Genomic DNA, 57,237 nt, shown 5'->3' with positions numbered 1-57,237 from the left:
GCAGGGCTTCCATCAGCGGGGGACTCCCTCGCCGCCTTGGCGCCGCGCGGCGATGCCGTTCTGCAGCACCAGCGGTCGCTCGTCGTCGGTGAACACGCCCACGGCGTGGGGGGACGCGCCGGCCGGCTGGGACTGATCGAGCACGAAATGGCGCAGCACGCCGCCGAAGGCGCGTTCCAGGTTGCGCTGGGTGAAGATCTCGTCGGTGGGGCCGTGGGCGAGTACCGTGCCCTTGATCATCACCGTCCGGTCGCAGAACTCCGGCACCGAGCCGAGATTGTGGGTCGAGACCAGCATCACCCGGCCCTCGGCGCGCAGCTCGCGCAGCAGTTGAATGATCTGATCTTCGGTCTGGACGTCGACACCGGTGAACGGCTCGTCGAGCAGGATCACCCGGCTGTCCTGGGCCAGCGCGCGGGCCAGGAAGACGCGCTTCTTCTGGCCGCCGGAGAGCTCGCCGATCTGGCGCTGGCGGAACTCGCTCATGTTGACGCGTTCCAGCGCGGTGGCGACCGCCTCGTGGTCGGCGCGTTTGGGGATCCGCAGCATCCCCATGTGGCCGTAGCGCCCCATCATCACCACGTCCTCTACCAGCACCGGGAAGTTCCAGTCGACCTCTTCCGACTGCGGCACGTAGGCGATCAGGTTGCGCTTGAGTGCTTCGCGCGCTGGCAGGCCCAGCACGCGTATCTCGCCCCGGGCCAGACGCACGAAGCCCATGATCGCCTTGAACAGCGTCGACTTGCCGGAACCGTTCACGCCCACCAGCGCGGTGATCGTGCCGGTGGGAATCTCGAAGCTGGTATCGCGCAGCGCGGTGTGGCCGTTGCGGTAGGTCACGGCGGCATCGGCGACGCGGATGCCGGCGCCGGCCTTTTCACGATCGACGGATGTCTGCTCGGGGCTGGTGATCGTCGTCTCGGCCGTCGTGTCGGCATGTCTCGTCATGACGAAGCCCCTCGGGTCAGGCCTTTCACGATCGTCTCCGAAGTGACGCGCAGCAGGTCGATATAGGTCGGCACCGGGCCGTCGGGTTCGCTGAGCGAGTCGACGTAGAGCACGCCGCCATAACGAATGCCGGTCTCGCGGGCGACCTGCTGCGCCGGCTTGTCGGAGACGGTGCTCTCGCTGAAGATCGCCGGAATGTCGTTGGCGCGGATCACATCGATGACCTCGCGAACCTGCTGTGGCGTGCCTTGCTGATCGGCGTTGATCGGCCACAGATAGCGTTCGCGCAGGCCGAAATCCCGCGCCAGATAGGAGAACGCGCCTTCGCTCGTCACCAGCCAGCGATCCTGCTCCGGGATCCGCGCCAGCGACTCGCGGATGGGCGCGACGGCGGCTTCGATCTCGTGCTTGTAGCGCTCGGCGTTGTTGCGGTAGATCGCGGCATGGGCGGGGTCGTGTTCGACGAATGCATCGCGGATGTTGTCGACGTAGACCAACGCGCTCGTCGGCGACATCCACGCATGCGGGTTGGGCTTGCCGTCATACGGGCCCTCGGCGATGCCGATCGGCTCGATGCCATCAGACACGACGACGCTCGGGACATCGCTGAGATTGCGGAAGAAGCGTTCGAACCAGCGTTCCAGATCGAGCCCGTTCCACAGGATCATGTCCGCATCCTGGGCGCGGAGGATGTCGCGCGGGGTCGGCGCGTAATTGTGGATCTCGGCGCCCGGCCGCGTGATCGACTCGACGATGGCCGCGTCCCCGGCCACGTTCTGCGCCATGTCCGCGATCACCGTGAAGGTGGTCACGGCCTTGAACTTGTCCTGGCTCACGTCTTTCCCGGTGTCCTGCGCGCTGGCGGACATCGACAGCAAAACCAGCGCGGCGGTCGCCAGGAGCATCCAGCGGCGGTGCATCAGCCTCGGCATATGACTTTCCTCGATCGACAGGGAAACGGCGGCAGAGCCGCGGATTTGATATCGTCCGCTATTGCGTTGCTTCGATAGCGAACCGTTAGCACGATTGCTTCTTATACCTTGGTTAAACAGTGTTCCCTTGGTTTCGATGTATAGCACTGGTTGATTCGGCTGTGAAGTCGAGCAACGGCGACAAACGCAAAGGACAGACGCAAAAAGAAGAACGAGGCGAGACAAGGAGCGGGGCGGGAAAGTCATCAAGCCGGCACGGAGCCGGTAAAGGAAGAGCCGGTAAAACATAGAAGCGCGCGCTGGGTAACGCACGCCCCGCAAGAATCGAAGTTCAGAGCTGCGCCAGCAGCTGCCGGCAATCCTGATGATGCCAATCGGCGAGTGCCGGCCAGCGGTTCTCCGCCACGTTGACCAGAATCGTGCGGGTACCGGCGGCCCGACCACATTCGAGATCCAGCCGGCTGTCGCCCACCATCACGACCTGCGAGGGCGCCACTTGCCAGCGGCGGATGAAATGATCGAGCCCGCCGGCGTGCGGCTTGGGCGGCGCCTCGTCGCGACCGAGCACCTCGTCGGCGGCAAAACAGTCGCCCAGGCCGATCGCTTTCAGCGTGATGTGCGCCAGCTCCTTGGCGTTGCGGGTCAGAATGCCGAGGCGGCAGCCGCGCTCGCAGAGCGCCTGAACCAGTTCGACCGCGCCGGTCGCGGCGGTGGAACGCATGGCGAGTTCCCGTTCGTGCTCTAGCAGCCAGGCGTGCTTGGCGTTGTGCTCGGCGGCGGGCAGCGTCTCCAGGTGATGCAGAATATCGGCGCCATCCGGAATCTCCAGTTCGCGCCGGATCGCCGGAAAGTCATGCACGCCGACGGTCAGCGTGCCATCCATGTCGAAGACCCAGTGGGTCAGTGTCTTGAGTTTGGCGGAAGGCATGGGATGGGGAGCCCAGATCGAGAGAAGGCTTCATCCTACCTCCCCAAGCAGCCAATGCCAGACCCGGGTGCCAGATTGACGATCGCTTGATCAGAGCCCCTCCCGCTGCCGAAACATCTCTCCGACCCGCTGCTGGGCGATGCCGATGTGATAGTCGAGCGCGGCTTCACAGGCGTCGGGATCCCGCGTGCGCAGCGCTTCGATGATCGGCTCGTGGGTATCGGCGACGCGCAGGGCGTCATCGTAGAGCTGGCCGATCAGCAGGATGCAGAAGCGCATCTCGTGACACAGCTCGTCGAATACCCGCACCAGCCGCTGATTGCCGCTGAACTCGCACAGCATGCGGTGAAAAGCGACATCTTCCTCGATCTGCTGCACGGCGGTGCCTTCCCGGGCGACCCGGCGCATGGTCTCGAGCTGGGCGTTGAGCGCCGTTTCCATCTCCGTGGTCAGCTTGCCGGCAAGCAGGCGAATGGCGTGACGCTCGAGGCACAGTCGCAGGTCGTAGACGTCGTCGAGCTCCGCGGCGTTGAAGGTGCGCACGAAGAAGCCGCGTCGCGGCTGCGACACCAGCATGCCGCGGCTCTCCAGCAGGCGGGCCGCCTCGCGAACCGGCGCTCGGCTGACGCCGAAGTCTCGCGCCAGTTGCGCTTCGGCCAGATGCGCACCCGGCGCGAAGTCTCCCTTCAACAGGGCCTCGGTCAGCATGTCGGCGATCTGGTTGACCAGATCGCGTTGCTGGATGGTGGCAAATCCCCGCGTGGTCGTCGTCATGTCATCTCGTTTGGCTGGCGGTTACCGACCGTTGCACTATCGCTTAAATCGCGCTGAGGGTCGACTGTCGAGTGTCGACAGTTTGGAAATTGCCTGATAGGTTAGGGGCAAGCTGGTGGTGATGACGAGCGCAACGCTGGTTCATGGCGCCATGGCAGATGCCGTCGAACGCCCTCAGGGCGTACGGTATTTATATCGCCACGGATATATCGCCACGCATACACCGCACGGACATGCCGCCACAGAGAAAAAGCCGAAGCTTCCGGAGAAGACCGACAATGGACATGACCACCGATGCCCCGACGCGCGCAGCGCAATCCGATGCGCGCCGTGACCTGGCGGCTGCCTACCGCCTGATTGCCCACTTCGGCCTGGATGACAGCATCTACACGCATATTTCCGCGCGGGCCGAGGCTGGCAAGGAGCACTTCCTGATCAACCCTTACGGCTATCGCTTCGAGGAAGTGACGGCCGCCAATCTGGTGACGATCGACCTCGAGGGCAACTTGATCGACGATCCGGAGAGCGCGGGTATCAACAAGGCCGGCTTCACCATCCACAGCGCGATCCATGCCGCGCGCCCGGACGTACACTGCGTGCTGCATACCCATTCGGTGGCCGGCGTCGCGGTCTCCTGCCTGGAAGAAGGATTGCTACCGCTCAATCAATGGTCGATGGAGTTTCACGGCCGCACCGCCTATCACGACTACGAGGGCATCGCGCTGGATCTGGCCGAGCGTGAACGCCTGGTGGCCGATCTCGGCGACAAGCCGATCATGGTGCTGCGCAACCACGGCATGCTGGTGTGCGGGCGCACGGTGGGGGAAGCGTTCCGGCGCATGTACAACCTGGAGCGCAGTTGCCAGGCGCAGCTCGCCCTGATGGGCAGCGGCATGGAGATCCGCCGGGTCGACCCGGCCCTGGCCGAGCATACCGCCCGCCAGTACGAGCAGTGGGATGCGGATCACGGCGTGGTCGATCACGATCCGGAGTGGGAGGCGTACCTGCGCTTGTTGAAGCGCATTCAGCCCGATTTCGAGGGCTGAACCGAATTGGAGACAAGAAAGCGCTCGGGCATACGGCGTTAAAAATCTAATGGAACGCTAGCCCGGTCCGTTTCGCCGATTTTCGCTTGGCTACGCGCCCCGGCCTGACCTTCGCGCGCTGCCATCAGTCACTGTGATTATCGAGCAGAGCGGTGATGCCGATCGTCGCTCTGCCAGCGGTTGAAGATTCAACAAATCCAATAACACAAGAGACCTGCCATGACCCTGCTATCGTCCGTGACCGGCCGTCTGACGGCGGCCGCCTTGTTGGTGACTCTGGCTGCGCCAGCCTCGGCGCAGGAAACCCCGCAAGCCGGCGGCGTCGCCAATGTCGCCATCCAGCCGGAGCCGCCGGGCTTGATGCTGCCGCTGGTACAGAACGCGCCCACCCAGCGCGTCGCCGGCAACATCTTCGAAAGCCTGCTGCGCTACGACACCGATCTCGAGCCGATGCCGCAACTGGCAGAGTCGTGGGAGATCAGCGATGACGGCCTGACTTACACTTTCCACCTCCATCCGGACGTGAAGTGGCACGACGGCGAGGCCTTCACGTCCGCCGACGTCGTGTTCTCCGCCGACGTCTTCCTGCGCGAGACCAACCCCCGCACCCGGGCGATTCTCGACCATGTGAAGAGCATCGAGGCACCGGATGACAACACCGTCGTCTTTACCCTCAAGCAGCCGTTCCCGGCCTTCATCCAGGCCTTCGAGGTCGGCACGCTGCCAATGGTGCCCAAGCACATCTACGAAGGCACCGATTTCTACAACAATCCGGCCAACAACCATCCTATCGGCACCGGCCCGTTCGAATTCGCCAAGTGGGATCGCGGCTCGGTGATCGAGCTGGGCAAGAACCCGGACTACTACGAAGCCGGCAAGCCCTATCTCGACAAGATCTACTGGCACGTGATTCCGGATGCGGCGTCCCGCGCGGCAGCCTATGAGAACGGCACGCTCAATATCATGCCGGCGGGTTCGGTGGAGAACTTCGACATCCCGCGTCTTGCCGAGATGGAAGGCAGCTGCATGACGGAATCGGGGAACGAATATTTCAACCCGTTCGCCATGCTGTGGCTCAACAACCGCGAGGGGCCGACCGCCGACAAGCGTTTCCGCCAGGCGGTGATGTACGCCCTCGATCGGGAATTCGCCAGGAACGTGCTATGGAACGGCCTGGGCAAGGTGCCGAGCGGTCCGTTCAACTCGACGCTGGCCTCGCACGACGATGATCTCGAACCTTATCCCTACGATCCGGACAAGGCCGAGGAACTGCTCGACGAGATGGGCTACGACGGCGAGCCGGTGCGCCTGCTGCCGCTGCCCTACGGTGAAACCTGGACCCGCTGGGGCGAGGCCGTGCGTCAGAATCTCGAGGACGTGGGCATCAACGTCGAGACCGAATCTTCCGACGTGGCAGGCTGGAACCAGAAGATCAGCGACTGGGACTACGACATCGCCTTTACCTATCTCTTCCAGTATGGCGATCCGTCACTGGGCATCGCGCGCACCTACATTTCCAGCAACATCGCCAAGGGGTCGCCCTGGAACAACGTCGAGGGCTACGCGAACCCGAAGGTCGACGAACTATTCGCCAACGCGGCGGTGGAGAACGATCCGGAAAAACGTCAGGCGATGTACGACGAAGTGCAGCAGATCCTGCACGACGACGTGCCGCTGGCGTGGATCATGGAGCTGGCCCAGCCGACCATCTATCGCTGCAACGTGCATGATCTGATCACCACGGGGATCGGCCTCAACGACGGCTTCAAGAACGCCTGGATCGAGCAGTCGGGAAGCAATGACTAAATGCCTGCGCATGCGGATCGCATCGTTACGCGGTACTGGTGCGCCAGCCCGGTCAAGGCTCGCCTAACTCCAAGTTATGTCTCGCCTTCTCCGTTCCGGGCGCCTTGCGCTCCATCATGCTCGGCGATTTATTCAGCGCTTCCTTAAGCGATAGGTAAGAACGGCACCGGTGGTTCGTGGGCTGCCGGTGTCCCGCTGCGGAGTGGTATTCATGCCTTATGTCTCTCTGATCCTGGGTCGCATCATCAAGGCGGTCATCGTGCTGCTGGCGATCCTGGTGTTCAATTTCTTCCTGATTCACGCTGCACCCGGCGACCCGGCCGCGGTCATGGCCGGCGAGGCCGGCGCCACCGATCAGCAGTTCCTGGACGATCTGCGCGAGCGCTTCGGTCTCGACCAGCCGCTGCCGGTGCAGCTGTGGCGCTACATGAGCGGCGTGCTGCAGCTCGACTTCGGCTACTCCTACCGCCAGCAGATGCCGGTGCTCGATCTGATTCTGGACCGGTTGCCGGCGACGCTGCTGCTGACCGGTGCGGCCTTCGTGATCTCGCTGTCGCTGGGCATCCTGGCCGGCACGCTGGCGGCGATGCGTGCCAAACGGCCCTCGGGGTCGATCATCATGGGACTGTCGCTGCTGTTCTACGCCACGCCGCTCTACTGGGTGGCGATGATGGCGGTACTGGTGTTCTCGGTAGCGCTCGACTGGCTGCCGGCCTATGGCTACTCGACGGTGGGCGCCGGCTATACCGGGCTGGTCCATGCCGGTGACGTCGCGGTGCACCTGATCCTGCCGGCGCTGACGCTGGGGCTGTTCTTCATGGCGGTCTACACCCGCATGACGCGCACCTCGATGCTCAGCGTCTCGCAGCAGGATTTCGTCAAGACGGCCCGTGCCAAGGGGCTGGCGCCCGGCATCATCCAGCGTCGCCATATTCTGCGCAACGCGCTGCTGCCGATCATCACTCTGGCCGGTCTGCAGGCCGGGCAGATGGTGGGCGGTGCGGTACTCACCGAGACCGTCTTCGCCTGGCCCGGCATCGGCCGGCTGATGTACGAAGCGCTGATGCAGCGTGACTACAACCTGCTGCTCGGGATTTTCTTCTTCTGCGCGCTGCTGGTGATCCTGTTCAACATGCTGACCGACGTGATCTATCGACTCGCCGATCCACGCATCAAGGAGGCCGCATGAGTTTCTTCAAACGCTTCGCCCAGAATCGTGGTGCCTTGGGGGGGCTGGTAATTCTGGGGCTGGTGGTACTGCTGGCCCTGCTGGCGCCGTTCCTCTATCCCGACTCGCCATGGCGCATGGTGCAGCGGCCGTTCCTGGCGCCCGGTGAAGTCTCCGGGTTCTGGCTCGGCACCGATGTCATGGGGCGCGACGTCGCCGCCGGGCTCGCCCACGGCGCCTGGGTGTCGCTGCTGATCGGGCTGATTTCCACCGTGGTGGCGCTTGCCATCGGCGTGCCGCTGGGGGCGCTGGCGGGCTACTTTGGCGGCAAGATCGACGATGCGCTGATGCGCTTCACCGAGTTCTTCCAGACCATTCCCAATTTCGCCCTGGCGATCGTGCTGGTGGCGATCATGGAGCCGAGTACCGTCTCGATCGTGCTGGCGATCGCCATCGTCAGCTGGCCGCCGGTGGCGCGTCTGGTGCGCGGCGAGTTCCTGTCGATCAAGCATCGCGAATACGTCGAAGCGGCCAGACTGGTCGGCCAGACCCATCGCGACATCATCATCAAGCAGATCCTGCCCAACACGCTGTCACCGGTGATCGTGTTGGCGTCGCTGATGGTGGCGACGGCGATTCTGCTCGAGTCGTCGCTGTCGTTTCTCGGCCTGGGCGATCCGGACACCATGTCCTGGGGTTACATGATTGGCGCCGCGCGCACGGTGATGCGTCAGGCATGGTGGCTGTCGGTGATTCCGGGCGTGGCGATCCTGCTGACCGTGCTCGCGCTCAATCTGGTCGGCGAAGGGCTGGACGATGCGTTGAACCCTCAACTGGCGCGGCAACGTTAAGGAACGGCAACCCATGACTGCACGACTTTTTCACGGCGTCGCGCTGACGCCGACAGCCCGTCATGCCGCTTCTCCTGCGGCGCGCGCACCGCGTTTTCGAAGCCGTTCGCGGATGAATGCCCTGTCCCCTGGAGTCGATCATGAGTGAGCCATTACTACGTATCGACCGTCTGGCGCTGACGCTGCCGGATGGCGCCGATCGGCTCTACGCCGTCGATAACGTCAGCTACGATCTGAGCGCCGGCGAGATCCTCTGCGTCGTCGGCGAGTCTGGTTCCGGCAAGTCGATGACCGCGAATGCCGTCATGGGGCTGCTCCCGACCGGCGTGCATGCTTCCCGGGGGCGGGCGCTGTTCGACGGCCAGGACCTGCTGGCGATGGACGAGATCAGCCATCGCGCCCTGCGTGGCCGGCGCATCGGCATGATCTTCCAGGAGCCGATGACCGCGCTCAACCCGCTGATGCGGGTCGGCGAGCAGATCGCCGAGGTGTTCGAGGCGCACGGGCTGCTGACGCCCAGAACGCGCAAGGAGAAAGCGCTGGCGCTGCTCGAGGAGGTGCGTCTGCCCGACCCTGAAGCCGCGCTGCGCGCCTATCCGTTCGAGCTTTCCGGCGGCCAGCGTCAGCGGGTGATGATCGCCATGGCGCTGGCGCTCGAGCCGGAGCTGCTGATCGCCGACGAGCCCACCACGGCACTGGACGTCACCACCCAGGCGCAGATTCTGCATCTGGTGAAGGATCTCCAGCAGCGTCATGGCATGGCGGTCATGTTCATTACCCACGACTTCGGCGTGGTGGCCGAGATCGCCGATCGTGTCTGCGTCATGCGCGAAGGCAGGATCGTCGAGATGGGCAGCGCTAGCGAGGTACTCGACAACCCGCAGCACGAATACACCCGCGCCTTGATCGAGGCGATACCCGGCGACGCCGTGCCGCCGAGCCGGGACGAGGCCCAGGCCAAGCCGCTGCTGTCGGTGAAGGGGCTCGACAAGGTCTACCGGTCCAGCGGCGGTTGGTTCCAGCCCAAGCGCGAGGTGGTGGCGCTCGAGGGCATCGATTTCACCGTGGACAAGGGCGAGACGCTGGGTGTCGTCGGTGAATCGGGCTCGGGCAAGTCGACCCTGGGACGCTGCATCGTGGGTCTGAATACGCCCGACAGCGGCGAGATCCGGCTCAACGATGTCGACCTGCGCGCGCTGGAAGGGCGCGAGCTGCGTGAGCACCGCCGTCGTATCCAGATGGTGTTTCAGGACCCTTACGCCTCGCTCAACCCGCGCATTCGCGTCGGCATGGCGATCGCCCAGGGCCCCATCGCCAACGGCGTGGCCAAGGCCGAGGCGATGAAGCAGGCACGCGAGCTGCTGGCAACGGTGGGGCTCGACGCCAGCGCCGCCGAGCGGTATCCGCATGAATTTTCTGGCGGCCAGCGCCAGCGTATCGGCATCGCCCGGGCGCTCGCTCTCAACCCCGAATTGATCGTGGCCGACGAAGCCGTCTCGGCGCTGGACGTTTCGATCCAGGCCCAGGTGCTGAAGCTGCTCGACACGTTGAAGAAGGAGTTCGAGCTGTCGCTGCTGTTCATTACTCACGATCTGCGCGTCGCTGCCCAGATCTGCGACCGGTTGATCGTGATGCAGAAGGGCAGGATCGTCGAGCATGGCAGTGCCACGGAAATCTTCCTGTCACCGCAGCACGCCTACACCCGCGAGCTGCTGGCAGCGATTCCCGGACGCGCGCATCACGCCGAGCCGGCCAGGGCCGCTGCCGTTTAAGTCGCCGAACGACTCCTGGATCAAGGAAAAGAGATCGAGGGCAAGAGATCAGGATAAAGGATCGAGAATGAAGACGATGGATACCGAGCGCTCTAGCGCTTCTACCGGCGCGCTCGAAACGCACGAAGTTACGCAGAGTCAGGGCATAGTGCTGGGCGTATTGCTGGGCTCTCCGGAGATCATGACCGAATACATCGCGGCGTTCGAGCAGGTGACGCCGCAGTTTCGTCTGGCATTGCCCCAGGATGTCGCCGATCCCGAGGCGATCACCTTCGCATTGGCCTGGGATCCGGGCGCCGAGGATTTCCGACCCTATCCCAACCTGCGTCTGGTCTCGTCGATCGCGGCGGGCGTCAACGGCATTCTGGCCAGCGCGAGTCTGCCCAGCGATGTCCCCCTCATGCGCATCGCGGGCGACTCCCAGGCTCAGATGATGGCCGGCTTCGTGACCTGGCACGTGCTGTGGCACCACCGCCGCTTCGGCGACTATCTCGCTCATCAACGCCTGGCGCATTGGGAACGCCTGCCCAAGCGCTATGCCCACGAGATTCGTATCGGCCTGCTCGGCGCGGGCAAGATGGGAAGTGCCACGGCACGCGCGCTCAAGGCGCTGGATTACGATGTCGTCATCTACTCGCGCAGCGGGCGCAACCTGCCGGAGGGCGTGGCGGGTTTCAGTGGTGACGGCGGTCTTGATCGACTTGCCGCTCGCAGCGAGATTCTGATCAACCTGCTGCCGCTGACGCCGGAAACCCGCGACATCCTGAATGCCGAGCTGTTCTCGCGACTGCCTTCGGGCGCGGTGCTGATCCATGTCGGCCGTGGCGAACATCTGGTCGAGGCCGACCTGCTCGCGGCGCTCGATAGCGGTCAGCTTTCGGCGGCGTCGCTGGATGTCTTCGCCATCGAGCCGTTGCCCACCGACCACGTCTTCTGGCACCACGACAGGATCGTCGTGACCCCGCACGATGCCTGCGATTCGACACCGACCCAGGTGGCTCAGGAAGTCGCCGAGGCGATGGCGCGGCTGGATGGCGGCCAGCTGCCGATAAGCGTCGTGGATCGCCACGCGGGTTATTGAACTAGGCACTGTCTGAAAAGTACTGCGCTCGCCCATGCGGCGTTAAAAATCGGCTGGAGCGCCAGCCCGGTCAAAATGCTCATTTACACCCTGTAAACTGGAGCGCCAGCCCGGTCCGCTTTCGCCGATTTTTGCCTTGCCTGGCCTTCGCTCGTCGACTTTTCAGACAGCACCTGGAAACGGATGGCGGAAAAACAAGGACAACATCGATGAAGACATTCTTTCACGACGATCAGCTGCGTCATCAGCCGCAGACCTATTTCTCGCGCGGCAAGATGCGCAAGCCTCAGGAAGTCCCCGACCGGGCCGAACATCTGCTGGCGGCGGCCAGGCGGCTCGGCTTCGAGATCCAGGCGCCGGCGGACCACGGGGTCGCGCCGCTGCGGGCGGTGCATTCGCTGCTCTATCTGCGCTTTCTCGAGAGCGCCTATCGGCGCTGGCATGCGCTGGACGAAGACTGGGGCGAGGAGGTGATCTCCAACATCTTCGTGCGCTCGCCCAATGCGCTACGCGGGATTCTCGCCGAGGCCGCGCGCTATCTGGCGGATGGCAGCGCGCCGGTGGGCAAGCACACCTGGCAGGCCGCCTACTGGGCGGCGCAGAGCGCGGTGGCCGGCGCCGAAACGCTGCTGGCGGGCGAGCGCTTCGCCTACACGCTGTCGCGCCCGCCGGGTCATCACTCGGGCATCGACTCCGCCGGCGGCTTCTGCTTTCTCAACAATGCCGCCATCGCGGCGCAGCATCTCACGTCACGCTATCCGCGCGTCGTTGTGCTCGACACCGACATGCACCACGGCCAGGGCGTGCAGGAGATCTTCTACGAGCGCGATGACGTGATGTACATCTCGATTCATGGCGATACTACCAACTTCTACCCGGCGGTCACCGGCTTCGAGGACGAGCGCGGGCGTGGCGCCGGGCTCGGCTACAACCTCAACCTGCCGATGCCGCACGGTTCGCCGGAGTCGGTGTTCTTCGAGCGTCTGGAAGAGGCCTGTCAGGTCATCCGCCTGTTCGAGCCGGATGCGCTGGTGCTGGCGCTGGGCTTCGATATCCACGAGAAGGACCCGCAGGCCAAGGTGGCCGTTACCACGCCGGGCTTCGGCAAGCTCGGTCGCGCCATCGCCGGTCTCGACCTGCCGACGCTGATCGTGCAGGAGGGCGGTTACTACCTGGAAGGGCTCGAAGCCAATGCGGTGAGCTTCTTCGAGGGGCTATCGGGTCGCTGAAGCTTGGCGACATTTTCCAGCGATCCGGCTGACGGCGCGACAGGTTCGATCGCCGTCTCCCACCATTCGAGAGAGCCAATCCATGTTGAGCGAAAGTCAGGTAAGCCGCATCGTCGATTCGGTGGATGCCCTGTTCGACGCGCAGTTGCAGTTCACCCAACGGCTGGTCGAATTTCCGTCATTGCGCGGGCAGGAGCATACCGCGCAGGACTTTCTCCACGACGCCATGGCCGAGCGTGATTTCGCCATGGATCGCTGGAAGATCGATGTCGAGGACATCCACCACCACGAAGGGTTCGGTCCGGTCACGATCTCCTACGAGAACGCCTTCAACGTGGTGGGCACCTATCGCCCCGAACGCCAGACGGGGCGCTCCCTGATTCTCAACGGCCATATCGACGTGGTTCCGACCGGCGCAGGCGAGATGTGGAGCCGTTCGCCCTGGGAGCCGGCGATCGTCGATGGCTGGATGTACGGGCGCGGCTCGGCCGACATGAAAGCCGGGCTGGTCGCCAATCTGTTTGCCTTCGACGCCGTGCGTGCGGCGGGATTTACGCCCCAGGCGCCGATCTACTTCCAGTCCGTCGTGGAAGAGGAGTGCACCGGCAACGGCGCGCTGGCGGCACTGCTGCGCGGCTATCGGGCGGATGCGGTGATCATTCCCGAGCCCGAGGAGAACATGCTGGTGCGCGCCAATGTGGGCGTGCTCTGGTTCAAGGTGAGAGTCGCCGGGCGGCCCTCCCATACGCGGGAAATGACCAGTGGTTTCAACGCCATCGACGCCGCCTACGCCGCGATCGAAGCGTTGCGAACGCTGGAAGCGCAGTGGAACGCGGAGAAGGCCGAACATCCGCATTTCGAGGATCTCGAGCACCCCATCAACTTCAACGTCGGCCAGATCCAGGGCGGCGACTGGCCCTCCACGGTGCCGCCGTGGTGCGAGTTCGACATGCGTATCGCCATCTATCCCGGCACCAGCGCGGACGAAGCCCGGCGCGCGGTCGAGGAGACGCTGGAACGCGCGGCTCGCAACGACGCACGTCTGGGCGGCGAGGCCCCCAAGGTCACCTACACTGGTTTCTACGCCGAAGGCTACGTGCTGGAAGAGGGCTCCGATGCCGAGCAGACGCTACGCGCCTGTCACGAGATCGCGTTCCGCGAGGAGCTGAAAACGTTCACCACGCCGGGCTATCTGGATGCCCGCGTGTTCACCATCTACGGTGACATGCCGACGCTGGTGTATGGCCCGAAATCCCGGGATATTCACGGTTTCGACGAGTGCGTGCACATCGAATCGCTGCGGCTGGTGACCAAGACCATTGCGCTGTTCGTGGCCGACTGGTGCGGGATCGAGGAGACCGCCGAGGGTGAGACCTAAGCGCAAAAGCCCGCCCACGAGCGAATGCCCCGCAATCGACACGCTGGCCGATGCTGTCCGGCCTGCGAGCGCTAGCCAATACATCCCGCGGACAGGGCGACGTCAGGGGTATTCTTGGCGCGCGTGGAGAATCTCCACGATAGCGATGTGGTCGAATGCAACGCGATAGACCACCAGGTAGTTAGGATGGATAACAGCTTCACGCGTTCCTGGCACGCGCCCGGGTCGAAAAAGATAGGGATGCTGAGGCAGGGCTTCCACGGTGTCTTCGATGGCTCTCTGTAGCCACTCGGCAGCGTAGAAGTTGTGGTCGCCAAGGTAGTCAAGAATTTCTAGAAGCGATTCGCGCGCTTGAGGTTGCCACTCAACCAGCAGCATGACGGCGCTTCTTGGATTCCAGTAGGGCACGCATCTCTGCGATCACATCATCATGCGGAATCGACGAACGAGAATCGTCCAGGCTGCGCTGAACGCGATCACGAAACCAGCGGTCATAGCTGTCCGCTTGCTCTTGGGTCTCAAATTCGCTGATACGAGGATCCAGTGGGGTACTCATCGTGGCCTCTCCTATGCTTCTTGTCTCTTTTTATAGTCTAAGCCTTCAGAGGCTCTTCGTCAGGTGTTCAAACCGAGAGTGAGCTGCACGTGTCAACGGCTCGTTGTCGTAGCTCGTCGCTTCATAGCTTCTGCATCCGAACTCCTCCGGGCTGTGAGGATGTCCGCATGTTTACGATCTACGATGATATGCCAGTTGGAAGTCATAGCTTTCTTCTGACTGAAACCTCCGCCAGTTTGCCGGCCCTCTTACACCTAGACTCCGCTACGACATGGGAGGGCGCCGATATTTTCGATAAATATCGACTTCCCAGCCATGCAATTGGGATCTTTTCTTACGTTCCATCCCGGTCTTAAGAGCAACGCTGGCCGAAGCGGAATGATCAATGGCGACGATCGCGATGATTGAGTCGAGCCGGCACTGCTCGAAACCACAGGTCAGAGCCGCATCGGCTGCTTCTGTGGCGAGGCCCCGCCCCCAAGCAGAGGGCGTCAGACGGTAACCGAGCTCGATTTCCTCTCGACCTGAGAGCTTGGTTGGACTCAGTCCACAGAAGCCGATAAGTGCCCCGTCAGCGATTGTTTCCATGGCCCACATTCCGAAGCCGCACTCCCGATACAGGGAGCGATTGGCTTCGATAAATGCCTGCGTCTGCTCGGTGGTGTAGGAGCCTCCAATCGAAAAACGCATGACCTCTTTATCGGACAGAATCTCTGCCAACGCGGCTTGATCACTAGGTTGAAGCTCGCGAAGTCGAAGTCTTGAGGTTTCTGCAACAAAATGTTCCTGATTTGAGTAGGCAGTCATAAATTCTGAATCCGGAAATCCCGTGATCGGTCGATCTCGTCGCCGGCGACCATGAAGCGGCCGTGGCCACGGTAGTGAAGCGTCCGGGGCAGCTCGATCGAGGTGTCGACGTGTGCCTTGACGATCTCCCAGATGAACAGCTCGTGACGGTCGATCTGGCTGTCGTCGACCAGCCGGCACTCGAAGCTGGCGTAGCACTCGTCGACCAGCGGTGCGGAGACGATCTCGCCTGAAGCCGGCGTCAGCCCGAAGGCGTCGAACTTGTCGAGTTCATCGCCATCGCTGTTGCCCACGCCTACCACGGCATCGGCGAGCTCCAGCGTCGGCACGTTGATGGTGCATTCGCGGCTTTCCCGCACCAGGCGGTGGCTGTAGTTTCCCGCGGTGATCAGACAACCGAAGTGGGCCGGCGAGAAGCCGAGCATCATGTGCCAGCCCATCACCATCAGGTTGCGTTCGCCACGCCAGTGGGAGCCGACCAGCACGATCGGGCCGGTCTCCAGATGGCAGCGGCATTGATCCAGCGGAAAATCGGTCCTGTTTGGTCTCAAGAGTGGTGCCCTTCTGCCGATACGATGATTCCAGCATAGATCACGGCATCGATGATCACTGGCATCTGTGATTACTGACATCTGAGACTACTGGCATCGATGGCTCGTATACCGGTTATCGACGCCTTCAATTTTTCGTCACAGTTGTGTGGTTCTATCCTAGCTGCCATCCCCCCGGACGACAGGCACACCCGACTCAAGGAGAAGCAGCGTGAAGATTTCAGGGCGCATCAAGGCGTTGATCGTTATGGCAGTGGTTGTCTACGTGCTCGCGCACGTGGTGCGCGCCATGCTGATGACGCTGATCCGCTCGAATGCGTTGCTTCACCCTTTGCGTCCCTCGCCGAGAGTGTCGCGACAAACGCCACACCGCGAGTGCGATGATGCCAAAACGCTGAAGCAGTGCACGCGCTGCTGACGCACGCGATCTCGACACATCGATATCCACGAACCCGGCCGCTCAGGCCGGGTTCGTTTTTTATGTCGTTGTTGTTTTTATGCCGTTAGTGATGAGGTTCGACATCGCGCGACCACCCACGTCGGCTATTATGAAAGCAGCCGTGGCAATCGCGTTCTGCCTACGGTGACGACGCCCCCGACGCCAATGACAGGATTTCCATGCAACCCATCAAAATCGCCCTGATCGGCGCTGTCTTCTGTAGTGCGGCCGCCCAGGTCGCTGCGGCGGATAGCGTCACCATCGGTACCAACAACTGGGCCGAGAATGTGGCCGTGTCCAACATGTGGCAGCAATTGCTGGCAGAGAAAAACATCGACGTCGAGCTCAGCGAAATCTCCAAGCCGCTTCTCTTCGGCGGTCTGGCCAGTGGGGATATCGATCTGTTCCTTGAGGTATGGATTCCCAGCGATCAGACCTATGTCGATCGCTACTCGCAAGACGTCGAGCTCCACGAAACTTGGTACGACAATGCGCGCGATACGCTTGTCGTGCCGAGCTACGTCGAGGGAATCGAAAGCGTCGCCGATCTGGCCGAGCGCGAGGAGGATTTCACCTACCAGGGCCAGCCGACCATCTTTGGCATCGGCCCCGGCGCGACCATCTCGGATGAAACCGATGCAGCGATCGAGCACTACATGCCAAGCTATCGTCAGCTCGGCAGCAGCGAGTCGGCAATGCTGACGCAACTGCGCTCGGCAATCGATGAGCAGGCGCCGATCGCCGTTACGCTATGGCAACCGCACTGGGCTTTCGCCGAGTGGGACTTGAAGATCCTCGATGATCCGGCCGGGATCTTTGCATCCAACCAGCAGATCAAATGGGTCTCGCGCAGCGGTTTCGCCGACGACGAGCCGCAGGTCGCGAAGATGCTGGATGCCTGGCACATGACGCCGGAACAGCTCTCCACCCTGATGCTGGAGATCGAAAACACCGGCGACGCCGACGAAGGCGCTGCGCAGTGGATCGACGACAATCGGGAGCTGGTCGACGGCTGGCTGGCGGCGGACGACGACGGTTGAGCGCTGGCTCGGCTTCGTGCCACCAAACACCGATCATCAAAAACGCCCGCATTCCTCGTAAGGAATGCGGGCGTCGTCGTTTCTGCACGGCATCGACTGCGTCACTGACGCGATGCCGGCGCGGTCACTTGTTCGGCTGCTTGGTGACGCGCAGGTAAGGCTTCTTCTCGTCCCAGCCGTTGGGGAAGAGTTCCTTGGCCTTCTCGTTGTCGATCGAAGGCACGATGATCACATCGTCACCGTCCTGCCAGTTGACCGGCGTGGCGACCTTGTGGCTGTCGGTCAGTTGCAGGCTGTCCAGCACGCGCAGGATCTCGGCGAAGTTGCGGCCGGTGCTGGGCGGATAGGTGATCGTCAAACGCACCTTCTTCGCCGGATCGATGATGAACACCGAACGCACGGTGTTCGTGCCGCTGGCATTGGGATGGATCATGCCGTAGGCCTCGCTCACCGAGCGGTCGGCATCGGCCAGCAGCGGGAAGTTGAGCCCACAGCCCTGGGTCTCTTCGATGTCGCCGACCCAGCGAGTGTGGTCATCCAGCGGGTCTACGGAAAGGCCGATCGCCTTCGTGTTGCGACGCTCGAATTCCGGCTTGAGGCGCGAAACTTCCCCCAGCTCGGTGGTGCAGACCGGCGTGAAGTCGGCCGGGTGGGAGAACAGAATGACCCAGCTGTCGCCGGCCCACTCGTGGAAATTGATCGGGCCGTCGGTACTTTCCTGAGTAAAATCGGGAGCGGTATCGCCAAGTTGCAAAGCCATGACTTTCTCCTGTTGCCGTTGACGGCTTCTGTGCGAAGCCTCGAGTCGAGTGCTTATCATGACGGGCGAGAGCAGTGTCGTGAAACAATCGATAGCACTAACGACATGCCAACGCTCGTGATGTGTGAATGACCTACCTATAACGTGGTAGCCAAGGCCCGATATCTCAAGGGCGAGGCCGTTTTTCCCTTCGCCGTCGCGTTCGGGTCAATTCGCTGGCGCGGCCGCCCCCAGGTAGTGCTGGCGCCAGTAGCGAATATCCAGCGACGAAACGCTGACCGTGCGGCCGCTACCGGGAGCATGGATCATCTGGCGATCGCCCATGTAGATGCCGACATGGGTCGCGCGATTGCCGGAGCCGAAGAACAGCAGGTCGCCGGGCCGGGCGACATCGATCTCGTCGAGGGCGTGGAACTGCTCGTTGGAGGTGCGTGGCAGCGAAATGCCGATCTTGCCGTAGGCCATCTGGACCAGGCCCGAGCAGTCGTAGCCGCTGGGCGTGGTGCCGCCCCAGCGATAAGGCGTGCCGAGCGCCTCCTTGGCCGCCGACATCACCAGAATGCGATCGATGGAGAGGTTGTTGCCATCGATGGCAGGCCCGTCGTCGCGGGTGGCGATGGTCTTCTGGGTACTGCAACCGGCGAGCAGCAGCAGGAACAGGCCGATGAACAGCAGGCGCGGATGGGGGAGCGTTGCCTGGCGATTTGATCGGGTCGAGGGAGTCTGCCGCGCCGCGGTGAATCGAGAGAAATGGTGGGTGGTGGTGCCTGTCGCCATGCCCGCGGGCCCTGTCTGCCGGTTTCAACCGAGTGTAGAGCAGCACCGTAAGCCTGCAAAGCCCGTCACCACGTCTCAGCAGCGCAGGATCAGAGGCAGGCCGAGCGGGGCATCGCCACCAGATCTGGCACGAGGTCGGCGGTCTGTTGCAGATGGACGGCGCAGGCCACGCGCAACAGCGAGGCGAGATTGCTGACTTCGCCTTTCTCCTCTACCACCTCGCTGTAAAGCTGGCTGATGAAACGCGCGGTCGAGAGGTTCTGACTCGCGGCCAGCGCATCCAGAATCTCCCAGAATTCGTTCTCCAGCCTGACGCTCGTCACGCAACCCTGCAGGCGCACCGAGCGGGTGGTGTTCTCGTAGCGAGCCGGGGCGGTGCTGGCGTAGAGATGGCACATGGCAGTCTCCTGTCGATGGGCATGGCACGAAGCGGGGCACGCGATTCATTGAACTTAGCGCTCTAAGCACTCTGCTGACCATTCGACTTGAGTCGCGTTTTCTTGCCTGCCGGTTTTGCGGCCTTTCGGCTTTGCGTCGCAGTCTCTTCTAATACCTTGGCCGCAGTAGTAGTCCACTAATACCCGCTGCCGGTTCATGCCTCCTAGTCTGAGTGCAGACCGTCGAGAGCGAAGCGCCCGACGTCAGACGAGGAGATCACCATGACTCATCCATCCCTTTCGCGTCGCGTTTTTCTGAAGGCCAGCGGCGGCACGCTGGTCGGAACGCTGGCGTTCGCCAACGGCGCCATCGCCATGCTGGCGCCGAGTACGAGCTGGGCCGTGACCACGGAGCAGTTCGACGATCATCAGGCGCGAACGCTGCTCATATTCACCCGGCATCTGCTACCTCACGACACCCTCGAGGACGCTGTCTACGCTCTGGTAGTCAAAGATCTCGACCGCCAGGCCGCCGATCCGCAGGTGCGCCAGCAGTTAACCAACGGCATCGCCACGCTGGATCGCCAGGCCGGTGGCGAGTGGCTGGCGTTGAACGAGGACGACCGTCAGGCGCAGGTCGAAGCGATTTCCGGCTCTCCGTTCTTCAAGACCGTACACGGCAGCGCCATTGTAGCGCTCTACAACAATCCGCTGGCGTTCGCCCACTTCGGCTATGGCGGCGGCGTGGACGACTCGGGCTATCTGCATCGCGGCTTCAGCGATATTACCTGGTTGCCGGAACCGCCCATCGCGGCCAGCGGCACGATTCCTGTCGACTCCACCCCGGCCTGACACAGGATCCGACGATAACGACCAAGAGGAGAAGCGCCGTGGACTACACCAATCAGCGCACTTTCGACCATGACGACGACGGCGTCGTGGTTGTCATCGGCTCCGGTGCTGGCGGTGGCACGCTGGCCAACGGGCTCGCTCAGCAGGGCATCAAGGTAGTGCTGCTGGAAGCCGGCGGCCTGCATACGCGCACCGACTTTCACACCGACGAGTGGCGCGCCTACGAGCAGCTGTCATGGCTCGATCCGCGCACCACCTCCGGCAGCTGGCGCGTAGCGCAGGACTTCCCCAATCTGCCGGCGTGGATCTGCAAGACCGTCGGCGGTTCGACCACCCACTGGAGTGCCTGCAGTCTGCGCATTCAGCCCCACGAATTCGAAGCCCGCACCCGTTACGGTGATCTCGAAGGCGCCACGCTGCTCGACTGGCCGATCGGCTACGACGACCTCGCGCCCTATTACGATCGTGCCGAAAAGCGCCTCAACGTTACCCGCACTAACGACATTCCCGGTCTGCCGGGCAATAACAACTTCAAGGTGATGTACTCAGGCGCCCAGAAGCTTGGCTACGAGTGCAACACCGGACACATGGCGATCAACAGCCGCGAGATGGACAGCCGCGGGCACTGTCAGCAGCGCGGCTTCTGCTTCCAGGGCTGCCGCTCGGGTGCGAAGTGGTCGACGCTCAACACCGAGATTCCCGAGGCGCTGGCTACCGGTAACTGCGAGATGCGCACCCGGGCGCACGTCGCCGAGATTACCCATGACGCCAGCGGCAAGGTGACCGGCGTCAGCTACTTCGATGGAAATGGTGAAATGCAGCACCAGAAGGCGCGCGTGGTAGCGGTCGCCGGCAATTCAATCGAAACGCCGCGGCTGCTGCTCAATTCCGCGTCGACCCAGTTCCCCGACGGGCTCGCTAACGGCAGCGGCCATGTCGGCAAGCACTACATGCGCCACATGACCGGCTCGGTCTATGCCGCATTCGAGCAGCCGGTGCATATGTATCGCGGCACGGTGATGGCGGGGATCATTCCCGACGAGGCACGTCACGACGATGGCCGAGGCTTTGCCGGCGGCTACGAGATGGAAACCATCGCGCTGGGACTGCCGCTGGCGGCGGCGTTCCTCAATCCTGGCGGTTGGGGGCGCGACTTCACCCGCATGATCGACCAGTACGACCATCTCGCCGCGATGTGGCTGGTCGGCGAGGACATGCCGCGCGACACCAACCGAGTCACGCTCAACCACGATGTCCGCGATCAGCACGGCCTGCCCGTGGCCAATGTCCACTACGACGATCACGACAACGATATCGCCATGCGCAATCACGCCTACCAGCAGGGTAGCGACGTTTATCGTGCCGCCGGGGCGGTGGATATATACGAAGTCCCGCCGTACCCCTCGACCCACAATCTCGGCACCTGCCGCATGAGCGAGAAACCGGAAGACGGCGTCTGCAACGGCTTCGGCCAGACCCACGAGGTGAGCAATCTGTTCATCTCCGACGGCAGCCAGTTCACCACCTCCGCGGCGGAAAACCCGACGCTGACGATCATCGCGATGGCGATGCGTCAGGCGGAGCATATTGGGGAGCGGATGAAGGCCCGAGCGATCTAGCGACGAGCAGCGAGCCACGAGCTAAGAGCGAACATCACTCACTTCCGCTACCTGAGGTGTTTTCAGGATTCTCGCCAAGCGGTGTGTTCCATCGCTACCGATGAAACCAGAAGGAACAGGAGAAACGACATGGCTAATACTACGAAGTCTCAGCAGAACCCCCGCAACGTACTGGTGACCGGCGCCGCCCGCGGTATCGGGCGCGCCATCGCGCTGCGATTGGCGGAAGACGGTCACAACGTCGCGGTCAACGATATTGCCGCCAATCGTTCGGCGCTGGAGGGGCTCGCCGGCGAGATCCGCGACAAGGGCCGCAAGAGTTCGGTGGCGATCGCCGATGTCTCCAACCAGGGCGAAGTCGAGGACATGGTGACCCAGACGGTTGCCGATCTCGGCTCGCTGGACGTGATGATCGCCAACGCCGGTATCGCCCACGTGCAGTCGTTGCTGGAGCTCGACGCCGACGACTGGGACAAGGTGATGTCGGTCAACCTGCGTGGGGTCTTCCTGTGTTATCAGACCGCCGCCAAGCAGATGATCCAGCAGGGCAACGGCGGCAAGATCATCGGCGCGGCCTCGATCGTCGCCTATCGCCCGTTCGCGCTGCTGGGACCGTATTCGGCCTCCAAGTGGGGCGTGCGCGGGCTGACTCAGGCCGCCGCCATGGAATGGGCCAAGCACGGCATTACCGTCAATGCCTACTGTCCGGGTATCGTCGGCACCGACATGTGGGAGCTGATCGACGAAAAGCTCGCCGCCGAGGAAGGTTGGCAGAAGGGCGAGGCGCTCAAGACCTACTCGGGCGCAATTGCGCTGGGGCGTGTCTCGGTGCCGGAAGACGTTGCGAGCTACGTCTCCTATCTTGCCTCGCCGGATTCGGACTACATGACCGGACAGTCGGTGATGATTGATGGGGGGATACAGTTCTCGTAACCCCACCCCGACTGAAGGGCGGTCCAGCTTGCTTGTGACCGGTGGATGCCGCCCTCATCTGTACGTTCACGATATTTTTCCCTGCATTCAGTTTCGATTCTGGAGTCCCCATGCCCATCAGCGAAGACGTTTCCATCAGCGAAGACCGGGTCCCCGGTGTCGAGCCCGCGCCGCGCGAGACCGAGGGCTTCGTGCTCAATCACACCATGCTGCGCGCCAAGGAGCCAGAACGGTCGCTTTCGTTCTACACCCGCGTGTTCGGCATGCGTCTGCTGCGCAAGCTCGACTTCCCGGAGATGCAATTCACGCTCTACTTTCTGGCGCGGGTCGACGACGAGGGCACGATCCCAGCGGACGACGGTGAGCGCACGGCCTATACCTTCTCGCAGAAGGGCGTGCTGGAGTTGACCCACAACTGGGGTAGCGAGGACGATCCCGAGCTTTCCTATCACGACGGCAATGCCGAACCGCAGGGCTTCGGCCACATCTGCTTCGCGGTGCCGGATCTGGCCGCCGCCGAGCGCTGGTTCGATGTCAATAATGTCGAGTTCAAGAAACGCTCGGACCAAGGCAAGATGAAGAACGTGATCTTCGTCAAGGACCCGGACGGTTACTGGATCGAGGTCGTCCAGCCCTCGCTGTCCAAGGGGCTGGGCCAGTGATCTGCTATCGGGATCGATAACCGCCCAGCAAGGGGCCATCGCCCATCAAGGAAAGTGCCCATGAGCGTGCAGCAGAACCCGGCCGAGCGTCGGCATTTCATCGAGCACCTGACCGATATCGTCGGTCCGCGCCACGTGATCACCAGCGAGGTCGGTACGCGGCGCTATCGTAACGGATTTCGTTTCGGTGGCGGCTCGGTTGTTGCCGTGGTCAAGCCCGGCTCGCTGGTCGAGCAGTGGCGCGTCCTGAAAGCGTGTATCGAGAGCGATCGCATCGTCATCACTCAGGCGGCCAATACTGGCCTGACCGGCGGCTCGACGCCGGACGGGGACGACTACGACCGCGAGATCGTCATCGTCAGCACGCTGCGGCTCAATAAACTGCAGGTGATCGATGAAGGCCGGCAAGTGATCTGCCTGCCCGGCGCCACGCTGGACCAGCTAGAGAAACGGCTCGCCCCGCTGGGCCGCGAGCCGCACTCGGTGATCGGCTCCTCGTGCCTCGGCGCGTCGGTCTTTGGCGGTGTCTGTAACAACTCCGGCGGATCGCTGGTCAAGCGCGGCCCGGCCTATACCGAGCTGTCGATTCATGCCCGGCTCGATGCCGGCGGTCGGTTGCAACTGGTCAATCATCTGGGTGTCAGTCTTGGCGACGGTCCGGAAACGATTCTGTCCCGCCTGGAGCGCGGCGATTACCGCCCGCAGGACGTCTCGCATATAGATGCGGCGGCCTCCGATCCGGACTACATCGACCACGTACGTGAGATCGATGCCGAGACCCCGGCACGCTTCAATGCCGATCCGCGAAGGCTACATGAAGCTGCCGGTTCCGCCGGCAAGCTGATGGTCTTCGCGCTGCGCCTTGATACCTTTCCGCAGGAGCAGGAAGCCAAGGTGTTCTACCTGGGCACCAACGATACCGGCGCGCTGACCGAGCTGCGTCGGTGTATTCTCGCCGAGTCCGAGACGTTACCGATCGCCGGCGAGTATATGCACCGGGAGGCGTTCGACGTCGCCGAGAAATACGGCAAGGACACTTTCCTGACCATTCGCGCGCTGGGCACCGGGCGGCTGCCACGATTCTTCGCACTCAAGAACCGGATCGACGGCTTCTGCGATCGACTGAAGCTTCCGGCCAACATGTCCGACCGGCTGCTACAGCGGCTGAGCCAACTCTTCCCGTCACACCTGCCCGCGCGGCTGACCGAGTATCGGGAGCGCTTCGAACATCATCTGATGCTCAAGGTCTCCGGCGAGAGCGTGGAATCGACGCGGGCTTTGCTAAGAGAACACTTTGAACGTTTCGAAGGTGATTTCTTCGAATGCACGGCGGACGAGGGCGCCAAGGCGTTCCTGCACCGCTTCGCCGCTGCCGGCGCTGCGGTGCGCTATCGCATCATGCATCGCGACACGGTGGAGGATATTGTCGCACTGGATATTGCCTTGAAGCGCAGCGAGCGCGACTGGTTTGAGACGCTACCGGAGGACGTCGAGCGGCCGATGATCAAGAAGCTCTACTACGGCCACTTTCTCTGCCACGTGCTGCATCAGGACTACATCGTCGCCAAGGGCACCGACTGTCTCACGCTGGAGCATCGCTTGTGGGAACTGCTGGATGCCCGCGGCGCCGAGTACCCCGCCGAGCACAACGTCGGGCATCTCTATAAGGCCAAGCCGGCGCTGGCCAATTTCTACCGCGAGCTCGACCCTTGCAACGCCTTCAACCCCGGTATCGGCCAGACCAGCAAGTGCCGGCATTGGGGCGAAACGACGGCGGGGCCGGACGAGGCGACGCCGCTACGCGAATCCGTCCACGGCTAGTGGGGTGCGGCAGCTTCAAGGCACGTCCCCCGGCGTCTCCCCACCCGTCAGGGCGTCGCTCGGGCGTTGGGGTGCATCGACTCGGCTCGACGCATAAGGAGAGCGCCGCAGACAACTGGCATCGAGCTGGGCGAGGGTGGGCCGGCCGAGCTGGGCCATCAGGTTGTGTAGCTGGTCCTTGAGCAGGTCGATGGCATGAGCCGCGCCGGCCTCTCCGCCCAGGGCGAGGCCGTAGAGGGTCGCGCGCCCGCACAGTACGCCCTCGGCGCCCAGTGCCACGGCCTTGGCGATGTCGCTGCCGCGCCGGATGCCGCTATCCAGCAGTATGTGCATCGAATCTCCCACCGCGTCGACGACCTCGGGCAGAGCATCGAGCGTTGCCGGCGCGCCGTCGAGCTGGCGCCCGCCGTGGTTGGTGACGACCACGCCGTCGGCGCCGATGCGCTTGGCCTCGAGTGCATCCTCGGCGTTGAGAATCCCCTTGATCAACAGCTTGCCGGGCCAGCGTTCGCGAATGTCGGCCAGCACTTCCCAGGTCAGCCGGCGCGTCATGCGCTGATTGATATAGCCGGCGGCGCTGCCCGCGCTCTGCTGCTCCCTTGGCAGATACTTCACCAGATTGCCCAGCGTCGGCAGCCCCTGGGGCCAGAGCGCGCGATAGGCCCATTGCGGATGCAGGCCGGCATCCAGCAGGTAAGGCCACGCCAGGCGCCGGGGGTTGAGATAGCTGCGTGAATCCCATTCGCGACGCCCCAGCACGACGGTGTCCGTCGTCACCATCAGCGTCTCGACGCCGACGTTCCTGGCGCGTTCGAGCATGTCGTTGCGTATGGCTTCGTCGTCCAGCACATAGAGCTGAAACCACAGCCGCACGTCCGGCACGGCGGCGGCGAGGGTTTCCAGGCTGGCACAGGAGACCGTGCTGAGCGTGAAGGGGATGCCACGACTGGCCGCGGCCCGTGCCAGGGCGATATCGCCATCCTTCCATAGCATGCCGTTGTAGCCGGTGGGAGCGATGGCCAGCGGCAGTTCGGCAGGGCTATCCACCAGCCGGGTGCGGCTGTCTCTGGCCTCGACATCGACCAGCGTGCGCGGCTGCCAGCCCCAGGCGGCGAAGGCGCGGCGGTTGTCGCCGAGCGTGGTTTCGTCCTCGGAGCCGCCGTGGACGTATTCCCAGGCGAAGGCCGGGAGACGTTGACGCGCCATCCAGGCGAGTTCATCGATGCTCTGCGCGCGGCGCCAGACATAGTGGGAGGAATAGCGACGTTTCACGAAACCTCTCGATATTGGCAGGGGGATCCAGATATCCCGATACGTCAGACGTTAGCACGCCACGCATTCGTCGACGATGCCACCAAGGGTGGGGTGGAGGTTGGCTCGGCCGTCACGAGATGAGTCGTGATTCGGCCAGGGAACCTGCCCGGCGCGAAGGCGTCTGATGAACGATTCTCTTCGGTGCAGCCTGATTCGCGATGATCGGGTATGCTGCCAATTCGACTGCCGACACACAAAGGAAGGGGTGTTCATGGATCGTAGAAGTGTGCTGAAAAGCGCGATTGCCCTGGCTGCCTGGTACGGCCTGCCTTCGGCGCCACTATTTGCGGCGGCGCGCGCCACCAGCGATATCGCCGACGGCGAGGCGGCGGCTTTCAGTTTCGACTGGCTGCAGGGCTTCGCCCGCGATCTGGCCGCCAAGGCGTATCAGAGCAACGTCGAGAAACTGCCGCCGACCCTGGCCAACCTCACGCCGCAGAACTACAACGCCATCGGCTACGATCCCGACCATTCGTTGTGGAATAGCATGAATGGCCCGCTGGACATCCAGTTCTTCCATGTCGGCATGGGGTTCAACCAGCCGGTCCGGATGTACTCCATCGACCCGCAGACCCAGCAGGCCAAGGAGATCCACTTCCGCCCCGACCTGTTCGAATACGCCAGGGCCGGTGTCGATGTCTCCCAGCTCGAGGGGCAGAGCGATCTCGGCTTCGCCGGATTCCGCGTGTTCAAGGAGCCGTCGCTGACCGAGCGGGACATCGTCTCCTTCCTCGGCGCCAGCTACTTCCGGGCCGTCGACGACACCTATCAGTACGGCCTGTCGGCACGCGGCGTGGCGGTCAACACCTATACCGACGGCAAGACCGAGGAATTCCCGGCGTTCACCCGCTTCTGGTTCGAGACGCCCAAGCCGGGTTCGACGACCTTCACCGCCTATGCGCTGCTCGATTCGCCGAGCCTGGCCGGTGCCTATCGCTTCGTCATTCACTGCGAAGAGGAGCGCGTGGTGATGGACATCGACAAGCACCTCTATCCGCGCGAGTCGATCGCCCAGCTCGGCATCACGCCGATGACCAGCATGTTCAGCTGCGGCACCCAGCAGCGCGACATGTGCCTGACCTTCCACCCGCAGATCCACGACTCCGACCGGCTGTCGATGTGGCTCGGCAACGGCGAGTGGGTCTGCCGGCCGCTCAACAATCCGCCGCGGGTCCAGTTCAACACCTTCGGCGACGACAATCCCAAAGGGTTCGGACTGCTGCAGACCGATCACGACTTCAAGAGCTACGAGGACATCGTCGCCAACTACCACAAGCGCCCCAGCCTGTGGGTCGAGCCGAAGGGGCAGTGGGGCAAGGGCGAGATCCAGATGCTGGAGATTCCCACCACCGGGGAGACCATGGATAACGTGGTCGCGTTCTGGAAGCCGGAAAAGGCGATCGAGCCGGGGCAGGAACTCAATTACGGCTACAAGCTCTACTGGAGCGCACAGCCGCCGGTGAAGCCCGAGCTGGCGCGCGTCCGCAAGACGTTTACCGGCATCGGCGGTTTCCCCGAGGGCTGGGCGCCGGGCGAGCACTACCCGAAAGTCTGGGCCCGGCGCATCGCGGTGGATTTCGTCGGCGGCGAGCTCAAGCACTTCTACGACAACGACAACGACATCGATATCAAGACCCAGCTCGACGTGCCGGAAGGCGACGTCAAGCAGCTCGATATCCTGTGGGTCAAGGAGATCGAGGGTTTCCGTATCCAGTTCGACTGGTACCCGACCAGCGAGTCCACCGACCCGATCAACATGCGCCTGAACCTGCTCGCCGACGGCAAGACGGTGAGCGAGACCTGGCTCTTCCAGTATTTCCCGACGCCGCCGGAGGAGAGGAATTATCCGGCGCATCCGGCAAGCTAGATCAGACGAAAATCTGCAGGAATCAACGGGGCGGCCATCTGGCCGCCCCGTTTCTTTCAGGTGTCGTTAGCGCTACTTTCACCGCAACACGAGCCTGCGTCGGTCGTAGGCTTTTAGCCCGATGCCGCTTTTCAAGCGCCGAAGCCGGCGCAAGCCGAAGCCCGTCACTAGTACCCGAACCGCGCCGCGACCGGGCCGGTGATCTCGGCGATCATCGCCACTTCCGCATCGCTGAACCTGGGCTTGTAGTAGGTCGGTGCGTGCAGGCCGCTGGCGGCTTCCGCCAGCGCTTGCGGCTCGAGTTCGAGCTCGGCATGGTCGAAAACCGCCTGCAGGCTCTCGCGAGGCGTGCCGCAGAGATCTTCGTAGCGCACGATGAGACACGCCTTGCGCAGCTCGGGATCCTCGTTCAGCGTATCGGCGAGGTGAGCATAGATGGCGGCCCAGTAGCGCGCCCATCCCTCGATTTCGTTGCCGGCTTCCCACAGCGCGGTGATGCGCCGGGTTTCCTCGTCGTTACCCACGTTGATTGCCCGCCGATCGAGACCGAACTCGTAGTGTCCCACCCGTCGCATGTGCTCCAGCGCGCGTGGCTCGCTGGTCTCGCCGGCCACGAACAGCGCCTGCTGCTTCATCAGCGAGGCGATGTGCCAGACCGGGTCGCGAATCACCAGCACGAACTTCGCCTGCGGATAGAGCCGGTGCAGATAGCCCAGCCGCACCAGGTTGTAGTTGCCCTTGGCGACGTAGCGCTGGCGCTTGCGCACCGCAAGCAGCTTGCGGATATGTTCGTCGTAGAAGCGCTCGAAGGCGGGATGCTCGGCATGGCGCCCTTTCACCGAGCTCTGGGTCGGATCGTGGGTCTCGGGAAAGAACGCCATCCATAGCATCTCCTCGAACGCCTCCGGGCTCTGCGAGGTCACCTCGATGCCGTCCTTGTGGGCGCGTTCCTGGGCCTGCTCCTGCTCTTTTTTTTGAGTCAGGGGCACCAGCGCGAGCCAGCGATTCCACCAGTAGGGCGTCAGCAGCGGCGGAAAATCGACGTAGCGGTGAGTCGCCACGGCGGGGTGGGAGGCGAGATGCTCAAGCAGAATGGTCGTACCGGAGCGGGCGAGGCCGGCGACGTAGACGGGACGGTCGACGTGCTTGTCGGCGATCGCATCCTGCACGGCTCGCGTTTCCAGGTTGCCGAGCTTGATCCAGGTGCCGGGCTTGCGGTGAATCCAGCCCCCCAGCCAGTGCATCCAGCCGGGCACCACGAAGCCGGGATCGCTGACCTTGCCGCTGGCGGCCGGGCTGGTGCCTGCGTTGCCGGTACCTGCGTTGCGGGATTCGACCGGCCGGGAGGTCGAATTGTCGGAATCCGAGGTGCTCATTCGATTTTCGCCCAACGATAAGTGAGAAGAGACACGATCGTCATGACCGGGAAGAAAATGACGAGCCAGTGGCGCATCCAGCCCGGCCCGAACGGCAGATATTCGGGCTGGGGCAGGTCGAAGGTGATGCGCTCGATGGGGCTCTCCGCCGGCAGGTAGCCCAGCGGGTTGGCGGCCAACCAGTTCCACCAATGGCGCTTTTCGATCACCGGGATAGGGGCAGTCATGGCAACGTTGGCCAGCTCGCTGCTGGCGTCGTTGACGATCACTCGCAAACCACCGCCTTCCCGAGTCCATCGCGCGTCGTAAGGGGTGTCGCTGTTTGGCGGAGTCACTTCCACGGAGGGCGTCACACCCTCTGCCGGCAGCGCGTGGGCGTAGTGGCTCTCCAGCCAGGTCAGTAGCGCCAGCAGCGGCAGGATCGAGACGAACGTGGGCAGAAACACCAGCCCGAGATGCCGGAAGGCGCTGGTGAACTGGTCGCGAATCAGCGGGCCGGCATCGCTGAACTCCCCGTCGAAGTCATTGAGTCGCCTGCGCGCCGTGCGCGCTTCCCGTTTGGCATGGGCGATCCTGCCTTGCGGTGACACCAGCCGATACAGGAACAGCGTGCCGACACCGGCGATCGCCGCCCATACCACCAGCCGCAGCGTGGCGGGCAGGACGCTTTCCATCCCGCCATCGATGGCGGCGAAATCGGATCCGGCAGATCCAGTAATCCCATGTGTCCTCCTGACACCAGCCCATCGTCCGCGCGTCACTGGCTACCGGAGCCGAATGCCCCGGCAGGATGACGAGCGCGCAACGCGGGCATTTGAATCCAGGCTTCTAAACTCAGGCTTCCAACCCCGGGCTTCCAACCCCAGGCTTGCTGGAAGAGACGGGCCGACGGCGACGCCTTGCCGGCCCGCTTTATGGGTATTCAAGAGATGATATTGCCAAGGCGTGACGCCGCTAGGAGCGATGTCCGGCGTGGGGCGCTCCGCGCTGACTCTCCTCGACGCGGGCGGTGGTCGGTGGCGACTCCGGATCCTGGGCAGTGCGGGCCTGGGCCGTGCTCGTACCGCTCTCGGCGGTGCCAGTCTCGAAGGTACTATTCTCGGCCGCGCCGCTCTCCGCCGAGGCGGCGGCTTCGGCCTTGCGTCGGCGCCGCATGCGCCGGATCGGCCACATGATGACGAAAAACAGCGCCATGCCGATCGCGGCGATGATGCCCCACAGCGCGGTCAGCAGGCTCAGCCCCGCGCCCGGGCCCACATAGGCTTCCGCGGCGAGTGGCAGGGTAGCGCCGATGGCGATGAGGACGGTCGGCAGGCGTGTGGCGTGTCGTTGGGTCGGTCGAGTCATGACGGTTACCTCTCAGTGGCTGAATCAGCCCCTTCAATCACCCCGAGGGCACCCCGACGTCGATGTCGTCACGTGGGGCCACTCCAGCCGACGCTTGTGGCGTCGATCATTATGGTCGGTTCAGCTTAAGCGGGGTCAGCCGGAAATTGAATGAGGTTTTTTGTTAGCACGTTCGCCGACATTGGCGTCGTTTTGTAATCAAGAGTGAGCTGGGTAACCATGAGTTCCGCTATCGGCCGGGCCTCGCTTCCGGAATTTTTCTGGCGTTCGCCGACTGGGTCGATATCATCGGCGGCTTCGTCTGCCGGCTGCGCTCGGCAGGCACGATTCACGGTTTGAAATGGGGCGATGCATGAATGCTGTGGTGCTGGCCATTCTGATAATGGTCACGTTGAGTCTGGCGCGGGTCTCGGTCGTGTTTGCGCTGATCGTCGCCGCGCTCGTGGGTGGGTTGTATGCCGGCATGCCGCTGGGCGAGATTCTCGATGCTTTCAACGACGGGCTGGGCAATGGGGCGACGGTGGCGATCTCCTACGCGGTGCTGGGGGCGTTCGCGGTCGCGCTGTCACGCTCGGGCATCACCCAGGGGCTGGCTCGCCGCGCCGTTCAGCGATTCCATCTCGAGGGCTCCGGCCTGCGCCAGCGCCGCGTGGTACTGGCGCTGCTGGGTTGCCTGCTGCTGGCGGCGATCAGCTCGCAGAACCTGATTCCCGTCCACATCGCCTTCATTCCGATCCTGGTGCCGCCGCTGCTGGCGCTGATGAACCGGCTCCGGCTGGATCGCCGCGCGGTGGCCTGCGTCATTACCTTCGGGATCACGGCGCCCTACATGCTGCTGCCGGTCGGGTTCGGCGCGATCTTTCTCAACGACATTCTGCTCAACAATCTCAACACCAGCGGTGCGGAATTCGGCCTGCAGGTCGAGGCGGCCCAGGTGCCGCTGGCGATGGCGATCCCGATCGGCGGCATGGCATTGGGCCTGCTCGTTGCCGTCTTTTTCAGCTATCGCCGCCAGCGCACCTACGAAGACCGGGCGCTGGTGGGGCAGCAGGATAGCGAGGAATCGGCGTCGGCCGGCGCTGATCGCCCCCTTCGCGGCTGGCAGAAGATCGTGCTGGCCGCGTCGTTGATCGGCACCGTGGTCGTCCAGCTGCTGACGGATTCGATGGTGCTGGGCGGTCTGTTCGGCTTCGCGCTGCTGTCGCTGAGCGGCGTGTTCCGCTGGCGGGAGCAGGATGACGTGTTTACCGAAGGCATGCGGATGATGGCGCAGGTCGGCTTCATCATGATCGCGGCGGCCGGTTTCGCCGGCGTGATGCAGGCGACCGGCTCGGTGGATAGCCTCGTGACCAGCTCCGCGGCGATGATCGGCGATCACAAGGGGCTGGCCGCGCTGATCATGCTGCTCGTAGGCCTGTTCATCACCATGGGGATCGGCTCCTCGTTCTCGACCATTCCGATCATCGCCTCGCTCTATGTGCCGCTGGCGCTGAGCTTCGGCTTTTCGCCGCTGGCGACCGTTGCGCTCGTCGGCACGGCGGCAGCGCTGGGCGATGCCGGCTCGCCGGCCTCGGATTCCACCCTCGGGCCGACTGCCGGGCTCAATGCCGACGGCCAGCACGACCATATCTGGGACAGCGTGGTGCCGACCTTCCTGCACTACAACGTGCCGCTGCTGATCTTCGGCTGGGTCGCGGCGATGGTGCTCTGATTTCGGGCTCCGGGCTCCGGGCTCCGAGCTTCGAGCGACGGGAAACGGGGAAGCGGAAAACAGGAAACGAGAGCCGGCCTCGGGGATGCGAAGAGCAGCGTTGGCGGGTGGTGCCTGTTAAGCTGGCTGACTATTAGCGGAAACACATTGCCTGAAACAAGGAGCTCGAGATGAGCAAAAGCGCTGATAAAACGCCCAAGACGACCAAGCGCAACGCGGCGCCGCTGAACGCGGATGCGATGACGTTTCTGGAGCGCTATCTCAACAACGCCTCGCCGACCGGCTACGAGTGGGAAGGCCAGAAGCTGTGGATGGAGTACCTGCGCCCGTACGTGGATGAGTTCATCACCGACACCTATGGCACCGCCGTCGGCGTGATCAATCCGGAGGCCGAGTACAAGGTGGTGATCGAAGGTCACGCCGACGAGATCTCCTGGTACGTCAACTACATCACCGACAATGGCCTGATCTACGTCATCCGCAACGGCGGCAGTGACCATCAGATCGCGCCTTCCAAGCGCGTCAACATTCATACCGACAACGGCATCGTGCCGGGCGTGTTCGGCTGGCCGGCGATCCATACCCGCCGTCAGGGGCCGAAGGAGAAGCCGCCGGAGCTCGACAATATCTTCATCGACGTCGGTTGCAGTACCAGGGATGAGGTCGAGGCGCTCGGCGTTCACGTCGGCTGCGTGATCACCTACCCGGATGAATTCTTCGTGCTCAATGGCGACAAGCTGGTCTGCCGCGCCATCGACAACCGCATCGGCGGCTTCATGATCGCGGAAGTGGCGCGGTTGCTGAAGGCGCGCAAGCAGAAGCTCGATTTCGGCCTCTACATCGTCAACGCGGTGCAGGAAGAAGTGGGCCTGCGCGGCGCGGAGATGATCGCCGAGCGCCTGAACCCCAACGTCGCCATCGTTACCGATGTCAGCCACGACACCTCGACGCCGATGATCGAGCCCAAGCGCGAAGGCGCCAACAAGATCGGCGACGGCCCGGTGATCTGCTACGCCCCGGCGATCCAGAACAAGCTGCGCGAGCGGCTGATCAAGGTCGCCCAGGAGCAGAAGATCCCGTTCCAGCGCCTGCCGCGTTCGCGGGCCACCGGCACCGATACCGATGCCTTCGCCTACAGCAATTCCGGCGTCGCCTCGGCGCTGATCTCGCTGCCGCTGCGCTACATGCATACCACCGTCGAGATGGTCCACAAGCAGGACGTCGAGAACGTGATCGAGCTGATCTACCACACCCTGCTCGACATCAAGCCCGGCGAGACCTTCAGCTACTTCGAGTGAACGACTTCGAGTGAACGACTTCGAGTGAACGACTTCGAGTGAACGACTTCGATTGAACGGCCTTCGCGTGAATGGCCCTCGATTGAACAGCGTTTATCCCGCTGCCCGCGCCCCGACGAGCGATCGTCGGGGCGTTTTCGTATGGGCTCAGATACTGATCAACCCTTCCCACCACTGGCGAATCGGCTTCCACCAGTCGGGCGCCTCTTCGCGGCCCTGGCGGTCGCTCTCGAGGTAGACGGTGGCGGTGAGGCCGGCGGAGAGCTTGGTGCCTTCGGGGATCTCGTCCAGCGCGATGCGAACGGGAATCCGCTGGGAAAGGCGTACCCAGTCGAACGAGGCGTTGACCGAGGCAAGGCCGTTTTCCTGGCTGCTCAGGCTGCTGTCGCTGATACCGCGGGCGAAGCTGTCGACATGCCCCCAGATGGGCTCGTCGCTGGAGAGCAGCTGGACCCGAACGGGCGCGCCGACATCGATGCTGTCGAGCTTGGTCTCCTCGAAGTAGCCCAGCACGTAGAAGCTTTCGGCATCCACCAGGGTCATGGCATCGGTGCCTACGGTCACGTACTGCCCGGGTCGCAGCAGCAGGTTGGTGACGTAGCCGTCGACCGGTGCGCGAACGGTGGCGCGTTCCAGATCCAGCTCGGCCTGGTTGACCTCGACTTTCGCCTGTTCGACGGCGGCCTGGGCCGTGGCCAGCGCGAAGCGGGCGTTGTCCTTGTCCTCCTGGGAGACGTAATTCTTCAGACGCTGGCGACGGCTGTTGGCGGCCTGTGCTTCGTCGCGCTGCTGCGTCAACTGGTTGAGATTGGCCCTGGCTTCGTTCAGCGCCAGCTGGTAACGCTGCTGGTCGATGGTGAACAGCACATCGCCTTTTTTCACCAGTTGGTTGTCGTGCACCTCGAGGCTGTCGACGATGCCGGCGACATCGGTGCCGAGATTGACCACATCGGCACGAACGCGACCGTCGCGGGTCCACGGATCGTGCATGTAGTGATCCCAGATCTGAGCAACGCCAATGACCGCCGCGATCACCACAGCGATGGTCAACACTAGCCGCAGCGTCTTGCGGAGTCCGGTAGGCCAATTCATGAAGGTCTTTTCCTCATCCAGCGATCGGCAGCGAGCCCGTCAGGGCGAGTACCGACCACAACAGCAAAGCGTAAATCGCGATATCCAGCAGTACCGGTTGCGAGAACCAGTGATAGAGCCCCAGGCGCACGAACACGCGCCGCAGGATCAGATAGAGCCCGAGGGCCAGCAATACCGGCACCGTCAGCGGCGGTATCAGGAAGCCCAGGAACGACCATTCAGCCAGCATGTCGAGTGTCTCCGGTGGTTGCCCTGGACGCATCGTGTTCTTCGTCCGCGCGGGCCTCGAGTACCACGCCCGGCGCTTCTCGCATCAGATGCCCCAGCATGGCGATCTCGCCGATGCTGGCGATCGGCAGGCGGGTTTCATGATAGAGCCGTTCGACCCAGGCAATGGCCTCGTCAGCCAGCTCGTGCCAGACGGCCGGATCGTGATGGCGGCGCGACACCACGCGAGTGCCGATGTCGCCGAGCCAGGCTTCGATCTCCGCGCGGTGGGGGCCGAGTGCCTCGCGCAGACGCCGGATTCGCCACACGCACAGTGCCAAGGCATGCAGGTCGATCGCCTCGCTGACCGAGCGATCGCTGCCACCCAGCGCGACCAGCCGGCCCAGACGGTCGTAGAGACGGCTCTCCAGGCGGGCGCGATTGGGCAGCGATTTCTCCCGCAGCAGCCGGCTCAGGCCGCGCCAGTAGGCGGCCATCAGCGTCTCGATGCGTTCGCCGGGGGAGCGCTGGCGAAACAGCGAGTAGGTAATCATGGCGGCAATGGTCCCGATGATCGAAGCCAGCCCGCCGTTGATGTAGCTCGAGGGCGAAAACGTATAGGTCGAATGCAGGTTGAGCAGCGTCATCATGGTGATGGCGCCGGCCATTCCCATCAGCGACCAGCGGGGGTGCGGCGTCATCAGTGTGCCGATGGCGACCGGGATGCCGATGGCGATCGCCAGTAGCGGGAACCCGTTGATCACCGGTAACACCAGAAACAGCAGAACCCCGCCCAGGATGACCGCGGCGATCGACCCCCACAGAAACTGATAGACGATGGCCGCCGGGTTCGGCGCCTTGGCGAACAGCATGGTGAAGACGCTTAACAGCATCATGGCCAGATAGCCCGAATGCCAGCCGCCATGAACCCAGACCTGGCCCAGCAGCTCGAAGGCGATGAACACGCGGAAGGCGTTGAAGCGGGCGACGAAGTGTTCGTTGTGGGTGGCGCGGTAGCGGCGCTCGCGGGGCAATGTCTTGACCTTCGACGAGGTCGGATCGTTGAGCGCGTTGCGCAGCCGGCGGCCGTGTTGCAAAAGCCCCAGCACTTCGCCCAGGCGCTGTCGCACCAGCTCGGCACGGGTGCGGGTACGTGGCTCCACCGTCGCTTCGTCCCACTCGAAATCGGCCAGCAGCAGGCGTTCGGTTGGCTTGCCCTCCGGCTCGGCCTCGATCGCCGTCAGCAGCGGCTGCGCCTGCCGGCTCAGCTCGGCTAGCCAGCGCTCGCCATCCTCGCAATCGCGCAGGTAGTCCAGTGCCGTTTCCAGTTCGCGGACGGCGGTGATCAGCGCCAGGCCATCGCTGGCAAATCGATCCAGCGCTGGAATGAAATGGCTCAGGCGGCGGGTCTCCAGCCGTGTCAGCCCGCGCAGCGTCTCGAACTGCTGATAATGCTGGAACAGCGTCTTCAACTGCGCATCGCGATCGTCGCGAGCGCGAGGTTCGGCGAGCGTTGCCAGCGTTTCGGTGGCGGCCCGCGAGAGAAACTGGGAAAGCGCGCTCGGCAGGGCATGACTGCCATAACGCGGGGCAATGACCACATGCATCAGCAGCCCGCAGCCGATGCCCAGCGCCGTTTCGCTGAAGCGCCCTTGGGCCACGGACCAGATATCCTCGATGCCGGTACCGATCGCGGTCAGCGACACCAGCGTCGCGATGTAGCCGCTGAGCATCATCACGTAGCCGATGTATTCATCCGGCTCGAGTATGACCCAGTACATGCAGAAGGCCAGCCACGCGCCGGCAAACAGCAGATAGAGCATCGGCTGCTGGCCGAACAGCGCGATCAGCACCAGGCCGACGATAGCGCCGAACAGCGTGCCGAACAGGCGCGCCAGGCTGCGGCCGATGATGATGCCGATCGGCGGCGTACCGCCGGTGAACATGACCGGCTGCAGGGTCACGATCATCACCGCCAGGATGGCCCAGGCGGGCTGGTAGAGATCGAGGCGCATGGACAGGAACAGTGCCAGCCAGACGGCCAGCACCGTTCGCAACGCCAGTAACCAGTGATCGGCAGAAATTCGAATCATAAATGACCAAAACCCGTGAATGCGGGCATCCACGGGGCATTTCCATGGGCACAACCACGGAACATTCATTCCACGGGGCAGTGTATTGAAGCGCAATAAAGGTGTATCAAAGCGCCATAAAAGTTAGGCTGCGAATGATCACATTGTCTTCAACTTATGTCTATAGCTTTGTGCAGATAGCTTGATGCAGAAGCGTCGGATGTAGGCGGAAGAGTCGGATGTAGGCGGAAGCGTCAGACAGGTTGGGTGGTAGGGAGGGGAGAAAACGAAAAATGGCCACCAAGCGGTGGCCATGAGATGACCGGTTTGGGTCCGAATCCGGCGGCTTCAAAAACGGTAACCGATGCCGCCCATCACCACCCAGGGGTCGATGTGAACGGTGGTGTCATAGGATTGGCCACCGACCTCGGCGGTCGCGTCGGAGTCGATGTCGAGATACCAGGCGGCGGCGTTCATCGACCAGTGATCGTCGATCAGCAGGTCCACCCCCAACTGGCCGGCGGCACCCCAGGAGTCGTCGAGATCGAGACTGCCGACGTCCAGGTCTTCATCGGAGAAATGGGTGTAGTTCACGCCTGCGCCGATGTATGGCTGAACACGCGACTGGGTGCCACCGAGCGGATAGTACTGCAGCGTCAGGGTCGGCGGCAGATGCTTGGTCGAGGCCAGCTCGTTGCCGTTCAGGTTTATGTCGTGCTCGAACGGTTCGGCGGCCAGCAGTTCGACGCCCCACTTGTCGAGAAAACGGTAACCCAGCGTGAAGGCGAAGCCGGTGTCGTCTTTGACATCGACATCCATGTTCAGACCATCGAAGTGGCCGTTGTCGCTCTTGGGCGAAACCTTGGCGACCCCGAAATGGGTGAACACATCACCGGCACCATAGGCAAAGGCATTACCGGCGCTCAGCGCGGTGACCAGCGCCATTCCGGCGACGGAGAAGCGATGAAGAATCGTGTTCATGATGATGCTCCCTTGTCCTTATGACTGACATTGACTCGCCTCGGAATCGGTAGCCTCGAAGGCGACGATGTCAGCATACGCCTCAATAACCTTATTGTTAGTGTGGTTATTTGCCGCAAGGTCGTCACTTCGCCACGGGAAGCGTGGTCGAGTCGGACAGCGTGAGCATGTCGATGCCCGTTTGCGTGCCGGGCTGCCGCCCTCTCAGAGCGACAGGCGCCGATAAGAATCCACCGGCCACAGGGCGCTCAGACGCTGGGCAAGGGGGCGCTCGCAGGCCAGGTGAATACGCGGTAACCCGAGCCAGCATGCCAGACGTTCGAGCTGGCCGGCCAGTGCGTCGAGTTCGGCGTCACGGAACGTCACGGCGGGCTCGGGGTGAATGGCGAGAACGCTCAGTTCCCCCTCGGCGCGCCGGGCACGCAGGTCGAGCCGGGCGATGAGCCGGTCGCCGTGGAGGAACGGCATGACGTAGTAGCCGTAGGTTCGTTTGGCCGGCGGGACGTAGAACTCCAGGCGGTAGTGAAAGCCGAACAGGCGCTCGGTGCGCTCGCGATACCAGATCAGGGAGTCGAACGGCGAGAGCAGCGCGGCGGTCTCGAGTCGGCGGGGAATGCGCGGCTCGCCGACGACATAGGCCGGCTGCTGCCAGCTTTCCACCGATACCGGCGTCACTGTGCCGTCCTCGATCAGCGTCTGTAGCGCGGCACGGGTATCCTGCGGCGCCAGCCGGTAGTAGTCCCGCAGGTCCTTCTCCGTCGCCACGCCAAGCGCCCGGGCGGATTGATGCAACAGCTGCCGATGCGCCTCGAGCAGATCGGGTTCGGTCTGGTTCAGTACTGTCGCGGGGAGCACCCGTTCCGGCAGGTCGTAGAGCCGTTCGAAACCCCGGCGGCCGGCGACGGTGACCTCGCCGGCGGCAAACAGCCATTCCAGCGCGTGCTTCTCATCGCTCCAGTCCCACCACGGGCCGGCAGGGCCTTCCCGCGTGTTCAGTGCGCCGGCACCCAGCGGGCCGTGGTCGCGTACCTGGGCCAGTACGCGTTCGATCACCTCGCCCCGTTCACGGCCGAACCGCGCCAGATGCTTGTAGATGCCGATGCCATCCTGCGCGCGGCGCATGCGCCAGCGCATCGCCGGGTAGAACGAGAGCGGCAGCAGCGAGGCCTCGTGGCCCCAGTATTCGAACAGCGACCGGTGCCGGTTACGGCTCCAGGCCAGCTCGTCGAGCAGCGGGGTCGGGTAAGGGCCGAGACGCGAAAAGGCCGGCAGATAGTGGGAACGTGCCAACGCGTTGACGGAATCGATCTGCAACACGCCGAGACGATCCACGAGACGCCGGAGATGGCCTCGGTTGGCGGACTCGGGGGAGCGGGAGGTGAAACCCTGCGCTTTCAGGGCGAGACGACGCGCCTGGGAGAGCGTGAGGCGGCGTTGCGGCGACGGAACGGCTGACGGCATACGAGACGACACTTCTCGGTGGAGGCTTGAGCGGATGCTGCCCGAAAAGTGTCGTTCAGTCTTGAAGAAGAGGAAAGAGAGAGGAAGTAATAGGGAGGGGGAAGAGGGAAGAGGGAAGAGAGAAGAGAGTAGGAAGCAGGTAATAGAGAGCAGGAAACAGAGAGTAGGCCAGCGCCGCCGTCGCGGGCTGGCCTGTCGGGTCGGGGTCAGTCGTCGGCTGCCAGCGCGTCGAGCAGGGTGTCGACGTTGTGCTGGAACATGCCGAGATAGGTGCTGCCTTCGCCCTCCGCCGTCAGCGCGTCGGCGTAGAGTGTGCCGCCGATGGCGATGTCGGTCTCTTCGTGCAGCTGGTTGATCAGCGCCGGGTTGGTCATGTTCTCCAGGAACAGCGCCTTGGCGTGGCTGGACTCGATCTGCTGGATCAGGCTGCCCATATCGCTGGCGCTGGGTTCCGCCAGCGTGTTGATGCCCACCGGCGAAAGCAGCTCGAGATCGTAGGCGTCGGCGAAGTAGCCGAAGGCATCGTGACTGGTGATGATCAGCCGGTCGGATGCCGGAATCTGCGACAGGCGTTCTTTCGCCTCCTTGTCGAGCGCTTCCATCTCGTCGATGTAGCGCTCGGCATTGGCGCGGTAGGCATCGGCATGAGCCGGATCGGCCTTCACCAGCGCATCGCGGATGTTGCGCGCGTACTGCTCGCCATTCTCCAGATCCTGCCAGGCGTGCGGATCGACATCGCCGTGATGGTGATGCTCCTCCTCGCCGTCGGTCGCATGATCTTGATGGTCATGATCGTCATGATCGTCATGATCGTCATGGTCGCCCTCGTCCTCGTGCCCCTCGAACGAACGCGTGTCGATACCGTTGCTGGCAACCACGACTTCGCCCTCGTAACCGCTGGCATCGACCAGGCGGTCGATCCAGCCTTCGAACTGCAGGCCGTTGACCACGACCAGGTCGGCATCCGCGAGCGACTGGGCATCGGCGGGCTTGGGCGAAAAGGCGTGGGCATCGCCATCGGGGCCGACCAGCGACGTGACGCTGACGTGATCGCCACCGATCGTCGACACCATGTCATCGAGAATGCTGAAGCTCGTGACCACCTGCAGCGGTTCCTGGGCATGAGCGATGTTGGCCGAGAGCGCCGAGGCGCCGAGAGCACCCAGCAGCACGGCGCGAAGGGAAATGTGAGCCATGATGTAACGATCCTTGTGGAGAGAGGAGGAAGGGTCAGCCGTGGGCATCGGGCGGCAGCATGGGCTGCACGCGACGACGCCAGCGGGCGAAGACACTGTGGTAACGCCCGAACAGCGCGGAAAACAGATAGATCACGCCGGCCAGCAGGATGATGCAGGGCCCCGAAGGCAGGCCGGCATGATAGGAGAGCAGCAGCCCGCCCACGCTGGAGACCATGCCGATGGCGATCGCCAGCCCCATCAACCCTTCGAGCCGCTTCGACCAGAAGCGCGCCGCCGTCGCCGGCAGCATCATCAGGCCGACCGCCATCAATGTGCCCAGCGTCTGGAAGCCGGCGGTCAGGTTGAGCACCATCAGGCCCAGAAACAGCCCGTGCACTGCGCCGCCACGAATCCCCTGGCCGCGCAGGAACAGCGGGTCCAGGCACTCGACCACCAGAATGCGGAAGATCGCCGCCAGCACGATCAGCGTCAGGCTCGACACGCCGACGATCAGCCACAGCGCGGTACTGTCCACCGCCAGGATCGAGCCGAACAGCACGTGGGTCAGGTCGACGCTGCTGCCGCGCATCGAGATCAACATCACCCCGGCCGCCAGCGAAATCAGATAGAAGCTGGCAATCGCCGAGTCTTCGCGGTGGCCCGTCAGGCGCGACACGCTACCCGCCAGCCCCGCCACCAGCAGCCCTGCCACCAGACCGCCGAAACTCATCGCCGGTAGCGAGAAGCCCGCCAGCAGAAAGCCGACCGCCACGCCCGGCAACACGGCGTGGGCCATGGCATCGCCCACCAGGCTCATGCCGCGCAGCGTGAGGAAGACCCCCAGCGGTGGGGCGACCAGCGACAGCGCCAGCCCGGCCACCAGTGCGCGGCGCATGAAGCCGAAATCCACCAGTGGAGAGAACAGCCAATCGATCATGCCAACGTCTCCGCCGGTGAAGAGGAATCGTTGATCGTCGCGGGCGTGAACCAGAACCCGTGCCCGCGCTCCAGCCGCAGGACGCGATCGGCCAGCCGTGTCATCTGATCGTGATCGTGCAGCACGATGATGATCGCCGCGCCCTCGGCCGCCATGGCGCGAAGCACATCGATCAGGACTTCGACGGTCGCCGCATCGACATTGGCGAACGGCTCGTCGAGCAGCAGCAACTGGGCCTCCTGCATCAGCGTACGGCCGAGCAGCGCCCGCTGGCGCTGGCCGCCGGAGAGTTCACCCAGCGGGCGGTGTTCGAACGACTGCAGGCCCAGCCGCTGCATCACCGCCTGGCCGCGACGATACTCCGCCGGGCCGTAGCGCTTGAAGCTACCGTGAGTCGGCCAGCAACCGCTCATGACCAGCTCTTCGACGCTCATGGGAAAGGTCAGATCCAGCGCCAGCTGCTGCGGTAACCACGCGCGCCGCGCATTGGGAACCTCGCAGCGAACGCGGCCGCTGACCGGGCGCAGCTCGCCCATGATCCCCTGGACCAGCGTGCTCTTGCCGGCCCCGTTGGCCCCCACCAGCGCGGTGATGGTGCCGGCCTCGAAATGGCCGTCGATGTTTTCCAGCACCATGCGGTTGCCCTGCGCCAGCGACAGGGATTCCAGCGTCAGCAGCGTGTCGGGTTTTGCCATCGAACGAGCCATCAACCAAACACCCCGGCAGCCCAGCCCGCGACGAGCCACAGCAGCGCCAGGGGAATGAGCGCGAGCAGCACACGCCGCCCGGCGCCAAGCGACATCAAGGAAAAATGGCACGGCCCATCCGGGCGGTGACGGTGACGATGTGACATGAACAGACCCCTTGGATGAGGCGGAAAGGTTATATCATAACAAAAGTGGTGCCAAGCGGAGATTGGCTGACACCATTTGTAAGAGATCCCTGACAATCCTTTTGGCGGGCTTGTCGCATCGTAAAAACTGCGTTACCAACGGTTACAAGACAACTGGCAGGTGACGCCACGATGGAAGACCTTTCTTCAAGCGACCTCAAGACGATCCTGCACTCGAAGCGCGCCAATCTGTACTACCTGCAACATTGCCGCGTATTGGTGAATGGCGGCCGTGTCGAATACGTCACCGATGAAGGCAAGCGCTCGAAGTACTGGAACATCCCTATCGCCAACACCACTTCGCTGCTGCTGGGGACCGGCACCTCGATTACCCAGGCCGCGATGCGCGAGCTGGCCAAGGCTGGCGTGTTGGTCGGCTTTTGCGGTGGTGGCGGTACGCCGCTGTTCGCAGCCAATGAAGTGGACGTGGAAGTTGCCTGGCTAACCCCGCAGAGCGAATACCGGCCGACGGAGTATCTCCAATACTGGGTGCGATTCTGGTTCGACGACGACAAGCGGCTGGAGGCGGCCCGATGTTTCCAGCGTGCCCGGCTCACCCAAGTCGAACGCCTCTGGACGGCGCCGCGTTTCCAGCGCGATACCGGCTTTACCCCCAGCAAGGCAGAGCTGGACGCATTGCTCACGTGTAGCCGGCAGGCGATCGACTCGGCTCCCGATACGACCGCGCTGCTGACCGAAGAAGCTCGGCTCACCAAGCAACTATTCCGGTTGGCGAGCCACGCCGCCGACTATGGCGAATTCACCCGGGTCAAACGCGGCCAGGGTGCCGATCCGGCCAACCGCTTCCTCGATCACGGCAATTATCTGGCCTACGGGTTGGGCGCTACCGCGACCTGGGTGCTGGGGATTCCGCATGGCCTGGCAGTGCTGCACGGCAAGACACGCCGCGGCGGACTGGTCTTCGATGTCGCGGATCTGGTCAAGGACGCCGTGATCCTGCCGCAGGCGTTCATTTCCGCCAGCCGTGGCGATGAAGAACAGGAGTTTCGCCAGGCCTGTATCGATAGGCTCACGCAGGTGGAAGCCCTGGATGTGATGATCGATACCCTGAAGGCGACGGCCGAACGCCTCGGCCATGGGATCACACCATGAACGTGCTGCTGGTGTCGCAATGCAGCAAGAACGCGCTCAAGGAAACGCGCCGTATTCTCGACCAGTTCGCCGAACGGCGCGGTGAACGCACCTGGCAGACCTCGATCACCCAGGCCGGGCTCGATACGCTGCGAAAACTGCTACGCAGCAAGGCACGCAAGAACACCGCCGTGGCATGTCACTGGATTCGTGGTCACGACCACAGCGAACTGATGTGGGTGGTCGGCGATGCCTCGCAGTTCAACACTCGGGGCGCGACGCCGACCAACACCACCCGGCGCAATATTCTGCGTACGGAAGACGAAAACGACTGGCACTCGCTCAGGTTGATTCACCTGCTCGCTTCGATGGCGGCGCTCTTCCACGACCTTGGCAAGGCGACGGACGCCTTTCAGTTGCGCCTTGTCGGCAGGCTGGAGGGCCGCAATCGCTACCGCCACGAATGGGTGTCGCTGCGGCTGTTACAAGCTTTCGTGGGTCAGGACGATGACGCCAGCTGGCTTGCACGTCTCGAACGGCCGACGCCAGAGGACGATGCCTGCTGGCTGGATCGCCTGATTCGCGATGGAATGGATGAAAGGGCCAGCGACAGCGCTCCGTTCAATCAACTGCCACCGTTGGCGGCGGCCATTGGTTGGCTGATCGTCAGCCATCATCGGCTACCGGCGTTCCCGGCTTTCGACGAGGCCGGCACCCAGAAATGGGTGGGTGTGCGCGCCACGCTCAACGCCAGCATCCTGCCTTCATTGCCGAAGGACATTACTGCGGCTTGGAACGAGCGTGTCGAGCCTGCTAGTCGCAAGGAGGACTCGCCGTACTGGGAATTCTCCCGTGGTCTGCCCGTAACCCATGAAGATTGGCGAGCGCGAGCGGCTCGTCTGGCACGACAGCTGAGCGAGCTGCGTTGGGAGACGCGGCCACTTGAGTCACCGTATGTCATGCACATGGCACGGCTCTCGCTGATGCTTGCCGATCATCACTACTCGAGTCTCGTTGACGAAGGACGACTGAGCGGGAATTGGTGTATGGCCGATGACAACGTCTTGCTCTACGCCAACACGACGGTTAACCGAGGCAAGCGCGAATTCTGCCAACCACTGATCGAGCATCTGCTTGGCGTCGTGCGCGCAACGGGCGAGATCACTCACCACCTTCCCGACCTGGCTACGGCGCTACCGCGGATCGCGCGTCACAAAGGCTTCAAGGCGCGCAGCCGCAATGCAAGATTTCGCTGGCAGGACAAAGCCTACGACCTCGCCGTCGGACTGCGAGACAGAAGCCGTGAGCAGGGCTTCTTCGGCATCAACATGGCTTCGACCGGCTGCGGCAAGACCATCGCCAATGGCCGCATTCTCTACGGACTCGCGGACCCGGAATCGGGCGCACGTTTCTCGATCGCGCTCGGCCTGCGCACGCTGACGCTGCAAACAGGGCAGGCTTATCGCGAGCGCCTGGGGCTGGGGAGTGACGAACTCGCCATTCGCGTTGGTGGAAGTGCCAGCCGGGCGCTCTTCGAACATCAACAGTCGCGCAACGATGGCGGTTCCGAATCCCGTGCGGAACTCCTCGACGAGCAGACACACGTCTTCTTCGAGGGCGAGCTCGATAGCCACCCGGTGCTGCGCAAGGCCATCGCTGATCCTCACGCCCAAGCGCTGATCGGCGCGCCGGTGCTGGTTTGTACCATCGACCACTTGGTGCCGGCGACCGAGAGCCTGCGCGGCGGCGGTCAGATCGCGCCAATGCTCCGCCTGATGAGTGGCGATCTCGTGCTCGACGAACCGGACGACTTCGATATCGCCGATCTTCCGGCGCTGACACGTCTCGTCTACTGGACGGGGATGCTAGGCTCCCGCGTGCTGCTCTCCTCCGCGACCTTACCGCCGGCCATCGTGCGCGGCCTGTTCGATGCCTACAGGGAAGGCCGGGCCGAATACCAACGCCATCGCGGCTCGCCGGGTGCCCCGGTAGAGCTGGTGTGTGCATGGTTCGATGAACATGGCTGCTCGCATGCTGGCTGTACCGATGGGGCACAATTCGACGTGGCGCACGCCGACTTCGCCCGCAAGCGCGCCGCGCGTCTGGCCCAGTTGGCACCACGGCGGCGCGCTTGCGTGGTGCCGGTCTCCGCGCCGGATACGCGGCCCGAGAATGTCCATGCGGCGATGGCGGACGTCATGCTCGAACAGGCACTGGCTCTGCACGAGGCGCATCACACCCTTGATCCTCATACCACCAAACGGGTCAGCTTCGGGCTGATCCGCATGGCCAATATCGAGCCGCTGGTCGAGGTGGCGATGGCGCTCTATCGCAGCGACATACCCGACGGCTACCGCATCCACCTATGCGTCTATCACTCGCAGTTCCCGCTGCTGCTGCGTTCACGGATCGAGGAGCGGTTGGACCGCACGCTCGATCGCAGCAATGAGCTGGCAGTGTTCGAGTTGCCCGACATCCGCCGCCGGCTGGATCGCACCGACGAGCCGGATCAACTTTTCATCGTGTTGGGCTCGCCAGTGACTGAGGTTGGGCGCGACCACGACTATGACTGGGCCGTGGTCGAGCCCTCCTCGATGCGCTCGGTCATTCAGCTCGCCGGGCGCGTGAGGCGCCATCGACCGGCGGCGATCGATGCTCCCAACGTTGCGCTGCTGGACGCCAACGTCAAAGCGCTCGGACGCAAGCGGCCTGCATTCTGTCGGCCCGGCTTCGAGACCGAGCAGGACTGGCCTTTAGTGAAACACCGACTCACCGCACTGCTGAGAGAGTCGGAAATCGATGTCATCGACTCACGTCCTCGGCTGCTGGCACCCGAGCCTCTCGAGCCGCGCGAAAAGCTGGTGGATCTGGAGCATGCGCGCCTGGCGGCGTTGATGGTGGAAGGGGCGGCGCCTGCGCCAGCCCGCCGCCGCTCCCGGCTGAAAAAGCCAACCTCGCTGGGCGCCTATCTCTTCTATCGTCCTGCCTCCCTGTCGCTCAGTGCACTGGCGATTCAGCAGCAACCGTTTCGGGAAGACAACGAACCCGATAGCGAATTCGTGCTCTTCCCGGACGAAACGGAAGAGAGCTACCGCTTCTGGCGCGTGGATGCAGACGGAAGAGAAGAAAAGCTGACACCGGCCGAGGCCGAACTGGATCGCCTGCCGGACGAGTCGCTGTCCAATCCACGGATAACGCCCTGGAATGACCCGGACTACATGGTGGCGCTAGCCGACCAGGCGGAAGCGATGGGGATGGGGTTGGAGCAGTGCGCGATGCGTTTCGGGCGTATTCGGCTCAAGCCGAATCGGGCGCTGAACGGATGGCATTTTCATCCGGCGTTGGGATTTGTGAAGCGGAGGTGACTTAGTGCTTCGAGAAGCTATAGCGGCAGCTCGTTTACGAAAACCAGAAAAGTTCTAACGCAATCTGTGCGCAGGGAGGATTGAGTGAATGCATAGAGAAACGACGCTTACCACCCGTGGTGAGTCCATGTTGCAACAAATGAACGCTCATGTTCAGCGACGCTTGGATAATAAGCTTGCCAAATTCGAGGGTAGAACCGACGCGCAAGCCAAGTCAGAGATAAAAAGAGCCCATGAAAAATATGTGCTGAAAAGTATTTTGGTGAAAGGAGCGAGTAGTGCTCCCGGGGTTGCTATTGCCACACATATTGCTAAGGCGACGCACCCTGACCCGCAGGTAAAGCAGGTTGCAAATCTCTTAATAGACTTTGGAAGCCTGCCAAGCCGAGTAGAGGTAGGGTCGCATGTATTGCCAGATGATGAGAGTTTGGCGGACGCGACTGGCAATGGAGCGGTTAACTCTGCAGCGTACGAACTGTATTTGCTTCTCGGTACTCGTTTCGAGGGTAGGAAATTTAGTGAATGGCTTAGTGGAATGGATCAAGACGCCCTGTCGGCTTTTGCGAGGGGCATGGGTACGGATGACGATTCGGATGTATACAGTGTCCTTCTAAATAGGAAAAACCTGAAAGTCTCTACTGATGCTCGGCTTAAGCAAGTTTACTGGCTGGTCGGCGATGATCCTGCCGATAACACCGGCTTCCGCTTGCTGGCACCGCTCTACGCCACATCGCTTACACACCGTTTCTATGCGCAAGTCAGCCCGAACATCTGGTTCTATGGCGACCACAACAAGGCGGCGCGAAAGGCACTGCGTGAGCGCACCGCGTTTGACGGCGGTTACACCAGTTACCCCAATCTCGCGGTCCAGAAGCTTGGCGGCACTAAACCGCAGAATATTTCACAGCTCAACAGCGAGCGCGGCGGCCAGAATTATCTGCTCGCGTCGCTACCGCCCAGCTGGCAGTCGCGGTCGGTCTATGCACCGATGAACGAATCATTTCGTTCGTTCCAGGGGCGTCCCGAAGTTCGGCTAATCCTCAATGACTTGAAACGGTTCCTCGAATCCGACCCTGCAAAGAACATGCATACGCGCGATCTACGTGACGACCTGACCGCGATGCTCGCCGATGAGCTGATGATTTTCACTGTTGAAATTCACTCGTTGAAACCGGGATGGACGATGGATGAGCGTTGCCGCCTGGCGCCGGACGAGCAGTTCTGGCTCGACCCGGGCCGGGCCGAGTTGGACAACGAGTTCGCGGCCGCGCGCCGCCAGTCGGATTGGTCGGAAAGCATCAGCATTCGCGCCGCCAACTGGTTGAACGGCAGGCTCAATGATAAGAGCGCGCTCAACTTCGGTGATGTCGAGCATAAGCACTGGAAAGGCGAGTTCGGCGGTGTATTGGAGAGCTTTCGCCGTCAGCTCGATGACCTACAGGACGCGCTACGCGATGAAGGCGACGAAGGGGAGGCCGCATGAGCGAACGTCTCAACCACCTGCTCGTTCTACCGCGCCTGCGCATCCAGAACGCCAACGCGATCTCCAGCCCGATGACTTGGGGCTTCCCCGCCATGAGTGCCTTCATAGGTGCGATTCAGGCGCTTGAACGCAATCTGCCCGACGAGACCAGGCTCATCTTCGAGGGCGTCGGCGTTGTCTGTCACCGGATCGAGCCGCAGGTGACCGAAGGTGGGGTTATCAAGGCATTTCACCTGACGCGTAACCCTGTCGACAAAAGTGGCAATACGGCTGCCATCGTCGAGGAGGGGCGTGCACATCTCGAGATTACCCTGCTGATTGGCGTGGGTTCCGAGGGTGAGGAGCTCGACAGTTTCGATAGCCGGCAGGCGCTCGCCCGCCAGATCTTCGACCAGGTGCAGGGAATGCGAATCGCCGGGGGCAGTGTCATGCCAGCAATGGGCGAGAAGCGCTATCGGCCGGAATTGATCAGCTTTGACGACAACGAGGACAAGCGGAAGAAACAGTGGAATCGTCTCCGACGTCGTCTATTACCCGGCTTCGCGTTGGTGCTGCGCGATGACCGCCTCCGTGCGCATACCGAAGCGCTGAAAGCGCAAGATGCCAATGCCACGGCGCTGGATGCCTGGCTCGATCTCTCGCGGCTCAATCACGAATGCCACGTCACCGTCGACGAAAACGACAAACAACAAGTGGAGTGGCAGGTGCGCCGACCGTTCCCCGGCTGGCTTGTCCCCATCCCTGTTGGTTACGGCGCCATCTCGGATCTCTACCAGCCGGGTGAAGTCGCCAACGCTCGGGACCCAAATGTGCCGTTTCAGTTCGTGGAAAGCCTTTACTCGGTTGGTGAATGGGTGAGCCCGCACCGGCTGCGCCATCCCGATGCATTGATGTGGTTCGTGGAAAACGATATCGAACGAGGTGTCTATCGCCTCACTAATGACTACGCCCTGACCCATTCCATTGAAGACTAATCATCAAGGAGACATACGCATGGCTAAGAAAAACGATGCTTTAAAAACTACTGTCCTGGCTTTTGAGCGTAAGCTCGATCCATCCGATGCGCTGTTCCGCGCCGGTAACTGGGAAGATCGCGCTCAGGCAGCACAGTGGAATCTTGTTCCGGTACGCGAAAAGTCGGTACGAGGCACCATTTCCAATCGCCTGAAAGCAAAAGACCAAGACCCGGCGAAGCTCGATGCCGCTATTGAAAACCCCAACCTTCAGACCGTCGACGTGGCCGCGCTGCCTCACGATGCCGATACGCTAGCCGTGCGTTTTACCCTGCGTGTACTGGCAGGCGCAGGCACTCCCTCTGCCTGTAACAACGCCGAATATCAGAACAAGCTGAAGCAAACCGTAACGGGCTACGTCAACGAGCATGGCTTTGGCGAGCTCGCTCACCGCTATGCTTGCAACCTCGCTAATGGCCGCTTCCTATGGCGCAATCGGGTGGGGGCCGAGCAGATCGAAGTCGTAGTCAGCCAGATGAAGGGAGGGCAGGCCGAGAAGCAGTGGACCTTCAACGCCCTTGATCTGTCGTTACGCAATTTCGAAGGCAACGACCAGACACGCGAGCTAGGCAAGCTGATCGCCGAAGCTCTGGCAGGTGATCGCTACCTGCTGTTGGACATAGTGGCTTTTGCTCGTGTCGGCGCTGGTCAAGAAGTCTTCCCGTCTCAGGAACTGATCCTGGATCGTTCTCGCGGTGACAAGAGCAAGACGCTTTACAAGATCGGCGATGACGATAACGCTGCCATTCACTCCCAGAAGTTGGGTAATGCCCTGCGCACAATCGATACCTGGTATCCGGCGCCGGAAGACGGCAGCGACCTTGGCCCTATCGCCGTCGAACCTTACGGCTCTGTCACTACTCAAGCTACCGCTTTCCGTCAGCCCAAACAAAAAATGGATTTTTATAACCTATTAGATAAATGGGCTAAAGAAGACCAAGTTCCACCTGTAGAACAGCAGCACTTTGTCATGGCGACCCTGATTCGTGGCGGCGTTTTCGGCGATGTGGAGTAAGCCATGGACCACTATCTCGACATTCGCCTGCGCCCCGATCCGGATTTCCCGCCCGCCATATTGATGGGGGCGCTCTACGGCAAGCTGCATCGTGCGCTTTTCGATCTGGATGCCAATGACATCGGCGTCAGCTTCCCTGATCACAAGTTCGGCGTGCGCGCCCGTACGCCGGGCGATCGGCTGCGGTTGCATGGCAGCAAGGAACGGCTGGAGCAACTGATGGCGATGCCGTGGCTCACCGGCATGCGGGATCATGTGCAGCTCGAAGCCGTTCAGCCGGTGCCCTTGGAGGTGAGTTATCGGGTCGTTCAGCGCAGGCAGTTCAATACGGGCAGTCCAAGCCGCGCAAAACGCTATGCCAAGCGCCATGGCATCGAGTTCGATGAAGCGCAGCGCCTGATGGAGAAGCCCGCTGCACGGCAAATCGCCTTGCCATTCGTGCAAGTCAGCAGCCGATCCAGCGGTCAGCGCTTTGCGCTGTTCATTGAACACGGCAAGACGCAGTCGCAGCCCGCTGTCGGTAGTTTCAATCACTACGGCTTGAGCTCGGAAGCCACGGTGCCCTGGTTCTGACCCTTTTTTGCAAACCAAAAATGGGTCTTTTAAAATCAATTAGTTAGCGACATTGCCCAGAAAAGGGGGATGTCGCTTTTTTCATCCAAAGCTCTTTAACAATCAGGACGTTATTTGTAGTAACCTCTAGTTCGCTGCCGCCCAGGCAGCTCAGAAACACGAACACCTGGTCGCCAGCGAGTACGGCGAGTTCGCTGCCGCCCAGGCAGCTCAGAAATGGCGAAGTGACGTCTTCTCGGGGATCTGGCCGTTCGCTGCCGCCCAGGCAGCTCAGAAAAGCGAAAACGCTTTCATGTCGCCCGGGTGCTGGTTCGCTGCCGCCCAGGCAGCTCAGAAAATCCTCCCTATCTGGTATCTCGTAATCCCCGGGTTCGCTGCCGCCCAGGCAGCTCAGAAAATGATGTCGCGGCTGATGGAGCGCTACACCACGTTCGCTGCCGCCCAGGCAGCTCAGAAAGCGCTGAACCTCGACCAGTACGAAGCTCAGTTGTTCGCTGCCGCCCAGGCAGCTCAGAAACGTGGTTGTCGGCGGCGCTGCGCTTGCGCGCCGTTCGCTGCCGCCCAGGCAGCTCAGAAAAATGCCTGAAATGTGCACCGACAGAGAGCATCGTTCGCTGCCGCCCAGGCAGCTCAGAAAATCAGGGAAAGACGGTAGATGAAGCTATAGCGGTTCGCTGCCGCCCAGGCAGCTCAGAAAACTCGCCTCGGCATGCAGGTCGACGCTGGGCGGTTCGCTGCCGCCCAGGCAGCTCAGAAATTGTACCGGCGGGGCGTGATGTACTGCATCCGGTTCGCTGCCGCCCAGGCAGCTCAGAAAATCACGAGATCGGAAAATGCGACATCACCGTTGTTCGCTGCCGCCCAGGCAGCTCAGAAATACGCGACGGCAAGATTCCGGGCGTGAAGCTGTTCGCTGCCGCCCAGGCAGCTCAGAAAGAGCAGGTAGCTCAGGATATAGCGCACTCTAGGTTCGCTGCCGCCCAGGCAGCTCAGAAAAACCCCCTCATTTCTCGTCCGTGAACTGGTCTGTTCGCTGCCGCCCAGGCAGCTCAGAAAGTCAGACGATGGTGATACGGCACGCGCATCACGTTCGCTGCCGCCCAGGCAGCTCAGAAAGTGCGCGAAGTCCTGATTACCGGGCGCCGTCCGTTCGCTGCCGCCCAGGCAGCTCAGAAATCGATCAACTGTCTTGCCAGCGGATGCGCCATGTTCGCTGCCGCCCAGGCAGCTCAGAAATGAACCCTGGCGTCCCTCAACGCCGGGGTTTCGTTCGCTGCCGCCCAGGCAGCTCAGAAAGTGACCGAGCAGCTCGCCGTCGTGCTGGTCGCGTTCGCTGCCGCCCAGGCAGCTCAGAAAGGAACGTTCGCCTTTGCTAAGACCAGCGGCATGTTCGCTGCCGCCCAGGCAGCTCAGAAAAGGAAAATGGGATTAACAGGCAGACGCTAAAATGTTCGCTGCCGCCCAGGCAGCTCAGAAATACTGGGTAGGCGAGGGCGTCGATGCGACGGAGTTCGCTGCCGCCCAGGCAGCTCAGAAAACCACGCCCACCTGGTCGTCCCAGTCGTGCTTGTTCGCTGCCGCCCAGGCAGCTCAGAAAACCCCGCACCTGTGACAAATCATCGTCATTGCGTTCGCTGCCGCCCAGGCAGCTCAGAAAAGACCACCAAAAACACCGGACAGACAGCCAAAGTTCGCTGCCGCCCAGGCAGCTCAGAAAATCGGCTGATAGACGGCGTTGGGCAACGGCTCGTTCGCTGCCGCCCAGGCAGCTCAGAAATGGTACTGGTAGTTGCCGTAGTTGTCGCTGGCGTTCGCTGCCGCCCAGGCAGCTCAGAAATGGTCGACGCGACGATAGTCGTCGACGTGCTCGTTCGCTGCCGCCCAGGCAGCTCAGAAATTGAGCTCGCGCTTGATGAAGTGATCCAGCGTGTTCGCTGCCGCCCAGGCAGCTCAGAAAATGGTGCGCGAGCAATCGATCACCCGGGCCACGTTCGCTGCCGCCCAGGCAGCTCAGAAAAAGCTGCCAAAGTGTAGCCGGGCCGGTAGTCGGTTCGCTGCCGCCCAGGCAGCTCAGAAAAGTCGATGCACTCGGCGGCGGTGCGCCAGGCCGTTCGCTGCCGCCCAGGCAGCTCAGAAAGAAATCCCGATCAGGTGTCTCGGCGTAGTTCAGTTCGCTGCCGCCCAGGCAGCTCAGAAAAAGCTGCCAAAGTGTAGCCGGGCCGGTAGTCTGTTCGCTGCCGCCCAGGCAGCTCAGAAAATTCAGTGTCGATGAAGTTTTCATTCTCGCCAGTTCGCTGCCGCCCAGGCAGCTCAGAAAAGTCGATGCACTCGGCGGCGGTGCGCCAGGCCGTTCGCTGCCGCCCAGGCAGCTCAGAAAGAAATCCCGATCAGGTGTCTCGGCGTAGTTCAGTTCGCTGCCGCCCAGGCAGCTCAGAAAAGCGTTGGCCGGAGGCTGCCGACTACGCACTCGTTCGCTGCCGCCCAGGCAGCTCAGAAAGAAAGCGCTCTCGCGGCCCCGGCCGAGGTCGCGTTCGCTGCCGCCCAGGCAGCTCAGAAAACGAGGATGGCATCGGACTTCCGGTGGGTGCGGTTCGCTGCCGCCCAGGCAGCTCAGAAAACGGCGGCGCTGGACTCGTTGACGCGCCCCTCGTTCGCTGCCGCCCAGGCAGCTCAGAAATGGAAACGCGCGATCGACCCGCCGTTGTGGCGGTTCGCTGCCGCCCAGGCAGCTCAGAAAAAGCTCGGCGAGGTAGTCCGCCTTGGGACTTCGTTCGCTGCCGCCCAGGCAGCTCAGAAATGATCAACCTGCACAACCACCTGGTGTGGCAGGTTCGCTGCCGCCCAGGCAGCTCAGAAAGCACCATAGCCAGCTGCTGTCGTTCCGCCGATGTTCGCTGCCGCCCAGGCAGCTCAGAAACCCAGCCCGCCCATCGATCCGACACCCGACGCGTTCGCTGCCGCCCAGGCAGCTCAGAAATACATACCCGGCCCCGCCGGGCATAGCCCGTTGTTCGCTGCCGCCCAGGCAGCTCAGAAAAGCAGCTGCTCGCGCGCCGCTTCGGCGGTCACGTTCGCTGCCGCCCAGGCAGCTCAGAAAATGCCAGCGCTGGCCGATCATGCCGGAGCTGTGTTCGCTGCCGCCCAGGCAGCTCAGAAATACATGGCGGCCGACCCGAACCTGTTCGACACGTTCGCTGCCGCCCAGGCAGCTCAGAAAGCTGACTTCCTCGAGCGGATGTTCGCTCAGTTGTTCGCTGCCGCCCAGGCAGCTCAGAAACTCATGCGCTGGGAACCGCGGATCCGCGTCAAGTTCGCTGCCGCCCAGGCAGCTCAGAAAAAGAGATGGAAGACGTCGACCTTGAGCACCGAGTTCGCTGCCGCCCAGGCAGCTCAGAAAACGTTGGCCGTGCTGGCATCGATATCGATCCAGTTCGCTGCCGCCCAGGCAGCTCAGAAAACCACACGGATGCCATAGATGGCGCGGTCATCGTTCGCTGCCGCCCAGGCAGCTCAGAAAGCAGCGCATCACTGACGTGCTGCTGACCGCGAGTTCGCTGCCGCCCAGGCAGCTCAGAAATGCCGGCGCTGGCTCGGACCTATCGGGCGACGGTTCGCTGCCGCCCAGGCAGCTCAGAAATGATCGCCAACGCTGCGTTCTACCCCGAGATCGTTCGCTGCCGCCCAGGCAGCTCAGAAACGACATCAATCAAGAGATCTACGGCGTGCCTGGTTCGCTGCCGCCCAGGCAGCTCAGAAATCGCCCATGAACACGTCGCCGGCGACGATCAAGTTCGCTGCCGCCCAGGCAGCTCAGAAATGTCTGCGCACCCCGACGTCAAGGACGTCAATGTTCGCTGCCGCCCAGGCAGCTCAGAAATCGATCGTCACGATCTGGCGCCACTGGCCATCGTTCGCTGCCGCCCAGGCAGCTCAGAAATTTTCCTCGACCGCCAGTTTCATGAGCCGCTGGTTCGCTGCCGCCCAGGCAGCTCAGAAAACTGGCTGACCATCGAGCAGCTGGCCGAGTTAGTTCGCTGCCGCCCAGGCAGCTCAGAAACCGAGGATGGCGAACAGGAATGCCCCGAAGTCGTTCGCTGCCGCCCAGGCAGCTCAGAAAAGCTGGTAGCGCTCGGCGATCTCTGCCAGGCGGTTCGCTGCCGCCCAGGCAGCTCAGAAATCGAGGGCGGCGGCGTGGTCACTGGTTGGTGTGTTCGCTGCCGCCCAGGCAGCTCAGAAAGGTCCAGAACGGGTAGGCCTCGTGAGCCACGGGTTCGCTGCCGCCCAGGCAGCTCAGAAATCTCTGTCTACAAGATATTCTTGACTTATCATGTTCGCTGCCGCCCAGGCAGCTCAGAAAATATGAGCCTAGCGCCCCGATCATCCACTCCGGTTCGCTGCCGCCCAGGCAGCTCAGAAAATCAACACGGCAGCTCAGGCGCATGGAGCAAGGTTCGCTGCCGCCCAGGCAGCTCAGAAATGCATGATATGCGACGGTAAGTCTGGATGGCAGTTCGCTGCCGCCCAGGCAGCTCAGAAAAAAGTATCGAAGACGATATACCAAGGGATACCGTTCGCTGCCGCCCAGGCAGCTCAGAAAGTGTTTTGCGCAACACGTGTTGTCCATGCCGCGTTCGCTGCCGCCCAGGCAGCTCAGAAATTTGTTGGGTCTAGCGGGTTCGTGATACCCGGGTTCGCTGCCGCCCAGGCAGCTCAGAAATGATGGCGCTGCGCATTAAGGCCACCGACCAGGTTCGCTGCCGCCCAGGCAGCTCAGAAAACATCGGCGGTCACTGTTTCGCGGGCGCTAGCGTTCGCTGCCGCCCAGGCAGCTCAGAAAGCTCGCGGTCAGCTCACGACGGATCGACGAGAGTTCGCTGCCGCCCAGGCAGCTCAGAAATCGACGGCGCGGGCCTGTGCCTTGGCGTAGTTGTTCGCTGCCGCCCAGGCAGCTCAGAAAAGCCCTTCCTGAACTCTCACGCGCTCGAGCAGGTTCGCTGCCGCCCAGGCAGCTCAGAAATGATGGCGATCTAGTCACATACGAGATTGTCGGTTCGCTGCCGCCCAGGCAGCTCAGAAATGCTTGTATCCGAGAACCGTCTGCTTGTCGCTGTTCGCTGCCGCCCAGGCAGCTCAGAAATGACTGCGCAAGGACGCTACAGCAATGGCTGCGTTCGCTGCCGCCCAGGCAGCTCAGAAAAACAGACTCCTCCTCAATGTCCTGAGTATAAAGTTCGCTGCCGCCCAGGCAGCTCAGAAAAGTGAAACCAACGCCGCCGACACGCTGACCGAGTTCGCTGCCGCCCAGGCAGCTCAGAAAACCTCGGTGTCGCGGATCCGCAGCATCAGCTCGTTCGCTGCCGCCCAGGCAGCTCAGAAAGCGTATCGAGGCCGCTCCCAAGTGGCAGGGTAGTTCGCTGCCGCCCAGGCAGCTCAGAAACTGAAATGCCGCTTCTTTCGCACTGGTTACGCGTTCGCTGCCGCCCAGGCAGCTCAGAAAAGCGGGCGGCGTCCGTCAATACCAGAAGGTTGGTTCGCTGCCGCCCAGGCAGCTCAGAAAAACGAGATAAGCGGGGTTCGAACGCGACTTCTGTTCGCTGCCGCCCAGGCAGCTCAGAAAAATACCAGAAGGCTGAGGCCCGATTGTGGTCTGTTCGCTGCCGCCCAGGCAGCTCAGAAAATGTACGCCGCCGGTATCTGACCAGATATGTAGTTCGCTGCCGCCCAGGCAGCTCAGAAAAGAACGGCAGCACCATTTGTAGAAACACCACAGTTCGCTGCCGCCCAGGCAGCTCAGAAATTAGCGTTGACTGGGCAAATATAACAAACGCTGTTCGCTGCCGCCCAGGCAGCTCAGAA

49 protein-coding genes and 1 CRISPR repeat array (1 of these 50 only partly in view) are annotated in these 57,237 nt (G+C 62.7%); of the genes, 24 read left to right on the top strand and 25 right to left on the bottom strand.

Features of this window, described 5'->3' with window-relative positions; all coding sequences use genetic code 11:
• The 5 genes from CCD76_RS05655 to CCD76_RS05635 all read right to left on the bottom strand — a co-directional run.
• A protein-coding gene (locus CCD76_RS05655; RefSeq protein ID WP_306298793.1) for a metal ABC transporter permease crosses the window boundary here: on the bottom strand, positions 1 to 13 show its start. The gene continues 932 nt to the left of window position 1, outside the view; the window shows 13 of its 945 coding nt (coding positions 1–13); the start codon lies at positions 11 to 13; its stop codon lies beyond the left edge, outside the window.
• Positions 13 to 948: a manganese/iron ABC transporter ATP-binding protein gene (locus tag CCD76_RS05650; protein ID WP_087718557.1), complete on the bottom strand. Its 936-nt coding sequence runs from the start codon at positions 946 to 948 to the stop codon at positions 13 to 15. Before CCD76_RS05650 ends, CCD76_RS05655 begins: the two co-directional genes overlap by 1 nt.
• Positions 945 to 1,880, bottom strand: coding sequence for a metal ABC transporter substrate-binding protein (locus tag CCD76_RS05645; RefSeq protein WP_218776973.1), 936 nt, complete (start codon positions 1,878 to 1,880; stop codon positions 945 to 947). Before CCD76_RS05645 ends, CCD76_RS05650 begins: the two co-directional genes overlap by 4 nt.
• Before the next feature lie 331 nt (positions 1,881 to 2,211).
• Complete coding sequence (locus tag CCD76_RS05640; RefSeq protein WP_087718556.1) at positions 2,212 to 2,808, bottom strand: HAD family hydrolase; 597 nt, start codon at positions 2,806 to 2,808, stop codon at positions 2,212 to 2,214.
• Between the two features lie 90 nt (positions 2,809 to 2,898).
• Positions 2,899 to 3,582 (bottom strand): GntR family transcriptional regulator, encoded by a 684-nt coding sequence (locus tag CCD76_RS05635; RefSeq protein ID WP_087718555.1) that lies wholly within the window; start codon positions 3,580 to 3,582, stop codon positions 2,899 to 2,901.
• Positions 3,583 to 3,860: 278 nt separating this feature from the next.
• Here CCD76_RS05635 and CCD76_RS05630 point away from each other — a divergent pair, with 278 nt between their 5' ends.
• From CCD76_RS05630 to CCD76_RS05595, 8 genes are all read left to right on the top strand, one after another.
• Positions 3,861 to 4,628 (top strand): class II aldolase/adducin family protein, encoded by a 768-nt coding sequence (locus CCD76_RS05630; protein WP_179208861.1) that lies wholly within the window; start codon positions 3,861 to 3,863, stop codon positions 4,626 to 4,628.
• Between the two features lie 219 nt (positions 4,629 to 4,847).
• Entirely contained in the window at positions 4,848 to 6,434 is a 1,587-nt protein-coding gene (locus CCD76_RS05625; protein WP_087718554.1) for an ABC transporter substrate-binding protein, read from the top strand.
• A 211-nt stretch (positions 6,435 to 6,645) separates the two neighbouring features.
• Entirely contained in the window at positions 6,646 to 7,623 is a 978-nt protein-coding gene (locus CCD76_RS05620) for an ABC transporter permease (protein ID WP_087718553.1), read from the top strand.
• Entirely contained in the window at positions 7,620 to 8,453 is an 834-nt protein-coding gene (locus tag CCD76_RS05615; RefSeq protein ID WP_087718552.1) for an ABC transporter permease, read from the top strand. Before CCD76_RS05620 ends, CCD76_RS05615 begins: the two co-directional genes overlap by 4 nt.
• A gap of 140 nt (positions 8,454 to 8,593) precedes the next feature.
• Positions 8,594 to 10,225, top strand: coding sequence for an ABC transporter ATP-binding protein (locus CCD76_RS05610; RefSeq protein ID WP_087718551.1), 1,632 nt, complete (start codon positions 8,594 to 8,596; stop codon positions 10,223 to 10,225).
• A 67-nt stretch (positions 10,226 to 10,292) separates the two neighbouring features.
• Complete coding sequence (locus tag CCD76_RS05605) at positions 10,293 to 11,306, top strand: 2-hydroxyacid dehydrogenase (protein ID WP_256961127.1); 1,014 nt, start codon at positions 10,293 to 10,295, stop codon at positions 11,304 to 11,306.
• A gap of 209 nt (positions 11,307 to 11,515) precedes the next feature.
• Complete coding sequence (locus CCD76_RS05600; protein ID WP_087718550.1) at positions 11,516 to 12,535, top strand: histone deacetylase family protein; 1,020 nt, start codon at positions 11,516 to 11,518, stop codon at positions 12,533 to 12,535.
• An 82-nt stretch (positions 12,536 to 12,617) separates the two neighbouring features.
• Positions 12,618 to 13,913: an ArgE/DapE family deacylase gene (locus tag CCD76_RS05595; RefSeq protein ID WP_087718549.1), complete on the top strand. Its 1,296-nt coding sequence runs from the start codon at positions 12,618 to 12,620 to the stop codon at positions 13,911 to 13,913.
• 102 nt (positions 13,914 to 14,015) lie between these two features.
• Here CCD76_RS05595 and CCD76_RS05590 read toward each other — a convergent pair whose 3' ends face one another.
• The 4 genes from CCD76_RS05590 to CCD76_RS05575 form a co-directional block, all read right to left on the bottom strand.
• The gene (locus CCD76_RS05590) at positions 14,016 to 14,291 is read right to left on the bottom strand and encodes a type II toxin-antitoxin system RelE/ParE family toxin (RefSeq protein ID WP_218776972.1); all 276 of its coding nucleotides are present in this window, start codon (positions 14,289 to 14,291) and stop codon (positions 14,016 to 14,018) included.
• Positions 14,278 to 14,469 carry a type II toxin-antitoxin system RelB family antitoxin gene (relB, locus tag CCD76_RS05585; RefSeq protein ID WP_087718548.1) on the bottom strand — a complete coding sequence of 64 codons (192 nt, stop codon included), beginning with the start codon at positions 14,467 to 14,469 and terminating at the stop codon, positions 14,278 to 14,280. Before relB ends, CCD76_RS05590 begins: the two co-directional genes overlap by 14 nt.
• Positions 14,470 to 14,733: 264 nt before the next feature.
• Positions 14,734 to 15,276 carry a GNAT family N-acetyltransferase gene (locus tag CCD76_RS05580; protein WP_087718547.1) on the bottom strand — a complete coding sequence of 181 codons (543 nt, stop codon included), beginning with the start codon at positions 15,274 to 15,276 and terminating at the stop codon, positions 14,734 to 14,736.
• Complete coding sequence (locus CCD76_RS05575) at positions 15,273 to 15,827, bottom strand: flavin reductase family protein (RefSeq protein ID WP_087718546.1); 555 nt, start codon at positions 15,825 to 15,827, stop codon at positions 15,273 to 15,275. The genes CCD76_RS05580 and CCD76_RS05575 overlap by 4 nt, the downstream gene beginning before the upstream one ends.
• 211 nt (positions 15,828 to 16,038) lie before the next feature.
• On the opposite strand from CCD76_RS05575, the gene CCD76_RS05570 reads away from it, so the two are divergent.
• Complete coding sequence (locus CCD76_RS05570) at positions 16,039 to 16,245, top strand: hypothetical protein (protein ID WP_087718545.1); 207 nt, start codon at positions 16,039 to 16,041, stop codon at positions 16,243 to 16,245.
• Positions 16,246 to 16,445: 200 nt separating this feature from the next.
• On the top strand, positions 16,446 to 17,306 hold the full coding sequence (locus tag CCD76_RS05565; RefSeq protein ID WP_087718544.1) for a glycine betaine ABC transporter substrate-binding protein: 861 nt from the start codon (positions 16,446 to 16,448) through the stop codon (positions 17,304 to 17,306).
• A gap of 124 nt (positions 17,307 to 17,430) precedes the next feature.
• On the opposite strand, the gene CCD76_RS05560 is transcribed toward CCD76_RS05565, so the two are convergent.
• The 3 genes from CCD76_RS05560 to CCD76_RS05550 form a co-directional block, all read right to left on the bottom strand.
• Positions 17,431 to 18,126 (bottom strand): peroxiredoxin, encoded by a 696-nt coding sequence (locus tag CCD76_RS05560; protein WP_256961125.1) that lies wholly within the window; start codon positions 18,124 to 18,126, stop codon positions 17,431 to 17,433.
• 147 nt (positions 18,127 to 18,273) lie between these two features.
• Positions 18,274 to 18,843: a C40 family peptidase gene (locus CCD76_RS05555; RefSeq protein WP_087718542.1), complete on the bottom strand. Its 570-nt coding sequence runs from the start codon at positions 18,841 to 18,843 to the stop codon at positions 18,274 to 18,276.
• Positions 18,844 to 18,932: 89 nt separating this feature from the next.
• On the bottom strand, positions 18,933 to 19,241 hold the full coding sequence (locus CCD76_RS05550; protein ID WP_087718541.1) for a ribbon-helix-helix domain-containing protein: 309 nt from the start codon (positions 19,239 to 19,241) through the stop codon (positions 18,933 to 18,935).
• A 261-nt stretch (positions 19,242 to 19,502) separates the two neighbouring features.
• Between CCD76_RS05550 and CCD76_RS05545 the strand changes: the two genes are divergently transcribed.
• From CCD76_RS05545 to dld, 5 genes are all read left to right on the top strand, one after another.
• Positions 19,503 to 20,072 (top strand): twin-arginine translocation signal domain-containing protein, encoded by a 570-nt coding sequence (locus tag CCD76_RS05545; protein ID WP_087718540.1) that lies wholly within the window; start codon positions 19,503 to 19,505, stop codon positions 20,070 to 20,072.
• 38 nt (positions 20,073 to 20,110) lie between these two features.
• Positions 20,111 to 21,691 (top strand): GMC family oxidoreductase, encoded by a 1,581-nt coding sequence (locus CCD76_RS05540; RefSeq protein ID WP_087718539.1) that lies wholly within the window; start codon positions 20,111 to 20,113, stop codon positions 21,689 to 21,691.
• Positions 21,692 to 21,820: 129 nt separating this feature from the next.
• Positions 21,821 to 22,624, top strand: coding sequence for an SDR family NAD(P)-dependent oxidoreductase (locus CCD76_RS05535; RefSeq protein ID WP_087718538.1), 804 nt, complete (start codon positions 21,821 to 21,823; stop codon positions 22,622 to 22,624).
• Positions 22,625 to 22,734: 110 nt separating this feature from the next.
• Positions 22,735 to 23,286 (top strand): lactoylglutathione lyase, encoded by a 552-nt coding sequence (gloA, locus tag CCD76_RS05530; protein WP_087718537.1) that lies wholly within the window; start codon positions 22,735 to 22,737, stop codon positions 23,284 to 23,286.
• Positions 23,287 to 23,346: 60 nt separating this feature from the next.
• Positions 23,347 to 25,107 (top strand): D-lactate dehydrogenase, encoded by a 1,761-nt coding sequence (gene dld, locus CCD76_RS05525; protein WP_087718536.1) that lies wholly within the window; start codon positions 23,347 to 23,349, stop codon positions 25,105 to 25,107.
• A 15-nt stretch (positions 25,108 to 25,122) separates the two neighbouring features.
• Here the strand turns inward: dld and CCD76_RS05520 are convergent, their stop codons facing one another.
• Positions 25,123 to 26,379, bottom strand: a complete 1,257-nt coding sequence (locus CCD76_RS05520) for an alpha-hydroxy acid oxidase (RefSeq protein WP_218776971.1) — start codon at positions 26,377 to 26,379, stop codon at positions 25,123 to 25,125.
• A gap of 253 nt (positions 26,380 to 26,632) precedes the next feature.
• Here CCD76_RS05520 and CCD76_RS05515 point away from each other — a divergent pair, with 253 nt between their 5' ends.
• Positions 26,633 to 28,288, top strand: coding sequence for a glucan biosynthesis protein (locus CCD76_RS05515; RefSeq protein ID WP_087718535.1), 1,656 nt, complete (start codon positions 26,633 to 26,635; stop codon positions 28,286 to 28,288).
• 167 nt (positions 28,289 to 28,455) lie between these two features.
• Here the strand turns inward: CCD76_RS05515 and CCD76_RS05510 are convergent, their stop codons facing one another.
• The 3 genes from CCD76_RS05510 to CCD76_RS20000 all read right to left on the bottom strand — a co-directional run bounded on the left by CCD76_RS05510 (position 28,456) and on the right by CCD76_RS20000 (position 31,011).
• Positions 28,456 to 29,664, bottom strand: coding sequence for a sulfotransferase family protein (locus CCD76_RS05510; RefSeq protein WP_218776970.1), 1,209 nt, complete (start codon positions 29,662 to 29,664; stop codon positions 28,456 to 28,458).
• Complete coding sequence (locus tag CCD76_RS05505; protein WP_087718534.1) at positions 29,661 to 30,338, bottom strand: hypothetical protein; 678 nt, start codon at positions 30,336 to 30,338, stop codon at positions 29,661 to 29,663. Before CCD76_RS05505 ends, CCD76_RS05510 begins: the two co-directional genes overlap by 4 nt.
• A gap of 280 nt (positions 30,339 to 30,618) precedes the next feature.
• The gene (locus CCD76_RS20000; protein ID WP_179208859.1) at positions 30,619 to 31,011 is read right to left on the bottom strand and encodes a hypothetical protein; all 393 of its coding nucleotides are present in this window, start codon (positions 31,009 to 31,011) and stop codon (positions 30,619 to 30,621) included.
• A gap of 352 nt (positions 31,012 to 31,363) precedes the next feature.
• Between CCD76_RS20000 and CCD76_RS05495 the strand changes: the two genes are divergently transcribed.
• Together CCD76_RS05495 and CCD76_RS05490 are read left to right on the top strand one after the other, a co-directional pair.
• Complete coding sequence (locus tag CCD76_RS05495) at positions 31,364 to 32,722, top strand: Na+/H+ antiporter family protein (protein ID WP_087718533.1); 1,359 nt, start codon at positions 31,364 to 31,366, stop codon at positions 32,720 to 32,722.
• A 170-nt stretch (positions 32,723 to 32,892) separates the two neighbouring features.
• Positions 32,893 to 34,020 carry a M42 family metallopeptidase gene (locus tag CCD76_RS05490; RefSeq protein WP_218776969.1) on the top strand — a complete coding sequence of 376 codons (1,128 nt, stop codon included), beginning with the start codon at positions 32,893 to 32,895 and terminating at the stop codon, positions 34,018 to 34,020.
• A gap of 147 nt (positions 34,021 to 34,167) precedes the next feature.
• On the opposite strand, the gene CCD76_RS05485 is transcribed toward CCD76_RS05490, so the two are convergent.
• The 9 genes from CCD76_RS05485 to CCD76_RS19995 form a co-directional block, all read right to left on the bottom strand.
• Positions 34,168 to 35,112: an efflux RND transporter periplasmic adaptor subunit gene (locus CCD76_RS05485; RefSeq protein WP_087718532.1), complete on the bottom strand. Its 945-nt coding sequence runs from the start codon at positions 35,110 to 35,112 to the stop codon at positions 34,168 to 34,170.
• A gap of 13 nt (positions 35,113 to 35,125) precedes the next feature.
• Positions 35,126 to 35,341 carry a DUF1656 domain-containing protein gene (locus CCD76_RS05480; protein ID WP_179208858.1) on the bottom strand — a complete coding sequence of 72 codons (216 nt, stop codon included), beginning with the start codon at positions 35,339 to 35,341 and terminating at the stop codon, positions 35,126 to 35,128.
• Positions 35,331 to 37,412 carry an FUSC family protein gene (locus tag CCD76_RS05475; RefSeq protein WP_179208857.1) on the bottom strand — a complete coding sequence of 694 codons (2,082 nt, stop codon included), beginning with the start codon at positions 37,410 to 37,412 and terminating at the stop codon, positions 35,331 to 35,333. The genes CCD76_RS05480 and CCD76_RS05475 overlap by 11 nt, the downstream gene beginning before the upstream one ends.
• A 327-nt stretch (positions 37,413 to 37,739) precedes the next feature.
• A complete protein-coding gene (locus CCD76_RS05470) occupies positions 37,740 to 38,372 on the bottom strand; it encodes an OmpW/AlkL family protein (RefSeq protein ID WP_087718529.1) in 633 nt (210 codons plus the stop codon).
• A gap of 204 nt (positions 38,373 to 38,576) precedes the next feature.
• The gene (locus CCD76_RS05465; protein WP_087718528.1) at positions 38,577 to 39,833 is read right to left on the bottom strand and encodes a winged helix-turn-helix domain-containing protein; all 1,257 of its coding nucleotides are present in this window, start codon (positions 39,831 to 39,833) and stop codon (positions 38,577 to 38,579) included.
• Positions 39,834 to 40,039: 206 nt separating this feature from the next.
• Positions 40,040 to 41,029 carry a metal ABC transporter solute-binding protein, Zn/Mn family gene (locus tag CCD76_RS05460; protein ID WP_087718527.1) on the bottom strand — a complete coding sequence of 330 codons (990 nt, stop codon included), beginning with the start codon at positions 41,027 to 41,029 and terminating at the stop codon, positions 40,040 to 40,042.
• A 34-nt stretch (positions 41,030 to 41,063) separates the two neighbouring features.
• The gene (locus tag CCD76_RS05455) at positions 41,064 to 41,948 is read right to left on the bottom strand and encodes a metal ABC transporter permease (RefSeq protein ID WP_087718526.1); all 885 of its coding nucleotides are present in this window, start codon (positions 41,946 to 41,948) and stop codon (positions 41,064 to 41,066) included.
• Positions 41,945 to 42,643 carry a metal ABC transporter ATP-binding protein gene (locus CCD76_RS05450; protein WP_087718684.1) on the bottom strand — a complete coding sequence of 233 codons (699 nt, stop codon included), beginning with the start codon at positions 42,641 to 42,643 and terminating at the stop codon, positions 41,945 to 41,947. The genes CCD76_RS05455 and CCD76_RS05450 overlap by 4 nt, the downstream gene beginning before the upstream one ends.
• 11 nt (positions 42,644 to 42,654) lie before the next feature.
• Positions 42,655 to 42,801, bottom strand: coding sequence for a hypothetical protein (locus CCD76_RS19995; RefSeq protein WP_179208856.1), 147 nt, complete (start codon positions 42,799 to 42,801; stop codon positions 42,655 to 42,657).
• Positions 42,802 to 42,972: 171 nt separating this feature from the next.
• On the opposite strand from CCD76_RS19995, the gene cas1f reads away from it, so the two are divergent.
• The 6 genes from cas1f to cas6f all read left to right on the top strand — a co-directional run bounded on the left by cas1f (position 42,973) and on the right by cas6f (position 51,381).
• Complete coding sequence (gene cas1f / locus CCD76_RS05445) at positions 42,973 to 43,953, top strand: type I-F CRISPR-associated endonuclease Cas1f (protein WP_087718525.1); 981 nt, start codon at positions 42,973 to 42,975, stop codon at positions 43,951 to 43,953.
• Positions 43,950 to 47,297: a type I-F CRISPR-associated helicase Cas3f gene (gene cas3f, locus CCD76_RS05440; RefSeq protein ID WP_087718524.1), complete on the top strand. Its 3,348-nt coding sequence runs from the start codon at positions 43,950 to 43,952 to the stop codon at positions 47,295 to 47,297. Before cas1f ends, cas3f begins: the two co-directional genes overlap by 4 nt.
• Before the next feature lie 88 nt (positions 47,298 to 47,385).
• A complete protein-coding gene (gene csy1, locus CCD76_RS05435) occupies positions 47,386 to 48,780 on the top strand; it encodes a type I-F CRISPR-associated protein Csy1 (RefSeq protein ID WP_087718523.1) in 1,395 nt (464 codons plus the stop codon).
• Positions 48,777 to 49,754, top strand: a complete 978-nt coding sequence (gene csy2, locus CCD76_RS05430; protein ID WP_087718522.1) for a type I-F CRISPR-associated protein Csy2 — start codon at positions 48,777 to 48,779, stop codon at positions 49,752 to 49,754. The genes csy1 and csy2 overlap by 4 nt, the downstream gene beginning before the upstream one ends.
• Positions 49,755 to 49,773: 19 nt before the next feature.
• Entirely contained in the window at positions 49,774 to 50,808 is a 1,035-nt protein-coding gene (gene csy3, locus CCD76_RS05425) for a type I-F CRISPR-associated protein Csy3 (protein WP_087718521.1), read from the top strand.
• 3 nt (positions 50,809 to 50,811) lie between these two features.
• Entirely contained in the window at positions 50,812 to 51,381 is a 570-nt protein-coding gene (gene cas6f / locus CCD76_RS05420; protein WP_087718520.1) for a type I-F CRISPR-associated endoribonuclease Cas6/Csy4, read from the top strand.
• 129 nt (positions 51,382 to 51,510) lie between these two features.
• Positions 51,511 to 57,178: a CRISPR direct-repeat array (repeat unit 28 nt; unit sequence GTTCGCTGCCGCCCAGGCAGCTCAGAAA).
• Positions 57,179 to 57,237: the final 59 nt, after the last annotated feature.

This window comes from Salinicola salarius, assembly GCF_002179555.1.
Classification (GTDB): Bacteria; Pseudomonadota; Gammaproteobacteria; order Pseudomonadales; family Halomonadaceae; genus Salinicola; species Salinicola salarius_A.
Note: the sequence above shows the minus strand (reverse complement) of the source record. Positions and strands in the feature narration are given on the sequence as shown.

Excerpts from the sequence above, each read along its gene's own strand:
- CCD76_RS05650 (WP_087718557.1), bottom strand. The coding sequence starts at position 948 with ATGACGAGACATGCCGACACGACGGCCGAGACGACGATCACCAGCCCC.
- CCD76_RS05645 (WP_218776973.1), bottom strand. The coding sequence starts at position 1,880 with ATGCCGAGGCTGATGCACCGCCGCTGGATGCTCCTGGCGACCGCCGCG.
- CCD76_RS05640 (WP_087718556.1), bottom strand. The coding sequence starts at position 2,808 with ATGCCTTCCGCCAAACTCAAGACACTGACCCACTGGGTCTTCGACATG.
- CCD76_RS05635 (WP_087718555.1), bottom strand. The coding sequence starts at position 3,582 with ATGACGACGACCACGCGGGGATTTGCCACCATCCAGCAACGCGATCTG.
- CCD76_RS05630 (WP_179208861.1), top strand. The coding sequence starts at position 3,861 with ATGGACATGACCACCGATGCCCCGACGCGCGCAGCGCAATCCGATGCG.
- CCD76_RS05625 (WP_087718554.1), top strand. The coding sequence starts at position 4,848 with ATGACCCTGCTATCGTCCGTGACCGGCCGTCTGACGGCGGCCGCCTTG.
- CCD76_RS05620 (WP_087718553.1), top strand. The coding sequence starts at position 6,646 with ATGCCTTATGTCTCTCTGATCCTGGGTCGCATCATCAAGGCGGTCATC.
- CCD76_RS05615 (WP_087718552.1), top strand. The coding sequence starts at position 7,620 with ATGAGTTTCTTCAAACGCTTCGCCCAGAATCGTGGTGCCTTGGGGGGG.
- CCD76_RS05610 (WP_087718551.1), top strand. The coding sequence starts at position 8,594 with ATGAGTGAGCCATTACTACGTATCGACCGTCTGGCGCTGACGCTGCCG.
- CCD76_RS05605 (WP_256961127.1), top strand. The coding sequence starts at position 10,293 with ATGAAGACGATGGATACCGAGCGCTCTAGCGCTTCTACCGGCGCGCTC.
- CCD76_RS05600 (WP_087718550.1), top strand. The coding sequence starts at position 11,516 with ATGAAGACATTCTTTCACGACGATCAGCTGCGTCATCAGCCGCAGACC.
- CCD76_RS05595 (WP_087718549.1), top strand. The coding sequence starts at position 12,618 with ATGTTGAGCGAAAGTCAGGTAAGCCGCATCGTCGATTCGGTGGATGCC.
- CCD76_RS05590 (WP_218776972.1), bottom strand. The coding sequence starts at position 14,291 with ATGCTGCTGGTTGAGTGGCAACCTCAAGCGCGCGAATCGCTTCTAGAA.
- relB (WP_087718548.1), bottom strand. The coding sequence starts at position 14,469 with ATGAGTACCCCACTGGATCCTCGTATCAGCGAATTTGAGACCCAAGAG.
- CCD76_RS05580 (WP_087718547.1), bottom strand. The coding sequence starts at position 15,276 with ATGACTGCCTACTCAAATCAGGAACATTTTGTTGCAGAAACCTCAAGA.
- CCD76_RS05565 (WP_087718544.1), top strand. The coding sequence starts at position 16,446 with ATGCAACCCATCAAAATCGCCCTGATCGGCGCTGTCTTCTGTAGTGCG.
- CCD76_RS05560 (WP_256961125.1), bottom strand. The coding sequence starts at position 18,126 with ATGATAAGCACTCGACTCGAGGCTTCGCACAGAAGCCGTCAACGGCAA.
- CCD76_RS05555 (WP_087718542.1), bottom strand. The coding sequence starts at position 18,843 with ATGGCGACAGGCACCACCACCCACCATTTCTCTCGATTCACCGCGGCG.
- CCD76_RS05550 (WP_087718541.1), bottom strand. The coding sequence starts at position 19,241 with ATGTGCCATCTCTACGCCAGCACCGCCCCGGCTCGCTACGAGAACACC.
- CCD76_RS05545 (WP_087718540.1), top strand. The coding sequence starts at position 19,503 with ATGACTCATCCATCCCTTTCGCGTCGCGTTTTTCTGAAGGCCAGCGGC.
- CCD76_RS05535 (WP_087718538.1), top strand. The coding sequence starts at position 21,821 with ATGGCTAATACTACGAAGTCTCAGCAGAACCCCCGCAACGTACTGGTG.
- gloA (WP_087718537.1), top strand. The coding sequence starts at position 22,735 with ATGCCCATCAGCGAAGACGTTTCCATCAGCGAAGACCGGGTCCCCGGT.
- dld (WP_087718536.1), top strand. The coding sequence starts at position 23,347 with ATGAGCGTGCAGCAGAACCCGGCCGAGCGTCGGCATTTCATCGAGCAC.
- CCD76_RS05515 (WP_087718535.1), top strand. The coding sequence starts at position 26,633 with ATGGATCGTAGAAGTGTGCTGAAAAGCGCGATTGCCCTGGCTGCCTGG.
- CCD76_RS05510 (WP_218776970.1), bottom strand. The coding sequence starts at position 29,664 with ATGAGCACCTCGGATTCCGACAATTCGACCTCCCGGCCGGTCGAATCC.
- CCD76_RS05505 (WP_087718534.1), bottom strand. The coding sequence starts at position 30,338 with ATGGAAAGCGTCCTGCCCGCCACGCTGCGGCTGGTGGTATGGGCGGCG.
- CCD76_RS20000 (WP_179208859.1), bottom strand. The coding sequence starts at position 31,011 with ATGACTCGACCGACCCAACGACACGCCACACGCCTGCCGACCGTCCTC.
- CCD76_RS05495 (WP_087718533.1), top strand. The coding sequence starts at position 31,364 with ATGAATGCTGTGGTGCTGGCCATTCTGATAATGGTCACGTTGAGTCTG.
- CCD76_RS05490 (WP_218776969.1), top strand. The coding sequence starts at position 32,893 with ATGAGCAAAAGCGCTGATAAAACGCCCAAGACGACCAAGCGCAACGCG.
- CCD76_RS05485 (WP_087718532.1), bottom strand. The coding sequence starts at position 35,112 with ATGAATTGGCCTACCGGACTCCGCAAGACGCTGCGGCTAGTGTTGACC.
- CCD76_RS05480 (WP_179208858.1), bottom strand. The coding sequence starts at position 35,341 with ATGCTGGCTGAATGGTCGTTCCTGGGCTTCCTGATACCGCCGCTGACG.
- CCD76_RS05475 (WP_179208857.1), bottom strand. The coding sequence starts at position 37,412 with ATGATTCGAATTTCTGCCGATCACTGGTTACTGGCGTTGCGAACGGTG.
- CCD76_RS05470 (WP_087718529.1), bottom strand. The coding sequence starts at position 38,372 with ATGAACACGATTCTTCATCGCTTCTCCGTCGCCGGAATGGCGCTGGTC.
- CCD76_RS05465 (WP_087718528.1), bottom strand. The coding sequence starts at position 39,833 with ATGCCGTCAGCCGTTCCGTCGCCGCAACGCCGCCTCACGCTCTCCCAG.
- CCD76_RS05460 (WP_087718527.1), bottom strand. The coding sequence starts at position 41,029 with ATGGCTCACATTTCCCTTCGCGCCGTGCTGCTGGGTGCTCTCGGCGCC.
- CCD76_RS05455 (WP_087718526.1), bottom strand. The coding sequence starts at position 41,948 with ATGATCGATTGGCTGTTCTCTCCACTGGTGGATTTCGGCTTCATGCGC.
- CCD76_RS05450 (WP_087718684.1), bottom strand. The coding sequence starts at position 42,643 with ATGGCAAAACCCGACACGCTGCTGACGCTGGAATCCCTGTCGCTGGCG.
- CCD76_RS19995 (WP_179208856.1), bottom strand. The coding sequence starts at position 42,801 with ATGTCACATCGTCACCGTCACCGCCCGGATGGGCCGTGCCATTTTTCC.
- cas1f (WP_087718525.1), top strand. The coding sequence starts at position 42,973 with ATGGAAGACCTTTCTTCAAGCGACCTCAAGACGATCCTGCACTCGAAG.
- cas3f (WP_087718524.1), top strand. The coding sequence starts at position 43,950 with ATGAACGTGCTGCTGGTGTCGCAATGCAGCAAGAACGCGCTCAAGGAA.
- csy1 (WP_087718523.1), top strand. The coding sequence starts at position 47,386 with ATGCATAGAGAAACGACGCTTACCACCCGTGGTGAGTCCATGTTGCAA.
- csy2 (WP_087718522.1), top strand. The coding sequence starts at position 48,777 with ATGAGCGAACGTCTCAACCACCTGCTCGTTCTACCGCGCCTGCGCATC.
- csy3 (WP_087718521.1), top strand. The coding sequence starts at position 49,774 with ATGGCTAAGAAAAACGATGCTTTAAAAACTACTGTCCTGGCTTTTGAG.
- cas6f (WP_087718520.1), top strand. The coding sequence starts at position 50,812 with ATGGACCACTATCTCGACATTCGCCTGCGCCCCGATCCGGATTTCCCG.